Origin of the sequence: Microcoleus sp. S28C3, assembly GCF_036700785.1 — a bacterium.
GTDB lineage: Bacteria > Cyanobacteriota > Cyanobacteriia > Cyanobacteriales > Microcoleaceae > Microcoleus > Microcoleus asticus.
In genome coordinates this window covers 1-57,671 of record NZ_JAUBPO010000011.1, presented here as the reverse complement: position 1 = coordinate 57,671, position 57,671 = coordinate 1, and the positions used below count along the sequence as shown (strand labels likewise).

At 48.0% G+C, this 57,671-nt stretch carries 39 protein-coding genes and 2 pseudogenes (1 of these 41 running past the window's edge); 20 read left to right on the top strand and 21 right to left on the bottom strand.

What is annotated here, in order from left to right; all coding sequences use genetic code 11:
* The 3 genes from QUA13_RS05540 to QUA13_RS05530 all read left to right on the top strand — a co-directional run.
* Positions 1-405, top strand: partial view of an aspartate-semialdehyde dehydrogenase gene (locus QUA13_RS05540; RefSeq protein WP_333197253.1) — the 3' end only. It extends 639 nt beyond the left edge of the window; only the last 405 of its 1,044 coding nucleotides appear in the window; the start codon falls outside the window, past its left edge; it ends in the stop codon at positions 403-405.
* A gap of 107 nt (positions 406-512) precedes the next feature.
* Complete coding sequence (gene dapA / locus QUA13_RS05535; protein ID WP_333189380.1) at positions 513-1,406, top strand: 4-hydroxy-tetrahydrodipicolinate synthase; 894 nt, start codon at positions 513-515, stop codon at positions 1,404-1,406.
* Positions 1,407-1,702: 296 nt separating this feature from the next.
* Entirely contained in the window at positions 1,703-3,583 is a 1,881-nt protein-coding gene (locus QUA13_RS05530; protein ID WP_333197252.1) for a ribonuclease J, read from the top strand.
* Between the two features lie 522 nt (positions 3,584-4,105).
* Here the strand turns inward: QUA13_RS05530 and QUA13_RS05525 are convergent.
* The 3 genes from QUA13_RS05525 to QUA13_RS05515 all read right to left on the bottom strand — a co-directional run bounded on the left by QUA13_RS05525 (position 4,106) and on the right by QUA13_RS05515 (position 6,438).
* Positions 4,106-4,381 (bottom strand): MoaD/ThiS family protein, encoded by a 276-nt coding sequence (locus QUA13_RS05525; RefSeq protein ID WP_172188035.1) that lies wholly within the window; start codon positions 4,379-4,381, stop codon positions 4,106-4,108.
* Between the two features lie 138 nt (positions 4,382-4,519).
* The gene (thrC, locus tag QUA13_RS05520) at positions 4,520-5,818 is read right to left on the bottom strand and encodes a threonine synthase (protein WP_172188037.1); all 1,299 of its coding nucleotides are present in this window, start codon (positions 5,816-5,818) and stop codon (positions 4,520-4,522) included.
* Positions 5,819-6,177: 359 nt separating this feature from the next.
* Positions 6,178-6,438 carry a MoaD/ThiS family protein gene (locus QUA13_RS05515; protein ID WP_333197251.1) on the bottom strand — a complete coding sequence of 87 codons (261 nt, stop codon included), beginning with the start codon at positions 6,436-6,438 and terminating at the stop codon, positions 6,178-6,180.
* A 493-nt stretch (positions 6,439-6,931) separates the two neighbouring features.
* On the opposite strand from QUA13_RS05515, the gene QUA13_RS05510 reads away from it, so the two are divergent.
* Positions 6,932-7,219, top strand: a complete 288-nt coding sequence (locus tag QUA13_RS05510) for a hypothetical protein (protein ID WP_172188041.1) — start codon at positions 6,932-6,934, stop codon at positions 7,217-7,219.
* Positions 7,220-7,596: 377 nt separating this feature from the next.
* Positions 7,597-7,773: a hypothetical protein gene (locus tag QUA13_RS05505; RefSeq protein WP_333189378.1), complete on the top strand. Its 177-nt coding sequence runs from the start codon at positions 7,597-7,599 to the stop codon at positions 7,771-7,773.
* On the opposite strand, the gene QUA13_RS05500 is transcribed toward QUA13_RS05505, so the two are convergent.
* Both QUA13_RS05500 and QUA13_RS05495 read right to left on the bottom strand, forming a co-directional pair.
* Positions 7,760-9,136: a cytochrome P450 gene (locus QUA13_RS05500; RefSeq protein ID WP_333197249.1), complete on the bottom strand. Its 1,377-nt coding sequence runs from the start codon at positions 9,134-9,136 to the stop codon at positions 7,760-7,762. The two genes, QUA13_RS05505 and QUA13_RS05500, sit on opposite strands and share 14 nt — an antisense overlap.
* A 137-nt stretch (positions 9,137-9,273) precedes the next feature.
* The gene (locus QUA13_RS05495) at positions 9,274-9,879 is read right to left on the bottom strand and encodes a hypothetical protein (RefSeq protein ID WP_333197247.1); all 606 of its coding nucleotides are present in this window, start codon (positions 9,877-9,879) and stop codon (positions 9,274-9,276) included.
* Between the two features lie 654 nt (positions 9,880-10,533).
* Here QUA13_RS05495 and QUA13_RS05490 point away from each other — a divergent pair.
* The 5 genes from QUA13_RS05490 to QUA13_RS05470 all read left to right on the top strand — a co-directional run bounded on the left by QUA13_RS05490 (position 10,534) and on the right by QUA13_RS05470 (position 16,134).
* A complete protein-coding gene (locus QUA13_RS05490) occupies positions 10,534-11,100 on the top strand; it encodes a COP23 domain-containing protein (protein ID WP_333197245.1) in 567 nt (188 codons plus the stop codon).
* A 23-nt stretch (positions 11,101-11,123) separates the two neighbouring features.
* The gene (locus QUA13_RS05485) at positions 11,124-11,771 is read left to right on the top strand and encodes a serine protease (protein WP_333197242.1); all 648 of its coding nucleotides are present in this window, start codon (positions 11,124-11,126) and stop codon (positions 11,769-11,771) included.
* 2 nt (positions 11,772-11,773) lie between these two features.
* Positions 11,774-12,997 carry a COP23 domain-containing protein gene (locus QUA13_RS05480; protein ID WP_333197240.1) on the top strand — a complete coding sequence of 408 codons (1,224 nt, stop codon included), beginning with the start codon at positions 11,774-11,776 and terminating at the stop codon, positions 12,995-12,997.
* A 217-nt stretch (positions 12,998-13,214) separates the two neighbouring features.
* A complete protein-coding gene (locus QUA13_RS05475) occupies positions 13,215-15,455 on the top strand; it encodes a phosphoketolase (RefSeq protein WP_333197238.1) in 2,241 nt (746 codons plus the stop codon).
* A 79-nt stretch (positions 15,456-15,534) separates the two neighbouring features.
* The gene (locus QUA13_RS05470; protein WP_333197236.1) at positions 15,535-16,134 is read left to right on the top strand and encodes a Uma2 family endonuclease; all 600 of its coding nucleotides are present in this window, start codon (positions 15,535-15,537) and stop codon (positions 16,132-16,134) included.
* A gap of 432 nt (positions 16,135-16,566) precedes the next feature.
* Here QUA13_RS05470 and QUA13_RS05465 read toward each other — a convergent pair whose 3' ends face one another.
* Both QUA13_RS05465 and QUA13_RS05460 read right to left on the bottom strand, forming a co-directional pair.
* Positions 16,567-18,525: a cation:proton antiporter domain-containing protein gene (locus QUA13_RS05465; protein ID WP_333197233.1), complete on the bottom strand. Its 1,959-nt coding sequence runs from the start codon at positions 18,523-18,525 to the stop codon at positions 16,567-16,569.
* Between the two features lie 453 nt (positions 18,526-18,978).
* Complete coding sequence (locus QUA13_RS05460; protein WP_333197231.1) at positions 18,979-20,256, bottom strand: GH25 family lysozyme; 1,278 nt, start codon at positions 20,254-20,256, stop codon at positions 18,979-18,981.
* Between the two features lie 113 nt (positions 20,257-20,369).
* Here QUA13_RS05460 and QUA13_RS05455 point away from each other — a divergent pair, with 113 nt between their 5' ends.
* The gene (locus QUA13_RS05455; RefSeq protein ID WP_333197229.1) at positions 20,370-20,864 is read left to right on the top strand and encodes a DUF427 domain-containing protein; all 495 of its coding nucleotides are present in this window, start codon (positions 20,370-20,372) and stop codon (positions 20,862-20,864) included.
* A gap of 398 nt (positions 20,865-21,262) precedes the next feature.
* A complete protein-coding gene (locus tag QUA13_RS05450; RefSeq protein ID WP_333197227.1) occupies positions 21,263-22,372 on the top strand; it encodes a diguanylate cyclase in 1,110 nt (369 codons plus the stop codon).
* A 59-nt stretch (positions 22,373-22,431) separates the two neighbouring features.
* Here QUA13_RS05450 and QUA13_RS05445 read toward each other — a convergent pair whose 3' ends face one another.
* Positions 22,432-22,671 (bottom strand): helix-turn-helix transcriptional regulator, encoded by a 240-nt coding sequence (locus QUA13_RS05445; protein WP_333197225.1) that lies wholly within the window; start codon positions 22,669-22,671, stop codon positions 22,432-22,434.
* A 260-nt stretch (positions 22,672-22,931) separates the two neighbouring features.
* Positions 22,932-23,948: a methyltransferase domain-containing protein gene (locus QUA13_RS05440; RefSeq protein ID WP_333197222.1), complete on the bottom strand. Its 1,017-nt coding sequence runs from the start codon at positions 23,946-23,948 to the stop codon at positions 22,932-22,934.
* Between the two features lie 585 nt (positions 23,949-24,533).
* Here QUA13_RS05440 and trxB point away from each other — a divergent pair.
* The 3 genes from trxB (at position 24,534) to rpoD (ending at position 30,067) form a co-directional block, all read left to right on the top strand.
* The gene (trxB, locus tag QUA13_RS05435; protein ID WP_333197219.1) at positions 24,534-25,904 is read left to right on the top strand and encodes a thioredoxin-disulfide reductase; all 1,371 of its coding nucleotides are present in this window, start codon (positions 24,534-24,536) and stop codon (positions 25,902-25,904) included.
* Between the two features lie 266 nt (positions 25,905-26,170).
* Positions 26,171-27,055, top strand: a complete 885-nt coding sequence (locus QUA13_RS05430; protein WP_333096144.1) for an ABC transporter permease — start codon at positions 26,171-26,173, stop codon at positions 27,053-27,055.
* A 1,845-nt stretch (positions 27,056-28,900) separates the two neighbouring features.
* Positions 28,901-30,067: an RNA polymerase sigma factor RpoD gene (gene rpoD, locus QUA13_RS05425; protein ID WP_172186456.1), complete on the top strand. Its 1,167-nt coding sequence runs from the start codon at positions 28,901-28,903 to the stop codon at positions 30,065-30,067.
* A gap of 212 nt (positions 30,068-30,279) precedes the next feature.
* On the opposite strand, the gene QUA13_RS05420 is transcribed toward rpoD, so the two are convergent.
* From QUA13_RS05420 to QUA13_RS05410, 3 genes are all read right to left on the bottom strand, one after another.
* Positions 30,280-30,432 (bottom strand): chlorophyll A-B binding protein, encoded by a 153-nt coding sequence (locus tag QUA13_RS05420; protein ID WP_172186457.1) that lies wholly within the window; start codon positions 30,430-30,432, stop codon positions 30,280-30,282.
* Positions 30,433-30,554: 122 nt separating this feature from the next.
* Entirely contained in the window at positions 30,555-31,991 is a 1,437-nt protein-coding gene (locus tag QUA13_RS05415) for an ABC transporter ATP-binding protein (RefSeq protein WP_333197217.1), read from the bottom strand.
* A 199-nt stretch (positions 31,992-32,190) separates the two neighbouring features.
* Positions 32,191-34,743, bottom strand: coding sequence for a DNA topoisomerase (ATP-hydrolyzing) (locus tag QUA13_RS05410; protein ID WP_333197214.1), 2,553 nt, complete (start codon positions 34,741-34,743; stop codon positions 32,191-32,193).
* Positions 34,744-36,200: 1,457 nt separating this feature from the next.
* Between QUA13_RS05410 and QUA13_RS05405 the strand changes: the two genes are divergently transcribed.
* Positions 36,201-36,596 carry a response regulator gene (locus tag QUA13_RS05405; RefSeq protein WP_172186460.1) on the top strand — a complete coding sequence of 132 codons (396 nt, stop codon included), beginning with the start codon at positions 36,201-36,203 and terminating at the stop codon, positions 36,594-36,596.
* A gap of 307 nt (positions 36,597-36,903) precedes the next feature.
* Here QUA13_RS05405 and QUA13_RS05400 read toward each other — a convergent pair whose 3' ends face one another.
* The 6 genes from QUA13_RS05400 to rpsT form a co-directional block, all read right to left on the bottom strand.
* Positions 36,904-41,034, bottom strand: a complete 4,131-nt coding sequence (locus tag QUA13_RS05400; RefSeq protein ID WP_333197212.1) for a DNA-directed RNA polymerase subunit beta'' — start codon at positions 41,032-41,034, stop codon at positions 36,904-36,906.
* Positions 41,035-41,391: 357 nt separating this feature from the next.
* Entirely contained in the window at positions 41,392-43,266 is a 1,875-nt protein-coding gene (locus QUA13_RS05395) for a DNA-directed RNA polymerase subunit gamma (protein WP_172186462.1), read from the bottom strand.
* An 84-nt stretch (positions 43,267-43,350) separates the two neighbouring features.
* On the bottom strand, positions 43,351-44,442 hold the full coding sequence (locus tag QUA13_RS05390; protein WP_333197210.1) for an HNH endonuclease: 1,092 nt from the start codon (positions 44,440-44,442) through the stop codon (positions 43,351-43,353).
* A gap of 148 nt (positions 44,443-44,590) precedes the next feature.
* Positions 44,591-47,977, bottom strand: a complete 3,387-nt coding sequence (gene rpoB / locus QUA13_RS05385; RefSeq protein ID WP_333189347.1) for a DNA-directed RNA polymerase subunit beta — start codon at positions 47,975-47,977, stop codon at positions 44,591-44,593.
* A gap of 601 nt (positions 47,978-48,578) precedes the next feature.
* Positions 48,579-49,358, bottom strand: coding sequence for a TatD family hydrolase (locus QUA13_RS05380; protein WP_333154266.1), 780 nt, complete (start codon positions 49,356-49,358; stop codon positions 48,579-48,581).
* Between the two features lie 273 nt (positions 49,359-49,631).
* Positions 49,632-49,934, bottom strand: coding sequence for a 30S ribosomal protein S20 (gene rpsT, locus QUA13_RS05375; RefSeq protein ID WP_172186467.1), 303 nt, complete (start codon positions 49,932-49,934; stop codon positions 49,632-49,634).
* Positions 49,935-50,811: 877 nt separating this feature from the next.
* Between rpsT and hisD the strand changes: the two genes are divergently transcribed.
* Entirely contained in the window at positions 50,812-52,125 is a 1,314-nt protein-coding gene (hisD, locus tag QUA13_RS05370; protein ID WP_333197208.1) for a histidinol dehydrogenase, read from the top strand.
* 342 nt (positions 52,126-52,467) lie between these two features.
* Complete coding sequence (locus QUA13_RS05365; RefSeq protein WP_333197206.1) at positions 52,468-52,896, top strand: universal stress protein; 429 nt, start codon at positions 52,468-52,470, stop codon at positions 52,894-52,896.
* A 41-nt stretch (positions 52,897-52,937) separates the two neighbouring features.
* Here the strand turns inward: QUA13_RS05365 and QUA13_RS05360 are convergent, their stop codons facing one another.
* The 3 genes and pseudogenes from QUA13_RS05360 to QUA13_RS05350 form a co-directional block, all read right to left on the bottom strand.
* Positions 52,938-54,212 carry a carbamoylphosphate synthase large subunit gene (locus QUA13_RS05360; protein ID WP_333197203.1) on the bottom strand — a complete coding sequence of 425 codons (1,275 nt, stop codon included), beginning with the start codon at positions 54,210-54,212 and terminating at the stop codon, positions 52,938-52,940.
* A 202-nt stretch (positions 54,213-54,414) separates the two neighbouring features.
* Positions 54,415-55,308 carry an isoaspartyl peptidase/L-asparaginase family protein gene (locus QUA13_RS05355; protein WP_333197201.1) on the bottom strand — a complete coding sequence of 298 codons (894 nt, stop codon included), beginning with the start codon at positions 55,306-55,308 and terminating at the stop codon, positions 54,415-54,417.
* A gap of 315 nt (positions 55,309-55,623) precedes the next feature.
* Positions 55,624-55,890: pseudogene (locus QUA13_RS05350) on the bottom strand (hypothetical protein); the annotation flags it as partial.
* Between the two features lie 2 nt (positions 55,891-55,892).
* Between QUA13_RS05350 and QUA13_RS05345 the strand changes: the two are divergent.
* Positions 55,893-56,129, top strand: a pseudogene (locus tag QUA13_RS05345) (geranylgeranyl reductase); the annotation flags it as partial.
* 369 nt (positions 56,130-56,498) lie between these two features.
* Entirely contained in the window at positions 56,499-57,605 is a 1,107-nt protein-coding gene (locus QUA13_RS05340; RefSeq protein WP_445242681.1) for a filamentous hemagglutinin N-terminal domain-containing protein, read from the top strand.
* Positions 57,606-57,671: the final 66 nt, after the last annotated feature.

Below are 57,671 nucleotides of genomic sequence, written 5' to 3'. Positions count from 1 at the left end.
AAAATGGTAAACGAAACTCGGAAGATATTTGGTACGGACGAGATTAAAATTACGGCAACTTGCGTGCGGGTTCCCGTACTCCGCGCTCATTCGGAAGCGATTAATCTAGAGTTTGCAGAGCCTTTTAGCCCGATCGAGGCCAAGGAAATCTTACAGCAGGCAAGCGGGGTTAAGGTGGTAGAAGACTGGCAAGCTAATTATTTCCCGATGCCTGCAGACGCCAGCGGTAAGGATGAGGTGTTAGTCGGCAGGATTCGCCAAGATATTTCTCACCCCTGCGGGTTGGAAATGTGGCTGTGTGGCGATCAAATCCGCAAAGGGGCGGCTTTAAATGCGGTGCAGATAGCTGAGTTGCTGGCCCAAAAAGATTTGTTGCGAACCCCAGTGGCTGCGGCTTCTAATTAGGGGGAAGCCTCGCAACTTGAAAATTGAAATGGGGGATTTTAGATAAACCTTTCATCTGAAATCAAAAATTTAAAATCAAAAATCAACAGTCTAAAATCGGAGAAAGTGTGGTAAAGTTTGGACGGGTTCTGACTGCAATGATTACGCCGTTTAAGGAAGACGGCAGCGTTAACTATGCGGTAGCAGAACAATTGGCAGTTCATTTAGCCGATCGCGGTACGGATAGCTTGGTAGTGTGCGGAACTACGGGCGAGTCTCCCACTATGACCTGGGATGAAGAGTACGAATTATTTCAGGTGGTACAAAAGGCGGTGGCCGGTAAGGCTTTGGTAATCGCAGGAGCCGGATCGAATTCTACTTCAGAAGCAGTCGCAGCTACCCAAAAAGCAGCTAAACTCGGGTTAGACGGCTGTTTGCAGGTGGTTCCTTATTACAACAAGCCGCCCCAAGAAGGTTTGTACAATCATTTTCGGGCGATCGCGCAATCTGCTCCAGAATTCCCTATAATGTTATATAACATCCCCGGTCGCACCGGTCAGAATATGTTGCCGGAGACGGTTGCTAGATTGGCAGAAATCCCCAATATTGTGGCCGTAAAAGAAGCAAGTGGCAACTTGGATCAAGCAAGTCAAATTCGGTGCTTGACATCCCCTGAATTTGCCATCTATTCTGGAGATGATTCCCTAACTTTGCCGATGTTGGCGGTAGGAGGATCTGGTGTAGTTAGCGTAGCCAGCCATCTGGTAGGAGAGCAACTGCAACAGATGATCGAAGCTTTCGAGAGCGGTCAAGTTCAAGTCGCTACCCAGATTCACTTGCAACTTTTTGACCTGTTTAAAGCTCTTTTTCTCACCACAAATCCCATTCTCGTCAAGACAGCTCTTAAACTTCAAGGCTGGGATGTAGGTTCCACCCGTCTGCCCCTGTGCGATCCGCCCGTTGAGATGACTCAAAAGTTAAAGGACGTACTGAGCCAGCTAGCCGCAGTATCAGCTATCTAGACAGGCAAGAACGAGTTTTCAGACAACTGAATATTGGTTGCGATCGGTCATTAGTTGTTAGTCATCCGTCCTTAGTAATTAATTGTTAGTAATTAGCTAACAGTCAAAAATTAAAGACAGAGGATTAAAGACTGAAGGCAAAAGACAACTGAATGTAGGGGATAGTAAAACCCCCAGGGGAGTTTTCCATAAATATTTGGAAAAATATTGCCCTACCAACGAACAGCAGACGACAGACGACAGACGACAGACAACAGACAACAGACAAATAACAAAATAACTAACAAAGGATACGCATGATCAAAAATACAACTGCATCTGCTCTAAAAGTGATTCCCCTCGGCGGGCTGCACGAAATCGGTAAAAACACTTGTGTGTTCGAGTACGGCGACGAAATAATTCTTTTAGATGCAGGTTTAGCGTTCCCGACAGATGGAATGCACGGTGTAAATATTGTCCTCCCAGACATGACTTACCTGCGGGAAAACAGCCACAAAATTAAAGGTATGATCGTCACTCACGGTCACGAAGACCACATTGGCGGCATCCCCTATCACCTCAAACAATTTGAAATTCCGGTGATTTACGGGCCGCGTTTGGCGATGGCTTTGCTAGCCGGAAAATTGGAAGAAGCGGGAGTGTCTCACCGCACAGAATTGAGGACAGTTAGACCCCGCGACACGGTAAGAATTGGCAAGCATTTTTTAGTCGAATACATTCGCAACACTCACTCGATGGCCGACAGTTTCACGGTAGCAATTCACACTCCAGTGGGAATTTTGATTCACACCGGAGACTTTAAAATTGACCACACTCCTGTGGACGGCGAACATTTTGACTTGCAGAAACTGGCGGAGTACGGCGAAAAAGGCGTGCTGTGCTTGATCAGCGATTCTACTAACTCGGAAGTTCCAGGTTTTACTGCTTCAGAACGTTCTGTTGCTCCGAATTTAGACAGAATTATCGCTCAAGCAACGGGACGGGTAATGATCACGACTTTTGCTTCGTCGGTACACCGTTTGCAAATTGTTTTAGAATTGGCTAAGAAAAACAATCGGTATGTAGGAGTAGTTGGTCGATCGATGCTTAACGTCATCGCTCACTGCCGCAATCTCGGCTACATCAAATGCGAAGATAGTCTTTTCAAACCTCTGAAAGAAATCCGCAATTTACCCGATGACAAGGTTCTGATTTTAACCACAGGTTCCCAAGGCGAACCGATGGCGGCGATGACTCGCATTGCTAACGGCGAACATCACGAACTGAAAATCAGAAAGGGCGATACAGTCATTTTCTCGGCTAATCCAATTCCGGGAAATACGATCGCAGTGGTAAACACGATCGATAAACTGATGATGCTGGGAGCAAACGTGGTTTACGGCCGCGACAAAGGCATTCACGTTTCGGGTCACGGCTGTCAGGAAGACCAAAAGTTAATGATTAACATGACTCGTCCCAAGTTCTTCTTGCCAGTGCACGGGGAACACCGGATGCTGATCCAGCACTCCAAGACGGCTCAAAGCATGGGCATTCCCGCTAGCAATATGGTGATTATTGATAACGGCGATGTCGTAGAATTAACTGAAAATTCCATGCAAGTGGGCGGTAAAGTGCCTTCAGGAATTGAATTGGTAGATTCTTCTCGATCGGGCGTTGTCAAAGCGAACGTCCTCAAGGAACGCCAGCAATTGGCTGGAGATGGCGTTGTAACTGTAGCGGCGGCTTTGAATTGGGAAGGCAAATTAGTTGCTAAGCCGGAAGTACACTTGAAAGGTGTAGTGACCTCAGCCGATCGCGAAGTTGTGATCAAATTAATCACTCAAACCATTGAAACAGTTTTGAACGATCGCTGGTCAGAATTTGTAAAACCTGCTGCTTCAGACTCACAAGTTGATGTTGACTGGGTAGGAGTTCAAACGCAAATAGAAAAGGCTATTCAGCGAGTGATGCGCCGGGAACTTCAAAGCAATCCCTTGCTGGTATTCCTGATGCAAATTCCTGAAGAAGCGTCCTTTGTGCGATCGGAAAAGGCAGAAGTATCTCCGGGTTCCCTGGAAGCACCTAAGCTATTATCATCGCCCTCGCCATCATCCCCATCATCCCCATCCTTGCCATCTCCTGCCAATCAGGTGACGGGGCGGCGCCGTCCCCGGACTGCTGCAAGGGCAGCTTCCTAGTGCGATAATTCCCTAACGCACTGCGCAAAGAAATAAGTTTTAGATTTGTAGTTGCGCTTGGATACCCAAGCGCAACTACAAACCTAGATTTGGTTTTATAAGTAAGTAGCTGCACCTAAAAAACGTCAGCATCGATCGACGTAAGTCCTGAGATTTATCTCGGTAAGACCTTCAAACTTGTCAAGATTGAAGAACTCCGACTCGATGTATTCCAGGAAGCAGTTTTATAGAAAGCCCCCAATCGCTACAAGTTTTTGCAAAGCCCGCAGAAAAAAGCTGGTGACTTTTTGGGTTTTTGGGATTACTTTTACTGCTTTGTTTGGGCAGGGTTTACTCTGGGAGAATCTTTCATAAACCGTTTCAGCGGAATTAAAACGTGATGAGAGCTACTTACCAAATCCCGGATTTGGTATAATTCCCTCGGTTAGCGAGGGAGTTGTTTTTTAACCGTAAATAAACGCAAGTGAACGCAGATACTTATTTAAATCTATCTGCGTTCATTTGCGTTTATTTTAAAACTAATCAGCCACCAGCAACTGCTGGAACAATGCTAACTTCATCGCCATCTTGGAGGGCTGTTTTTGAGCCATCCAAAAAGCGGATGTCTTCGCTGTTGACGTAGAAGTTGAGAAATCTGCGGGGTTCTCCTTTTTCATCGCACAGGCTTTTTTTGATGCCGGGACAATTCGTTTCCAACGATTCAATCAGTTCGGAAATATTGTCGCCGCCGCATTCGATGGTGGCTTGATTGTTGGTGAATTTTTGCAGGGGAGTGGGAATTAAAACTTTGACAGTCATTTTTTTAGTCCTTAGCCAGTAGTCATGAGTTATTAGTTATTAGTCCTCAGTCATTAGTCCTCAGCGATCGGTCATTTGTCATCAGTCAAAAGCTTAACAACTAATGACTAATGACTGCCGACTACTGACTAATAGCTGTTAAACCGAAACTTGTTGCCATTCTAAGCGTTCGAGCGTGCGGGCGCGTTCTAGGGCACGCTCGAACGCTTCTATTTTTGGTTCGAGGGTGATGGGTTCGCCGATGTAACCTTGAACGGCTTCTTGGGTTTTTAAGCCGTTGCCGGTAATGTAGGCGACGGTAGTTTCGTCGGGGTCGATTTTACCTGCTTCTACGAGTTTCTTCAAGACTGCGATTGTCGTGCCGCCTGCAGTTTCGGTGAAGATGCCTTCGGTTTCTGCTAGGAGTTTCATGCCTTCGATGATTTCGGTGTCGCTGACGGATTCGATGTTGCCGCCTGTTTTGCGGGCGATGTCGAGGGCGTACATACCGTCGGCTGGATTGCCGATCGCGATCGACTTAGCAATTGTATTCGGTTTCACCGGTTTGACGAAATCGCGGCCTTCGCGGAAAGCTTGGGCGATGGGGGAACAGCCGTCAGCTTGGGCACCGCTGAATCTGACTTTCTTTTCATCCACTAAACCGACTTCGGTGAATTCTTGAAAGCCTTTGTAAATTTTTGTGAACAGGGAGCCGGAGGCGAGGGGAGCGACGATGTGATCGGGCAATTGCCAGCCTAGCTGTTCTGCCACTTCGTAGCCCAGGGTTTTCGAGCCTTCGGAATAGTAGGGACGCAAGTTGATATTGACAAATCCCCAGCCATGTGTATTGGCGACTTCGCAACAGAGGCGGTTAACTTGGTCGTAGTTGCCGTGAACTGCCATGACAGTTGGATTGTAAATCAGAGTGCCGAGGACTTTGCCTGCTTCTAAGTCGGAGGGGATGAAGACTACGCAGTCGAGTCCGGCGTGGGCGGCGATCGCAGCGGTGGAGTTAGCTAAATTGCCGGTGCTGGCACAGGATACCGTTGTGAAACCCAATTCTCTGGCTCTGCTGAGGGCGACTGACACCACTCTGTCTTTAAAGCTGAGAGTGGGCATATTGACGGCATCGTTTTTAATATAAAGATTTTTTAGACCGAGGCGGCGGGCTAAGCGGTGGGATTTTAATAGAGGAGTCATGCCGGTGCCGACATCGATGACGTTATCTGTAGCGACTGGTAAAAATGCGCGGTAGCGCCAGATCGAGTTGGGGCCGGCTTGGATGGTTTGGCGAGTGACGGTGCGGCGGATGGCGTCGTAGTCGTACTTGACTTCAAGCGGGCCAAAACAGCAATCGCAGACGTGCTTTGCTTGGAGTTCGTACTCTTCGCCGCATTCTTTACATTTGAGGGCTGTGAAGGTTGCTGCTGTGGATTGGGTTCTGGTCGCCTGGGTCATAGCTCAACTCTCTAGTTTTGCGATGTTTTCTTATTCTTGTGCAAGATTAGCACGGTCAATTTACCCCGTCAACTATACCCGATTTTTTTAGTCGGGATTGATTTTTCAGTTAAACAGCGGTGTATTTAACTTTGATATTTGGGCGGGCGGGACGCCCACCCCACAAGGATTTGACTTGTTTTCAGTATCGGGCTGGGAATCCAGATTGTCAGGCCAGCACGCGAGCCTGAGCGAACTCAAGGATCATTTGCCGGCGGAATTGTTACAAAACTTAATAAATTTTTTTTGGGCTAACAATTGGGCAGTGGTGCGATCGAACACAACTACAAAACCTCGAATTTTTGATTGACCAACTTAGCCTACCCGCCGCTGACGGGAGGGATGAGGACAACTTCGTCGCCGTCTTGGAGGATGGTGTCGGGGGAGACGAATTCCAGGTTGAGTCCGAAGCGGGTGCGATCGCGCCATTGTTCTAATTGAGGATATTGGGCGATCGAGTTTTCGAGCACTTGAGACACTGGGGTTTCGGGAGGAAGTTCTAATGTAAGTTCCGAAACGCCGTAAGCTTCACCGAAGGCGGCGAACAGTTTAACGGTGATGGTAATTGAAGAGTCAGACACGGTAGTTTAGTGCGATCGACGGTTTGGCAATTATCAACTACACCATACAATTAATTAGGAATTAGGCGCGCCGAGGCTTAGAATTGAAAGCGGCAACATCTAGTTAAGTTTTACCCCATCGGGTAAAGATGATAGTTGATTGCAGCAAAAAGTCTTAACAAGATTGTATGCCGATTGCTTTCACAACCAGGCGTTAGAAGCAGTTGGCATCCACTTAGATGCAGCTAGCTAAGGTCTAGTTGGCTGCTGTTGAGGCTAATGCGAGAATAATTTTTGAGGATGCGGTATAGATACTTTACGGTAATTGTGGGAGAGTACAAAAAGCTCGCACTACATTTAGCAGGCAACAACGCAGACCAGGCCCTGCCAACCCGCTTCTCCTGACTAAAAATCAGGTTGTCTAGTGCGGATTGGAATTGCCAAACCTTTGCCCTGCTTAGCAAGCTAGCCGTTATATCTAAAAAGAATACTGAAGTTAACGCGATAGAAATATATGGCAAGTAACGATTTTAAAGTGCTTCAAATTATTGAAGCTAAAGGCTGGTATGCCTTTGGGAGTACGAAGCAAAGCCAGCACGTTGAGAGATGGGTAAGACCTGTCGTGTGTTGGGTTTTAATAGAAGATAAAAAAAAGCGGCGGATTGTGACAGCTACCGCTAGCTATCAGATCCAGATTGACGACAAAGAAGTCGAGTTTTTTGCCCACGAAAGCGAAATTCAAGATCTGGAGAGTCTCCCGAAGTCTGTCTCGGTATCGGAATTTCTGAAAACAGAAGATTGAGAGAAGGACAGAAAGAGATCATTTAAGAAGTTATTAATTATTCCTTAGTGATTCCTTAAACTTGGTGTCGGATGCTATTTCAATTAGAGGCAGAAGCTCTAGATTGGGGAGAGGGGCAGATGCGGACATGGGGAGAATTTATAGTTTTGCCTTGCCTTCTGCATCTTGTACCCAATGCCTGAAGTAGCCCAAAAAATAAAGAGGCCGGAAGATTGCAGGCAATGCCAACACGCTTCCGACCTTGCTGAATAACAGGGTATGCATATGTTTTTAAAGTATGGCAGGGAGGCTTTTAAGATATCAAGAGGACTATTGCAATCACCCACTTTTGCTTTCAGGCTGTGTTTGCAAGGCTCCTACTATTTTAGAGTTAAAATTTGAAAATTGAGAGGGGGCGAGGGTTACAGGTTAAGGATTCTAGCTATTTATCTGTAGCCGGTGCTACAAAAAATCGTGGCATTGGCGGACGATCGCACATTCTCCCTAAATTGTTTGCACTCAAAGCTGAAAGTTCGATCGTCCGCTGTAACCGCTGCGACTTTAAACGCCACTAGCGACAGGTTCAGGCTTCTGCTTCGGCATCCGCCGCCCCAGCAGGGCCATCCGCACGCCGCCTGCAGGCCCTAAAGTCACCCCTCGGCGTTTGGCCTGTACGGGCTTGTTCTCGGCCAATACTAGGTCGAAATTCCGCAAAATAGTTCCCAGCACCAGTTTCATCTCCAACTGCGCCAGCGCCAAGCCGATACAGCGGCGGCTGCCGCCTCCAAAAGGCAAATACTCGTAAGGCGAGAATTGCCTCTCCAAAAACCGTTCCGGTTTAAATTGCAGCGGTTCTGGATACAAATCCTCCCGTCTGTGGGTCAAATAAATCGAGCCGATGACAACCGTCCCCGGTTCGAGTCGATGTCCCATCAGTTCCACGGGCCTGAGAACTTCTCGCGAAAACGTCAGCATTGCCACGGGGTAAATTCGCAGGGTCTCCTGACAAACTGCACTCAGGTAAGGTAAGCGGAAAATCTCCATCGGGTCGGGATTTTCCCCCAAACTGTCCAATTCTTGCAGTAACTTCTGGCGCACCGAGGGCAAACTGTGAATCCAGTAAAATGCCCAAGCTAGGGCCGTTGCTGTGGTTTCGTGGCCTGCCACCAGCAGCGTCATCAACTCGTCGCGCAATTCTTCATTGGTCATTGGTTGCCCGTTTTCGTCGCGCGCGGCCATCATTAAGCTGAGAATGTCGGTGCGGTTGGCGTCTGGTTGCTGTCTGCGTTCTTCAATTTCCGCGTCGATCAGTGCGTCAACTTTCCGCTGCCGCTGTTTCATGCGTCCCCAAGGACTCCAAGAGCCCCAATCTTGCTGCATCCAGCCGAAAAACAGCATACTCGATCGCAGGGGAGAGTTGGTCATATCGAGGACTGAGGCAAGTAGGGGCCTGAGCTCTTCCAATCGCGGCCCGTCATCGAGCCCGAAGACAGCTTGCAAGATTACCCGCATGGTAACTTCCTGCATCGCGTTGCGGGCCACAAAAGGTCGATCGACCGACCATTTGCTGGCAACATCTTGAGCAATATCGCAAATTAGTTGGCCGTAATTCCGCATCCGTTCCCCGTGAAAGGGTGGCATCAATAATTGGCGCTCGCGTTTGTGCCTTTCTCCTGAGAGGAGAAACATGGATTGTTCTCCCACGAGCGCTTTGAGAATTCTATTCAGGCGGCCTGGAGCGTGAAACGCGTTGCTGTTGAGCATCTCCTGGACAGCTTGCGGGTGGTGGATCATCACCAATGGTTGCCCGTTGTTCACTTGAGCTGTGAAAATGTCGCCGTATTGTTTGGCACATTTATCCAGGAATGTCAGGGGATCGCCGATCCATTGAATTAGCTGCACCAAGGGTGGAGCTTTGGGGCCGTTAGGTAGTGTCATAGGAATTACCTGGGTTTTGGTCACAGGACTTAGCAGCATCAAAAAATCTCAAAGGGTTTGAATGTTTATTCAGTCCCTCCCAACCCTTTTTTTAAGGGGAGAAGTGCGTCAGTCCCATCTCCAATAATTTTAATAGCTTATTCTCGAACGGTACTCAAAATATCCTCTCCAAGCTCTGTAAAACGAACTGTTTTGATTTGCCAAGGAGCATAACTGGTTAAAGTTTGGCGCACGCCCCCGAACAAACCTAACATTTGACAACTGGACAGATTTTGCAATTTCTGCCGCGAATTTCCGGAGGCTCGCAGATCCACGGTAGCTATTCCGAGGTCGCGATCGATCTTGAGGCGATAACCAGCCAAACCAAGACTATCGAAAATCTGCTGCTTTAACACTTCATTAACAGCCGATGACATTAACTGGTTGTCTGGGCCTGTAACTGTTTCCGGCTTCAGAGTTTGACACAGATTGTCTACCTTATAAACCTTAATGGTGACAGTATTCTCTGCTCCTACCGAACTGCCTAAAACTGGGGTAACAGATTTAGAGAGCGAAGGTGCTTGAGTTGAGCGAGCATTAATTTGATTTCCCGTTAGCTGTAGGTGTAGGAACTGACGGGCGCTTGCTGGGGGTTGGCTCTGGTTTTCGGGCGAGTTAGCTGCATCTGAGCTAGAACAACTGCTAGCGCCGAGCAGAATTAATCCAGTTGCTAAATACCCCAACTGTTTGTAGATACGGTTCATAGTTTTTAATACTTTACTAAACGTCAGTGTATGGAGGGTGAATTTTGGTGGTAGAAAGCACTTAATTCCTGATTACACTCACTTAGAAGTATTTCTGGCAGTACGGAGAAGAAAACAAGTTAAGAGTTCTTGTTAATACGTTTAATTACTGTGAGATCACGTAAGAGAGGTTAGACCCTTCATTTTTACGGTCCTACCGTCTCCGTATCTCAGCAGATCGAGCTAGCGACGCCGATCGCAAGTCATATCAAATACCTTGTCAGTGGTGTGATGTACCGTTGCAATTCGAGTCATCCCAATGTCTGAGGTGAAAAGCCTCTTTCCGGTTTGCTGCAGCCTGAGTTTGATTAGTAGGAAAGAGCACAGAATTTAGACTTGCGCGCGCATTTTAAGCTCGCCTTCGGGGCGGTTAGAGGTCAAGCGCAAGTCGCGAACAATATCAGGACTTACGCATCAAGACCAAAGAAACCGGGTTTTTTAACCAAACAGAAGGGCTGCAACGCAGCGTTTTCGTAAAAAAACTTGGTTTCTGGTCAAGTCGCGAATAACATAATTCCCAAGTCAGCGGATCTGTAATGAGCAGGCGCGTCAAGGGTGTTATCGCAGCATTTGGGAATTTTTGTGCCGCATCCCATCCAAAAGAGTGAAAACATTATGAAACAGCAATTATTGACAAAAGTTGTGGCGGCAACAGCGATCGCCCTCAGCGGCCTGACGGTTGCTTCTCAACCGAGTTACAGTCTGCTTGCACCGGGGGAAAGTGGATTTTGGTGCAGCACCTCGACCGGTGTGCCGGTGACGGTGTACCAAAACCCTCAAGGTGCCGTAGAGCCTTGGATTGAGTGGACTTCCGATTATTTCTCCGGTTCTGGCTACAATCCGATAACTCGGTGTCAATTAGTGAGTCAACGCCTCGAAACCTATCGCCGCAACCGGGTGCTGAAGTACATTACTGCGGGTCAGATGAACGGTCAAAATGTCATTTGCACGGCCAATCAAATCAATGGTCTGTGTCAAAATTTGATTTATACACTCAGGCCCGGTCAAGACGCGATCGGCTCTTTGTATAACTTGTTGGCTTGGCGCCAAGGACTGGTCGGGATGCCCTCTGTGGCTGAAAGTAGTAAAATTCCTTACATTGATGTCAGGGAAAAGCTAGGGGAAAACACTGCCGATGGGGCGGAACTGCCCCCTTTTTTCCCGCCGTCCGGACTGCCTTAAAGATTGGCAATTTTTCAATCCCATTGCCAATTCCGGCGGTGGATGTGGAAAACTTGGCGCGTCAAACAGCGGTACGCATCCAGACGGGGAAATCTTTTGGTTCGGGGACGATCGTCCGGCGGCAGGGGCAAACCTATACGGTGCTTACTAATTGGCACGTTGTGGCGATAGTCCGGGGCGATCGGACAATTGTCACCGGCGACGGCCTCCTCCACCAACCGCTGGGAGTTCCGAGGCGGCTGGGCGATACCGATCTGGCGATCGTTGAGTTTCGCAGCGCGATCGAGTATAAAGTAGCACCGATTAGCGCCGAGCCTGCTGCCGTGGGAGAGCCGCTGCTCGCGGCCGGATTCCCTGCCGGTGCTGAGGTGTTGGCTGTAGCGGGGGGGGTCGTAGAACTGCTGCTGCCCAAATCTTTGCCTCAAGGTTATAGCTTGGGTTATACAAATGAGGTTAAAATCGGTATGAGTGGTGGCCCAATTTTTAATGCCAAAGGTTTCTTGGTTGGGATTAACGGTCGAGGTAAGTATCGAGATCCAGATTTTGGAGTCTATGCTTTTGAAGATGGAAGTGAACCGACAACGGAATTATTGGAAAAAATGGTTAAATCCAGTTGGGGAATTCCTATCAGTATATATTTGCAGTTCGTCTCGTCTCATCTAGGGAGTTAGCGATGAATTCGTGGGGTTTGCGGTTTGACGCACTGACAATCATTTTGACCGGTGCAGTAACGGTGGCTGCGGTTGTCAGCCAACAATATGCTGCTTGTGCCAAAACACCCGAAGAAATTGCCCAGCTAGCGATGTTGACAACTGTGGAAGTCAACAACACGCTGGGTTTTTTTGCTAGTGGATCGGGAGTAATTATTGCCAAACAGGGTAATATTTACACTGTTCTGACAGCTAATCACGTAGTGGCAAGCCTCGCTCAAAAATACAGCATTCGCACTCATTTGGAAAAGGATTATGCTGCGATTAGAATACAGCGACTCCCGAAAAATGACCGCGATATAGACTTGGCTTTGATACAGTTTCAGAGCCGAGAACAGTATCCAGTAGCACCAATGGGCGAGTCAGAACGTGCTGTTGTCGGTTCTGCTATTTACGTTTCTGGCTATCCGCTGCCAATTTCGGGATTTGAACGAAAACTTGAGTTTACTGCTGGTATCATTTCTTCTCGCTTGGGCAGCGCCTCATCGGGTTACCGTCTGCGCTACCAAGCTGTAACCAGGCGCGGGATGAGCGGCGGGCCTGTGTTTGATGCTGATGGCAGGGTGGTAGGAATTCACGGTCAGGGAGATACTGTTGGCACAATTAGGAGTCAGTGGAACGGTCAGATTGAGGAGATAAAAACGGGGTTGAACGCGGCAATCCCAATCGATGCTTTTATGGCGTTGCTATCACAAAATAAGCGTAATGGCTTTGATATTCTCAGCAATCTTTCTCTCAGCAGCGCGTCGGGTCAAAACCAACCGAATCAGGTTTATGGAGGATTTGTGTGCGATACCTCAACGGGCGAGCCGGTGACTGTGTATCAAAATCCGCAAGGGTTCAGGGAGCCTTGGATTCGATGGAATTCTAATTTCTTTTCTAGTTCTGGCTACGATCCTCTAACTCGCTGCCAACAAGTGACTCAGCGCCTTGAGAATTATAACCGAAATAAACAGCTAAATTATGTGACTGTGGGTATTGTAAATAACCAGAAAGCGATTTGCACGACTAGCCGCGTTAATGGGCCTTGCGAAGGTTTGATCTACACGCTGCGCCGCGATCAAGATCCGACTCCTGCACTTAGCAGTTTTTTTGTTTGGTTGGGGAATCAAAAGGCTGTGCCTTCTCTTTCTGAAAGCGGTACTGTGCTGTATATAGATGTCCGGGAACGGCTGGAACAATTTTAGATGGGCGATTTGAGGTTTTAGAGGGATTAGTAATGGCTAAACACAGAACCCCGACTTTTTTAATAATTCGGGGTTCTCAAATAACTACTTATTAGCTGAAAAATAGAGATATTTTACTTATTTATCACTGACATAATAGAACTCATGCTTTTTTGGAACACGGAAGCTATAAAATTACTCTTACATTAATCCAATTCAAATTTTTCCGGTATCAAGCATGACAGCAACTACTCCGCAGGCAACGTCAACAACGCCCGCTTTTTGCGAAGGCATTCAATATTTTTCTGAAACAGTCCCTGGTTTTGAGACTTATGGAAAAGCACCTGCGATCGCCGAGGGGAGCAAGTCGATCGCCGATTCTGCCGATCCCGTCGCCGTCTTTCAAACGATGCTGGGAGCAGACGCCCTGCGCTACCTCACACTGCAAGTTACCGCCAGCAAGGCATCGGGACATCCGGGGGGTTTTGCTAGCCAAGCTGAGGCTTATGCCGCTTTGGTGATGCTCGGACACAAGAACATTGTCACCGAAGTCGGCCATCACGCTCCCGGCTTTTACAGTGCCATGTTTCTCGATCGATCTTTGGAGGATATGGGAATTGTTAACGTGCAGCAAGTGCGCGATAAATTCCGAGAAAAAGACGGTTTGTTAGGACACCTTTCCGGTTTCATTCCCGGCCTTTTAGCACCAGCCGGCCCCCTCGGACAAGGGCAGCATTTCGCAATGGCTGGAGCGCTTTTGCACCGCGAAAAACTGTTTGCTTTCACAATGGGCGACGGCGGCATGGGCGAACCCTATCCGATGAGCAGCATGGCGCATTTCCACACTGCTTATCCCAGCGTTACTAACTTTTTGCCTGTGTTGGTTTGGAACGGATATTCTCAGGAACATCACAGCATGGTTTCGACTAAAACTAATGCTGAAATGATTGCTTATTGGCAAGGCAACGGTTTTGAAGAAGTTATCTTAGTTGATGCTAAGGAATTTGACGATAAAAATCAACCGGAAGATTACGTTGACAGCACTGCTTTTTCGCTCGAACAGCGCATGGCATTTACCAAAGCTGTTTTACAAGGAGTTGACAAAGCGGCAAAATCTGCTCTCGGTGGCAAATTAACTGTGTTTATTATCAAACAGTTGAAAGGTGCCGGCGTCCACGCGCGCGGAGCCAAATCTCACAACCTTTATCCGAAAGATACGCTGGATGCTCCGCACATTATCAGTGCTTTAAAAGAGCGCGCTTTGACTGCTGCTGCTTGGGAGTTGGTAAGGACAAATTGCGAGCGTGCGGGCGGCGGGCCGGCGGCGAAAACAGTTGTTACTGAGTTTACATTGCCGCTGGCAGATTTAGGCGAATTGCCTTTAGAAGAATTTGCAGTTGGGGGAGAAGCGAAGATTTCGACAACAGCAATGGGGGTTTTGGTAGGGAAAGTTGGCGAGCGCGATCGTACTTTTGTTGTCACTAATGCTGACGGCAATGAAGCATCGGCAATTGCCAATATCAACCAAGCTCTTAAGATTATTCACCCGACGACAGATGACCTGTACAATCAATCCCCAAACGGTCAAGTTTACGAACCGTTGAGCGAAGATGCTTGCGCCGGTTTAGCCGTAGGTTTATCGCTATTTGGAGCGCGGAGTTTGTGGTGTTCCTACGAATCTTTTGCCATCAACGGTTTACCTATTTGGCAAACTGTAACCCAAGCAATGGCAGAATTGCGCCGTCCAACTCCGGCAACTGTCACCTTATTTACAGCGGGTGCATTGGAACAAGGCCGCAACGGTTGGACGCACCAGCGGCCGGAAATTGAGGCTTATTTTGCGGCGATGATGCGGAACGGAAATGTATTTCCTTTGTTTCCACCGGATGCTAACAGCATTCAAGCTTGTTACGAGTGGGCTTTGACCGCTAAAAATAAGGGAGTTGTGATTACTGCGAGCAAGTCGCCGCTGCCAATTCGCACTACTTTTGAACAGACTCGCCAAGGTTTGCAAGACGGTGCAATAGTCCTGCACGAAGTCGATTCTCCCCAAGCTCCCCACAATCAAGGAGGGAGCAAGAAAGTTGTGTTTGCTGTGGTCGGCGACATGACTTTAATGCCAGTGTTTGAAGCGGCGGCATTTTTGGAAACAGAAGGCATTGGAGTGCGGATTGTTTCTATTATCAATCCCCGGCGTTTGTACCGCCCAACAGACGTTGCTTGGGATACTTGTTCGGAAGCTGACGGTGGCTTTTTGAGCGATGAGAAATTTGCCCAAATGTTTGGCGGAGATGCCTTGATTGGCGTGACAGGCGGTGCTTCTGGGATGTTGGAACCTGTGATGCTCCGCAGCAATTGCCAGCGGGATACTTTCGCTTGGAAGCGGGGGGAAACTACTGCTAGTGCTGGTCAATTAATGGCGTTTAACGGGTTGACTGCTGAGGCGTTGACTAAAAGGGCGATCGAGCTAGTTCATTAAGTTAAAATGTGAGTGAATGCCCCTGCCTGGTTTGTGCTGGGTAGGGGCTAGTAATATTTAAAATAGGATGGTGATACCTATGACAGCAAAAATTTTAGAAGAAATAGGTACGCTTGCAGAACAGCGATTGATTCTCCCCGGTTATTATACTTGGGAGCAATTTGAGGCGATCGCATCTTTGATGGCCGACTCTCCGGGTTTACGGATAACTTATCTTGATGGGTGGATCGAGTTTATGACAGTGGGCGAAGAACATGAAAGCTTTAAAAAAGCGCTCGCTATATTACTGGAAGCATACTTTTTTGAACTTGGAATTGAATTCTTTCCTGTAGGGAGTGCAACTCGCAGAGACCGAGCGAGAGATGTATCATTTGAACCAGACGAGTCTTATTATATAGGTTCAAGAAAAGAGCATCCCGATTTAGCGGTGGAAGTAACGATTACTAGCGGTAGCACAAATAAACTAGCTAAATATCTGCGACTTCGCATTGCTGAAGTTTGGTTTTGGGAAAATAATCGGCTTGCTGTCTATCGGCTGCGCGAGGATGATTACGAGCAAGTTTCAAGAAGTGAGTTTTTGCCGGAGTTGGATTTAGCATTGTTGGTACGTTGCGTTTTAATGCCTTCAATAATTGAGGCAAGGACAAAGTTTCTTAATGGGGTTAGGCAAGTGGGTTGAATGCTAATGAGTTGGTGCCTTCAATAATTGAGGCAAGGACAAAGTTTCTTAATGGGGTTAGGCAAGTGGGTTGAATGCTAATGAGTTGGTAAAAAGTGCGATCGTCTAGGAGGGCTTCGCTAACGACTTGATTGGTTAAGCTAAAATGTTACAGACAACCATTGGCTCTGACAAACAGCCTTTGTGCCATCGGCTCCAACGATTGGTTAGACTTGTAGGTGTAAAGTTACTAAGCTCAGAAAGATGAACACTTATAGCTTTGATAGGATTCTAGAGCTAGTCGAAGAAATGTCTGATGAGGAGCAAATAGCTTTAATCGATTTGATTAAGCGACGACGCATAGAAAAAGGGAGAGATAAGATTGCTCTCAATATCGCTCGTACCAATAAGTAATACCTATACGAACCTTCTGCTGTCATAAAATCATTCCTCCTACCGCGAAACTGGCGGCTGCAAAATTTCAGCATCCTTTGCTATTTCCATTTCCTCCAAAGCCGGCTCTAAAACCGGAGGAGGAATCGGCACTTCTTCAACTACTTGATGCTTTTCCAAAGTCAAACGAGACTGCGACGAACCAGACAATCTTTTCAACAATTTCGGTGTCGGATCGTACAGCAAATAAATAATTCGATCGCCCGCTTGCCAAATCTGGGTCGCCGACACTACTTGCAAGTACCCTTGCCTTTCCAGCAGCAGCGGCACCAACTCCCCGGCTTGAACCAAAGCTTGCAAGTGAGCAATCTGAAACTGCAATCCCTCACTTTTTAACTCAGTTTCCCCCAATTTTACTTCGCCGTCGCTCAAATATTCGTTCCAATCCTTCAGCGACAAATCGGAGACAAAAGCTTGATTGATTTTAGCCTGATTTGCAGGCGTATTTGCTTGCGGATCTTTGGGGAATATTGCCAAAACCCTCGGCGGTGCAAACTCCTCGGCCGCTCGCTGAGCTAACACTAAGTTTACCTCGCCGTTGTTAGTCATTGCCAAAAAAGTTCCCATCGAATCGAGTCCGGCTTCTTCTAACACGCTGTGGTCGAGAGCACTGCTCAAAAACACTCGCAAACCTTCTCGTTCTGCTTGTGCGCAAGCTTCCGGGTCGGTGTCGATAATTGCCACAGATTCTCCGCGTTCTTGAAACAAGCGAGCAATTAATCTGCTCAAAGGATTTGACCCCACAATTGCTGCACCAGTTACAGATTTTGAGGTGATGCCCAAAAGTTGAGCCATCCGTCCGGCGGTTAGTCCCTGGACAAAAACTGTCATAATAATTGTTAGGAAAACTAAGGCTTTAATCGAGTCGCCGCCGTTGATTCCTCGCTGGGTGAGCAAAATTGCAAATAAAGATGCGATCGACGCTGAGACAATTCCCCTCGGCGCTACCCAACAAATAAATAATTTCTGCCGCCAATTCAGTCCGCTGTTCCAAGTACACAACCAAACATTGATCGGCCGGACTACCCACATTAAAGCTAAAACTGTAAACAAACTTCCCCAACCGAGGGCGACCACACTAGCGAGGGATAAATCGGCCGCCAGCAGCACGAATAGCACGGAAATAGCAAGGACTGTAAGTTGACCTTTAAACCTCCTCAGCAGCCTTTCTTCTGGGACAGCAGCGGTTCTGAGGACGATGCCGGATACCACAGTTGCCATCAGTCCCGATTCGCTGCGGATTTCTTCTGCTAAGCCGAAAAATCCCCATAAACTGGCTAAAACTACTAAGTTTTTGAGGTCTTCTGAGAGAAATCGCGATCGCTTGAGAAGGAATCCCAGCAGCCAACCGCCTGCAACTCCGACGATTGCGCCAACGAAAAGCCGCACGATTAAATCTCGGAACAAAACCAGCAAATCAGGATTGCCGTTTAAAATAATATTCAGCACCAATACTGCCAGAATTGCTCCGACAGGATCGATTAAAACGCCTTCAGCTTCTAGCAAGGCGGCGACTTGTTTGTCAACCGATACTTGTTTGAGCAAAGGGCCGATTACTGTCGGACCGGTGACGACTACTAGAGAAGCATACAGAAATGCGATCGGCCAGGGAAATTCCCCCAACCAGTGTGCGGCCATTCCGCCGCCAATTAGCGTAATTAAAGTGCCTACCGTAACTAAATTGCGGATGCTGCCGGAAACTTTGCCCAAATCTCGCAATTCCAAATTCAAGCCGCCTTCAAACAGAATTAACGCTACGCAAAGCGATACCATAACTTCCAAACCGCTGCCCAGCAGATTGGGGTGCAGCAATCCCAAGCAGTCTGGGCCGGCTAAAATGCCAAACAACAGCAAAAAGACGATCGCCGGAACTTTCAGATAAGCCGCGAGAACTTGAGCGCTGATGCCACAGATGACGGTCATGACCATCAACTGGGTGATGTTAAAGGGGATTTCCATAGATATAATTGTTACAGGCTGCCCGCTCAGTTTTAAATGTTCGATCGCGGGTAATTGGAGTGCAGGCGCTATATTCGGCGCAGCTTACAAACTCGGCACGGCCCTGGATTTTTCCCAATAAGATTAAAAAACCTTGATAGTCGCTATAACTTTATCAGATAATTCTCTTGGCGTCAAAGATGGCAGCAAGCTGTAGCTAAGCGAGAGATTGTCTGTTATGTTTGAGAGTTCGACGGGGATGCGGACACAGAGGGAGAGGATTTGACTTGTTTTGATGTGGAGTCAATCTCAAATCTCAAATCTCAAATAGCAAGATTTGGCGGCTTTTCAATTACAGAGCCGTCAAACCTCCAGATTCATTTGTTGAGTCAATCTACAATCTAAAAGAATCTAAAATCGCAAGATTCATCTGTAGAGTCAATCTAAAATCTACAACTTTAAATCTCTAATCTATCATCGATTGGCATTCTGCCACCTGCGCAAAAACTCCGATAGAATGGCCGGCGAAATTCGCCCTTCCAGCCAATCTAAGGACTGGTTTTGGTTAGGTGCTGCCCGATAAAATTTGCACGCATCTATCAGCCGAATCGGAGAATTATTGACAGTAGATTGAGAGCGCCACTTTTGCGCAAACTCGGTAAGAATAGCCGGAGAAATTTGTGTTTGCAGCCAATCTAAAGCTTGGTCTTGTTGTGCTAAACCGCGATAAAATTTGCCGACATCTATCAATCGCAAATTAGTGTCTGGAGGTAAGGCAGTTGCCCGCCATTTTTGAGCAAAGTCCGCTAAAACAGAGGTAGGAACCTGACTTTGCAGCCAAATTAAGGCAGTATCTTGGCTAGCGCTAGCTTGATAAGACGAGAATACCTGAGTCAGCCGCACGCCTGATATGGGAGGGGGAGTTGGAGTGGGAGTCGGCTGCGGGGCGGGTGTCGGCGCTGGAGGGGGGAAAACTACTTTGGGAGATTTTCGCATCAAAGCGGCCCAGGTTTTGAGGCTTGCAATGCCGTCTGGATTGAGACCTTGAGATTTCTGAAACGAGATGAGCGCCGCTGTGGTGGTGGCTCCAAATTTAGCGTCCATCGCGCCTTGATAAAAACCTTTAATTCTTAATTCCTTCTGGATGTCTGCAACTTTATAACTTAGGGCACCTTCTCGGACGCTTTCATAAATATTGGTATCTACATTGCCCGATACGCCGGACACGCTGCCGGTGTCACTGTACTGCCAAAAAGTCCAAGTTTTCCAGCCGCCGGGAACCCAAGGTTCCTCAGCACTGGTATAGTGAGCAATCCACAGCGGGTAATCGGCAAACCGTTTTGTCCCCAGGCTGTCCCAGAAACCGGGGTAAGTGTAGATAATCGGGCGCATCAACGTGGCTTTTTCGACTGCTTCTAACCAAATTGCGGCTCGATCGCACAATTGAGTCACAGTCAAACCGCCTGTAGTTTCCAAATCCAAGACTGCCGGCAAATCCCCCGCTTCGAGTTTTACAGTTTTCAAGAACAAATCTATTTGTCCTTGAACGCTGCTTGCAGGTCGAAAAAAGTGGTAAGCACCGCGTTGAATCCCTGCCGCTTTCATCGCCGCCCAATTGCGGGCGAAAGTTTGGGAAACTAACGTTGCACCCTCCGTCGATTTGACAAAACTGAAGGTAATACCTTCCCGGGCAACTGCTTGCCAATTGACATTGGGCTGGTAGTCGGAAACGTCTATACCGCGAATACTCATATTACGAAGAGTTGAGAAAAGCTGGTTTTGTCTGAAGCAGCGACTCGATTAAGGGTACATTAAATTGTAATGCTAAGTCGCTAAGTGTTTTTTTTGCAGGGGAGATTGTGCAAATGAACTTCGATCGAATAGAGCCCGGCCCCGGTCAAGAGTCTGTTTGGGATTACCCGCGTCCCCCTCGCCTTGAGGAATTGACCAAACACGTACAGATAGTTTTTAATGGAGTGACGATCGCCGACACGCGCCGTCCTCAGCGGGTATTGGAGACAAGCCACCCTCCTGCTTACTATATCTGCCCCGAGGACATCAAAATGGAATATTTGCACAAAACTTTACGGGGTTCTTGGTGCGAGTGGAAGGGACAAGCCGGTTATTACACTGTGACGGTGGGAGAAAAGGAAGTAGTAAATGCTGCTTGGTTTTATCCCAATCCCACCCAAGTCTTTGAGGCTATTAAAGATTATGTAGCTTTTTATCCGAGCAAGATGGATGCCTGTTATGTGGACGGCGAATTAGTGCAATCTCAACCAGGGGATTTTTACGGCGGCTGGATTACCAAAGATATTGTCGGCCCGTTTAAGGGAGGGCCAGGAACTTGGGGGTGGTAAGGGAATGTGGAGTTTTGAGTTTTGAGTTGAGAACAGTGGCAGAAACCACGTTTTTTTTACGCAAAGCCTCGTTACAGCTTCAGCCCGGTTTAACAACCTGGTTTCTTGAGTTTGTGGGCGCCGTGAATGAGTTGAGGACTTGCCCAGAAACCTGTTTTTTTTACTACGCAAAAAGCCAACTATCAAAAAATGAGTAATAATTCAATAAATCTATAATTCAGTGAAGATGAATCAATGCAGTGCAGGAGGCACGGCAGAAGCTAACGCAGCAGGTTATCCCTTGAAATAAACAGTGTGGTCAAAAATACAGCCACTGCTAATATATAAATGTTAGTATAAGTTAATACCTGACACTAGCTTTATTGCTTCTTTATTATTTATTTATTCGGATCTGCGCTGTGTCTTTTGAATTTATCTCGCCATCTAACTCGCCAGAAAAACTACCAAAAAATTTATCTTTAGAGTCTACTCTTAAGGATCTGGCTGTATTGAATTTTCAAGTTGAAGCTTCATCCCTAGCCAAAGAAGTAGCCCGGTTTTTTCAAGCTCACCCGCTGCTTCCGGGAGTTATCTTGACCGTAAAGGGCGAATTTTTAGGGATGATATCGCGTCGGCGATTTATGGAACGCATGAGCCGCCCTTATGGAGTAGATATATTTGCTTGCAGACCGATTATAGCCTTGTATCAAATAGCTCAAACCGATATTTTGATTTTACCAGGAGTAGCCTTAATTGTCCTGGCAGCTCAGCGAGCCGTGCAGCGACCGCCTGAACTGCTTTACGAGCCAATTGTTGTGCAGTTAGAACCTCAAGTTTACCGATTGTTAGACGTGCATCAACTGTGGGTAGCTTTATCCCAAATTCACCAACAAGCTACTTGGTTTATGAGCGAACTTTATTACAACTTAGCGCTCACGAAATGCGAGCTAGAAGCAGCTAATTCTCAATTAAAAGCAGCTAATTCGGAATTGTATCGCCTTGCCAACTTAGATGGCTTAACTCAGGTTGCCAACCGCCACTGTTTTAACGAATACTTAGAAAAAAAATGGCAAGAATTGGGAGAAGCAGCAGCAGAAATATCTTTAATTTTATGCGATGTTGACTTTTTTAAGAAATACAACGATACTTACGGACATCAGGCGGGAGATGCTTGCTTGCAGCAGGTAGCCCAAGCTATTTTGGAAGCCGTAAATTACTCAACAGGCGAAGTTTCGGGCGAGACTCTGGTAGCCCGTTACGGAGGCGAAGAATTTGCAGTGATTTTGCCTCGGACTTCGCCTGAAATAGCTGTCTGGATTGCAGAGAAAATTCGAGTGTGGATCAAAGAACTAGAAATCGAACACGTTAATTCGGAGGCGTGTTCTCTCGTGACGCTGAGCTTGGGGGTAGCGAGTACGTTTCCTCGATCGTCCGCAGCACAAAAAAACTTGATTGCAGCGGCAGACCGCGCGCTTTATCAAGCTAAAGACCGAGGGCGCGATCGAGTGATTTTAGATTTTAGATTTTAGATTTTAGATTGGAAAAAGTTATCCACGGATTTATCCGTGAGCTTGTTTAATGGTTTCGATCACAGATTGTCTGGCAAATCGCCGATCGACCTGCCGATCCTAGCCAGCAATTTTTCCAAAGCTTTCATCTGCTTGACGGTGAACGTCGGCACGTTCTTTCCCAATTCCCAACGGCTGATTGTTTGCGACGAAACGCCAAGCTCTCGCGCCAAATCTTCCTGACTCATCTCCAGTTCTTCCCTGAGCTTCTTCAAATGCGACTCTTCATCTTCAGGTCGCGGAACGGGCTTTTTCGGCATATCCTCGATCGCACATTTTTTATATAAGATGCTTAAGCATCTTGACTAAACAATAAATTGATTAGACAATTTTGGAAAGGAGCATGAATCGATTATGCCTGACAAACAGCGTCTGAATTCCTAGGTTATTTTTCGCCTGCTTCCCAATTGACAATAAAAGCGTCGTGGGTCGGTTCCGCAGTTGGTCGGATTTGGACAAGTATTTAGCTTGAAGGTGTGCAATACTGCGTGTAAAATTTTATCGGGCGATCGTCCCGTGCCTACAAAGACTCGCACCAAGCACGCTCCGCGGTCCAGTGTCTGTCCGAAGATTCATAAATCCTCAACCCATCCAACCCGGCATTTTGCATCATCTCCTCAACTTGATCCAGCGTAAATGCTGCTTGCAACGAATCGCTGAATAACTGTTTCTGATGCGCGTTGCAATCTCCCGCATACAGCTTGACTAAATTATCCCTGATTTCCGCTTTTTCCGGTCGCAGCAAATCCCGAAAAAAAATTGCTCCCTGCGGCTTCAACACCCGCTTGACTTCGTGCAAAAACGGCAGCGGATCGGGCAAATGGTGGATAATGCTGTTGGAAATCACCATGTCAAAATAGTTGTCAGGATAAGGCATTACCTTAGCATCAATTAATTCGAGACTAATTTGCGATCGCACGCCCGCCTTTTCCACATTTTGGGCCCCGACTTTCAGCATATTTGCCGACAAATCGATGCAAGTCAATTTCCATGCTGGCCGGAGTTGAGAAATTGCGATCGGAATTCTCGCCGTACCCGTCCCCGCATCCAAAACGTTTCCAAAAACCGGCCCCAACGCCACAGCACTCTGAGCAAAAGCAGCATTAACCTCAGCAAAATCCATCGAATCGTATTCGATCGCCTCTTCCAAGGAATCCATCACTTCCGGTTCCAAAACTCGCTGCATAAAATTTATCTCGTTATCTGGCATTTCCATATAGGGGTTCAGTTTCGCTTGCAAAAGCTCGACTAACTCCGGTTCCATATATTGGTAATTGTCCGGAATTTGCAGGCAAATAACTTTCTTGCCTTCGAGGCTTTCGGGAAATTTGCTGCGAAGTCGATCGCCATGCTTCTTCTCCATCACAAATATCAAATCCGCCCAACCGACAAGACCCTCAGTTACTCTAATTCTTGCACCTTTTTCCGTTCCCGCCGATCGCACGCTGTAGCCGCTAACTTTCTGGCATATTTTCTCGGCAGTCAAACTTCTCCACTTATTCTGACTGCACACAAACAATATCTTGATTTTATCCATCTAGACACAATTACAAAATTCTATGTTTATCGTGGCACGGGCGTCCCGCCTGTGCTTCCGAAGCGGTTAAAAAGCTCGATCGAAATTTCCCCCGAGCGCACCTTGCATACCACAAATCATGTATTTTGTCAAATCCATCCAAATCTCCGTTACAATTCTTAAACCAGAAAATGCGGATTTTGCATAAACAATTGTACTTATTACATTTGCAGAGTTCGTTAATTTTACGATTTTAAAAGCTTTCAGCGTCAAAAACTTAAATTAGTCATAATGCCGCTGGATTGTGAAAATCGTACCACAAGCCTCAAAGCAAGTAAATAGGTAAAATAATTGAGAATAAAGTCAATAATTTTGGTCATCTTTAGATTTTCTTAAGATTTCAGCGGTCAAAATAGATCGAACATTTAAAACTAAATCGACTTTTAGATTGTTTTTGCTTATAAAACAAGCTGGAGTTGCCCCGAAGACCGATCGACCCTCAACAATAGATACAGATGCTCGATCGCACAATGGCATCAAACCAAACTCGATCAAACTCTGCTAGAATTAGTAAAACGAAGTCGTTATGAGTTTGACTAAATAGCTATGACCGAACAAACCGTAGAAAACTTAGTGATTATCGGCTCAGGGCCCGCAGGCTACACCGCAGCCATCTACGCCGGGAGGGCAAACCTGAAACCTGTAGTGTTTGAAGGCTACCAAGCGGGAGGCGTCCCCGGCGGTCAACTGATGACCACCACAGAAGTCGAAAACTTTCCCGGCTTTCCCGAAGGCATCACCGGGCCACAGCTCATGGATCGGATGAAAGCTCAATCAGCGCGCTGGGGTGCCGAATTATACACAGAAGATGTAATTTCGGTGGATTTGAGCCAGCGGCCGTTTACAGTGCGATCGGAAGATAGAGAAATCAAAACCCACACGATAGTAATCGCTACAGGCGCGACGGCGAAAAGGCTGGGGCTGCCTAGCGAACACGTATTTTGGAGTCACGGCATTTCTGCCTGTGCGATTTGCGACGGCGCTACCCCAATTTTTAAAGGAGTAGATTTAGCTGTCATCGGCGCGGGCGACACCGCAGCGGAAGAATCTATTTATTTGACAAAATACGGCTCTCACGTACATATGCTGGTGCGGCGCGATCGGATGCGCGCCAGCAAGGCCATGCAAGACCGAGTGCTGAGCAATCCCAAAATTACCGTGCACTGGAACACCGAAGCAGTGGATATCTTGGGCGAACCGGGCGGCAAAATGGACGGGGTGAGAATTAGAAATATCGAGACCGGCGCCGAGAGCGATTTGCTGGTGAAAGGATTGTTTTACGCGATCGGTCACACTCCCAACACTCAACTTTTCCAAGGTCAGTTAGAACTCGACGAAGTAGGCTATATCGTTACCAAACACGGTTCGGTAGAAACCAGCGTTGAGGGAGTTTACGCCGTCGGCGACGTGCAAGACCACGAGTTTCGCCAAGCCATCACCGCGGCCGGTAGCGGTTGTATGGGGGCGATGCTGGCAGAACGTTGGCTCTCAGTCAACAATTTAACGCAAGAATTCCATCAAACCGAGGAATCCGAGCAACCCACAGCAGCGCCGGAAGCTCAAAAAGTTCGCAAAACCAGTGAGAACTTTGATATCACAGACACGCGCCACGAAGGAGGTTATGCTTTGCGGAAGTTGTTCCACGATAGCGATCGGTTGATTGTGGTCAAATATTCCGCTCCGACTTGCGGCCCTTGTCACAGCCTCAAGCCGATTTTGAGCAAAGTAGTAGATGAGTTCGAGGGCAAAATCCACTACGTGGAAATCGACATTGAAGAAGATCCAGACATTGCTGAAAATGCTGGCGTGATTGGTACGCCGACGATTCAGTATTTCAAAGACAAAGATTTGGTAGCTGAACTCAAAGGAGTTAAGCCGAAAAGCCAGTACCGCGAGTTAATTGCCAGTAATTTGTAGGACATTCGATCGATTTTAGATTTGAGATTCGCCAAGGGAAATTTAACCTAAACTCGACTTGCGTCCCGCCTGCCAAAAACCCGGTTTCTCCCCTGCGCGCCAGTCCCGTGCAGGGGAGAAACCGATTTTTTTTTAGCTGCATCCCGCGAAAAAACCCGGTTTCTCGCGAGTGTTTGGCGAATAAGAAAGAGGATTTTTGAGTGTTCCGGGTTTTTTCGCCTGAGTCCTACTAAAATCTAAAAGTCTTATATTGGTTGATCGTCATTATGGCTCAAAGCCGCCTCCGACTGCCGCGATTTCTCAACAGTGCCTCACCGTCAAGCCTGTCAATGAAAATGATGTGGGCAGGTTTGACAATAACTGCCGTGTTTGTATTAGTAGCCACCTTGTCTCCAGCTATGCAAGCTTGGGGATGGCTGCAAAATCCTACTGAGGCTTTGATTAACCCCATCCACGAACCGCCGTCGGCGAATTATTGGTTCGGTACTAGCCGCAGCGGCTACGATGTGTTTTCCCGCACGCTGTTTGCTTCTCGGGCGGCTTGGCAAGTGGTAATTTTAGCCACTGCTTTGAGTTTGTTTATCGGTGTGCCGCTGGGTTTGGTTAGCGGTTATTTGGGCGGTAAGCTCGATCGAGTATTGTTATTTTTAATGGATACAATTTATACTTTGCCGGGGCTGCTGCTTTCTCTGACGCTAGCGTTTGTAGTGGGAAAAGGAGTTTTGAATGCTGCGATCGCCCTGAGCATTTCCTACATCCCTCAATACTACCGCGTTGTCAGGAATCACACCGTTAGCGTCAAAACCGAATTGTTTGTCGAAGCCGCGCGAGCAATGGGTGCTGATACTTGGACAGTGCTTTCGCGCTACCTGTTTCTGAATGTGATTCAGAGCGTACCGGTGCTGTTTGCGCTCAACGCTGCCGATGCAATTTTAACATTAGGAGGTTTGGGATTTCTCGGATTAGGACTTCCCGAAGCAACTCCCGAATGGGGACACGACTTGCGTTTAGCTTTAGATGCGCTACCTACCGGCATTTGGTGGACAGCTTTGTTTCCCGGTTTGGCAATGACTTTAATGGTAGTGGGACTGTCTTTGGTGGGGGAAGGATTAAACGAATTTGTTAACCCTCGGCTGCGGAATCAGCAGTAATTTGTGTCGCGGTTAAATTAATTTCGCAGTCAGGACTTTAGTCCTTATTCACAAAAAAAAATGAAGTCCTGACTACAAACACGCGCTATAAAGAGATGATAATATCGCCCCGATTAATTACTAATTTTTTCTCTTGCAAAGGTGAATTCTTTCTAGTAAACCTTCCTTGGGTTGTCAATATAGACACGGAGCGGAAATTTTTCTTGATAGCTTCATCCCCTAACAGTCAAGCCACATAATTTAAAGGCGGGTATAGGATAAAGCCCGGATACGTTTTTTCTGAGGAAGCTCTGTAAATAATAACAAAACTTTGAGCATCGCACCAGCGTCCTACCGCTCCACATCTTTAAGTGCATCCAGCAGCTTATGCCTTGTCCAACAAGAGCAAGCACATCGCTAACTGGGTAAATTTTCCTTCCCTTGGGGAGTTATCATCTGCAGGCAGTTGCAGCCACACCCTCTGCAGATTTTGTTCCGTCTGCTTGAAATTATCAAGACAATTCGAGAATGCTACCTAAAATTGATTAAAGGGCTTTATTAAATCTTCACACTGTTACGATATATTTAAAGGAATCGTGAAGTTATACTTCCGGAAGATGGCGAATTGTGGTTTTTGTGAGAAAGTGCGATCGCGCAAGTGCCAGCCGGAAGTCAACAAATTTTAGAGCAGTTTGCAGCCGAGCATTGCGCATTGCGTTAAGTCTCAGTAGAATTTATCCGGGTGGTTTTTGCCGCTGACGCGACAAACTCGTGTCGAACTGCTTAAATGAGAAAGTGACGTTAAGAACTTAATGTGATTTAACGTCAAAATTAAACCCAATTTCTGAGATTTGAGCTAACTTAACAATGAAAGCCCCTGTTGCATTACTCAACCCGCAACGCTTCATTTGGGGTCAGAGTCGGTCTCTAATCCAGAGTTGTCGGCTTAAAACTAAAGCTACGAGCTTTATTCAATCGCACATTGCGTATGATTCAATTCAGGGAAACAGGGTAAAGATGGGTGTATCTACACGGATTGTATTGGTCCCAATTCCGGCAAGTCAAAAACTGTCTGCTAACTGTCTGGCCAACTACGCCGCAGCCGTTCACCCAGATATGCGCAGAAAACAGCGCCGTTCGATTGTGCCAAAGTTTTTACTGGCCATTCTCAGGATTTAGCAGATTTAGACACGAGTCCCTATTGTCAAGCTAAGCTGATAGAGTTTTCCTAGTTCTTGACAAACAATGGAAAACAACTTCCATTTTTTGTGAGAAAGGCTACAATCGGAAAGGTCTTTGCAAGATCCGATTCTCCCCGTTTGGTGTTTTGACTCTCTGCTGTTGCATTTGAGCCAGCAGACCCGCATCCAAGGTGGCGAAAATTTGCCATGAAACTGTCATGTCTGACAACATCATGAAAGCACCAGGCGCATAAAAAGTTCGACACATCGAACACAAAAGTTAGAGGGTTCCGTGCCGGAAAACTTGTACTGGTAAAAGATCGAAGTACAGAGTAAAAAAGTTAGTATTTTTTGAGGTGCGATCGATCGCATTTCATGGTTTGCTTCTCTCGGCAAGGTATCGCAGATAATGTGGTAACTCGCTCCGAAAGAAAAAGCCGCACGCTCAATCCCATGTCGCGATGTTAAACTTTGCGATCGATTGAATGCGCTCCCTGCTTCAAACCATAACTGGAACTTTGACTCATAAAACTAGTGCAGTTTCGGTAACAGATTCAGCTAGCCGACCGAAAATCCCACTATTTCTTCCTGCGGAAATGTCAATACTGGCTAACTTGTCTAAACTACAAACAGACACTATTCCACTGTTATTTATTCTTTAATTCAGGAGCATGAGGAAGACGGCATGATCCAGGCTAACACCGTACTCGAAACCACAATCACACCCCAAATGGAAACTATCGAGTTGCTTCGGAGCGCCGAAAGCGTTCTACCTGAGAGCGAGTTGGAACTCTTTATCGACGAAGAAGACGATAGAGAAGAATTCTTAGATTCTCAATCTGAGGAGGACACTAAATCTGGCAAAGGTGCCAAAGCCCGTCGTCGGGCACAGGCAAAGAAAAAGCATTATACTGAAGACTCTATTCGTCTTTACCTGCAAGAAATCGGTCGGATTCGACTGCTGCGAGCTGACGAAGAGATTGAACTAGCGCGCAAGATTGCAGATTTGCTGGAATTAGAGCGAGTTCGAGAACAACTGCTTGAAGAGTTAGACCGCGAACCCAAAGACAGCGAATGGGCTAATGCTGTAGATATGGCACTCCCTGCATTCCGTCACCGACTCCACGTCGGCCGTCGGGCTAAGGAAAAAATGGTGCAATCAAACCTGCGTTTGGTGGTGTCGATCGCCAAAAAATACATGAATCGCGGTTTGTCTTTCCAAGATTTGATTCAGGAAGGATCTTTGGGTCTGATCCGGGCCGCTGAAAAATTCGATCACGAAAAAGGCTACAAGTTTTCTACCTACGCAACTTGGTGGATACGTCAAGCCATCACCCGGGCAATCGCCGACCAATCGCGCACTATCCGCCTGCCGGTTCACCTTTACGAAACCATTTCGCGGATCAAGAAAACTACCAAACTCCTGTCTCAGGAAATGGGTCGCAAGCCTACGGAAGAAGAAATTGCTACCCGCATGGAGATGACGATCGAGAAGTTGCGGTTCATTGCTAAGTCCGCACAGTTGCCCATCTCTCTAGAAACTCCGATCGGCAAAGAGGAAGACTCACGTCTGGGAGATTTTATTGAATCAGACGGGGAAACACCAGAAGATCAAGTCTCAAAAAACTTGCTCAGGGAAGACTTGGAAAGCGTTTTGGATACTCTCAGCCCCCGAGAACGGGATGTACTGCGGCTGCGTTACGGCTTAGATGACGGACGGATGAAGACCTTGGAGGAAATTGGTCAAATCTTTAACGTCACCCGCGAGCGGATTCGCCAAATCGAGGCTAAAGCCCTGCGGAAGTTGCGCCATCCCAACCGCAACAGCATCTTAAAAGAATATATCCGCTAGAGTAATTTTCTAGCATCACCCAAAAGAGTGATTCGCACTCTTTTTTGGGGGGGACACCCCCCGCCCCGGTTTGGGCTATAGCTGTTAAATTTTGTGCTGCTAACTGCACGGAGCAAGTGGCTATTTGTTGCCCAAATCGCGCTGCCAAAATTTAGGGAGTCCGTTACGGAACTCCCAAGCTTTGCAGTGTCACAAAAGTCTTAACTAGAAAATTACATCAGGCCCCAAAAGTGAAGCAGGCCTTGACCGGAAACCAATTCGATTATGACAGCGGCAGAGAAACCAATCATCGCCAAACGACCATTCCAATTTTCGGCTCCTTCGCTGAAGCCCCAGTTCCAAGCGTTGCGTTTTTGTTCTTGCATAGTGCGAACTCCTTTCGTTAACTTTTGTAAGGCTTATGTAAATTAATATAACAGTGACTTGAAAAAACTTCAACTTTGTGAATCCTAATATCAGTCAAAACGGTCGATCGACCTTGAGGATTTTACCTAACAGGAAAAATAGCCAACTCAGTATCGGGGTCGAACAAGTGAATTTTGTCATGGGCGATGGCCAGCCAAAGCTCCTCGCCAACTCGGATCGATCGCTCAGGAGGAACCCGCACTTGCATCCGCACGGCCGGAGCATCCGTCAAACAGACCCGCAAATAAGTTTCGTGTCCCAAAGCCTCTACAATTTCCACTTGTACCGAAAGATTTTTGGTAGCAGGAGGGTGAATGCTCAGATGTTCCGGCCGAATGCCCAAAATTAGCCCTCGCCCGTCATATTGTTGTAGACTTTTTGCCCAAATATCGGGTAAAGTAAAGCGAAATTGCGGGTGAGAAATCAACAGCGGAGCACTAAATTCCACCGACAAAAAATTCATCGGCGGAGAACCGATAAACTCAGCAACAAACAAATTAGCCGGCTTGTTGTAAAGCTCTAGAGGTTGAGCTACTTGCTGAAGCTGACCTCTATTCATAATAGCAATCCGATCGCCCATAGTCATCGCCTCAGTTTGGTCGTGAGTCACATAAATAGTTGTAGTTCCCAACTGTCGCTGCAACTGCACAATTTGCGATCGAGTTTCCGCCCTCAATTTCGCATCAAGATTCGATAGCGGTTCGTCCATCAAAAACACCTCAGGATTTCGAGCCATCGCCCTACCCAAAGCTACCCGCTGCTTTTGCCCTCCCGAAAGTTGTTTCGGCAAGCGATTTAAAAGAGATTCTATTTGCAATAATTCAGCTACCTTCAGGACTCGTTCTCCTACTGCCTTTTCCCGTTCCGACAAATAGCGCAAACCCGGAGGCAGCTTGCGAGTCGCTCCTCCTAAAAAGTCCTCAAACAAAGGATAAATTAGATGAGTTTTAAAAGAATTAGAAGCTAAATAATTAATAACCTCTTCTACCTTATTCCTAATTTTTTCTCTCTTCTGGATGCTTCCTTCTTCTCCTTGTATCTTCCCCCTTATCCCTTCTACTTTCTTCCCTCTTCCTTCTTCCTTCTTCCTTCTTCCTTCTTCCTTCTTCCTTCTTCCTTCCTCTTTCTCCCTTTCGGAGCGACGCAATCCAAAGGCGAGATTATCGTAAACTGTTAAGTGAGGATAGAGAGCATAATTTTGAAATACCATAGCGATATTTCGGTCTTTAGGAGGCAAATCGTTAACCACCCGATCGCCAACCCAAATATTGCCGGCCGTCAAAACTTCCAAACCGGCGATCGATCGCAGCAAAGTGCTTTTTCCGCAGCCAGAAGGCCCCACCAGCACCATGAATTCCCCGTCTTCGACCGTAAGGTTAATGCGCCGCAAAACGCTGTTAGACGAAGGGCGATCGGCCGCAGGCGAGACACTTTCTGCGACGCTGTTTGCTTCTTTTTCCTGTTCTCCTTGGCGGAGCGGAAAACTTTTGTAGATATTTTCTAATACAACTTGCGCCATCAAACAATTTTAGATTTTAGATTTTAGATTTTAGATTGGGGAATTGGAGGCAGAGCCTCCGGGTATGTATTCCCAGGCAAAGCCTGGGAACAAGGCTTAATGGGGAATGGAATTGGACGTATACGCTCGAAGACAACAAAGGCAATCTTTAATTGACTCACAGCGAATAATGACACAATGAATGACCCATGACTAATGACTATTGACTGCTGATAACTTTGATAATTTTTTCACCCGGATTGAGGTCAAAAACTCGATCGCCCCCAGAATCTTTCCCCCAAAAAGCTATAGCATCAATAGCCGATCGCAGTAGACGGCCAGAATTAGTTAAAAGTTTGACATCCGTATCGGGAACAGCCCGCAGCAAGCCAACTAAAGCATCTTTAGGCTCTGAGAAACGAAAAGCTTGAGTGCCAATTTCACCTCGGTTAGTAAGCCTGACAGAACCTGCAGGCATTCGTTTTGCCCAACCCAACTCCGAAAATAGCACCAAACTGTCGTCCGGGTCGAGAGTGATGCAGCCCACCAACTGTTCCTGCTTCCGCAACCTGGTTACTTGAGAACCCTGGGCGGCGCGGCCCATTGGCGGCAGTTGTTCGTCATCGATATCAAACCGGAGGACTCGGCCTCCTGAAGTTGCGATCGCCACTTGCTCGCCGACTTTGCCCAGACTCGCGCAGCGCAGCCGATCGTCCTCCTTGAGTTTAACAACAGTAACGCCGCGATTAGTCAAATCAGCAAATTCCTGCATCGGCAAGCGCTTAATTTTCCCTTGCTGAGTCAGAGTTACTAAATCCGCCGCTTCGGAATTTTCCGGCAAAATAAAGTGTGCAACTGTGATTTCCGACAAAGCGCGACCGGCACTTTCTTTAGTAGCACTCGGCGACAACAAACTAACGATCGGCGTTCCCCGGTCTTTTGGGCTACTACTAGGAATATCGGCCACTTTCAGCGGGTAAGCTTTGCCGTTAGGAGTTAAGATGACCAAAGTGCGATCGGTTTTCGTCAGCTTTGCGGTAACAATAAAATCTTCATTTTTTTCTAAAGCTGAAACCGATTTTTCGCGACTTTTCGAGCGAGGCCGTTCCCCAGCAGGCAAGCGCCGCACGTACTGCTTGTGCGAAAATTCAACAATAGTTTCCTCTGCCTCTAGAACGGGCAATAAGTTAGGCTGAATAGTTGCCGGCGACAACTGCTTCACCGCAGAATTTTTCTTACCAGAAAATTGTGGTTCGGCGTTTGCTGCGCGTCCGGTTCCATTGGCGAATTTAGTGCGGCGGGGGTCAGCGTACTTGCGTTTGAGCGATCGAAATTCCTTCTTTAAAGCCTTCAAAAGTTCGCGCCTGTCGCTCAACAACCGCTGCAATTCTTGAATATTAGCCATCAACTCATCAAACTCAGACTGCAAATTTTGCCTTTCCAAACCAGTCAGCCTGCGCATCGGCATCGCCAAAATCGCATCAGCTTGACTTTCGCTCAAATTGAGGCGAACTTGCAAAGTTTGCTTAGCAGTAGAGCCGTCAGGAGAATTTCTGAGAATGTCGATCGCTGTATCTAGATTTGTCAAAGCCAACATTAAGCCTTGGACAATATGACAGCGGCGTTCCGCAGCCTGCAACTCGTAATTGTAGCGGCGGGTAAGAGTCACTTCCCGGAAATCCAGAAATTCCTGCAACAATTGTCTCAGCGTCAACTGTCGCGGTTGACCGTTAACAATTGCCAGCAAAATCGCGCCAAAATTTGTTTGCAGGTCAGTTTGTTGGTAAAGACGAGCCAGAACCGCTTCAGGGGTAAATTCCCGCTTGAGTTCAATCACGACTCGAATGCCTTCGCGATCGCTCTCGTCACGCAAATCAGAAATACCGTCGAGGCGGCCGGAATTGACCAACTCCGCCACCTTTTCAATCCAAGCCGCCTTATTTACCTGAAACGGAAACTCCGTCACCACGATCGCCGTTTTAGTGCGCACCTTGCGATTACCGGGCACCTCTTCCACCCCTGCCACACCCCTGACCGCAATGCTGCCTCGACCCTTAGTGTAGGCGTCAAAAATGCCCTCTGTAGCGACGATTTCCCCTCCGGTCGGGAAATCCGGCCCCGGAATCAGTTCTATCAACTTCTCGTCGGATAGTTCCGGGTTTTCAATCAAAGCAATTAAACCGTCTACCACCTCCCCCAAATTGTGCGGCGGGATATTAGTTGCCATCCCCACAGCAATGCCCGTACAGCCGTTGAGTAATAGAAACGGCAACTGAGCAGGCAGCGCCGTCGGTTCCTGCTGCGAACTGTCAAAGTTTCCAGTAAAATCAACAGTTGCATCGCCGACTTGGGTGAGCATCGCTTCGTGGGCGATCGGTGCCAGCCTAGTTTCCGTATAGCGCATAGCAGCCGCCGGGTCATTGTCCACCGAACCGAAATTGCCGTGACCCGCAAGCAAAGGATAGCGGCTCGAAAACTCCTGAACCATTCGCACCAGAGCGTCGTAAACCGATTGGTCGCCGTGAGGGTGATATTTTCCCAAAACATCTCCAACGACCCGCGCGCACTTGCGGTAAGGTCGGTCTGGCGTCAGACCGAGTTCGTGCATCGCGTACAAAATTCGACGGTGAACCGGTTTTAAACCGTCGCGGACATCAGGCAAAGCTCGCCCGACGATCACACTCATGGCATATTCGAGGTACGATTGCTGCATCTCGGCGTGCAGAGGCGTAGAAATTACTTGCCCGGAAAGTAGGTTGAGTTGTTTAGCCATGAGTCCTTGTGTCCGTTAATTCCTGAGTGAAGACAGCCTCTGTCAATAATGCCGAGGTTGCCTGTCTCGAGTGAAAAGCGTTTGCCGCAGGCGAACCGAAAGTTCGGTCCAGCCGCCTAGTTGGAGAATAAAAATAAACTTAACTTGTGAAAGCAGAATCCGAGTGCCGAAGACGGGCAACGCTTGCCTCTTACTCTCCACTCTTACCCTAACCTCTATGTTGCCTTCATTTGCGCCTACCTGTCTATTTACTGCCCGCCGTCAGAAGGTTGATTCACAAGAGAACACCGAATGCCAGAAGCTCAGAACGTAATGAGGCTTTAGCCCTTCCTAGCAAAGCGTCACGAGGGACTAAAGTCCCCGTCAATCTATGATAGAATTTAATTGCAATTAGAAATAACCATCTACGCGAAGAAATATTCTCTTCAGGAAAAAAGCCCGATCGATCTCGTCTCGGTAAAGCCGTAGCGTTTATCAATCAGCACTGGTAGAAGATAGAGCCTAGCGCATTTTGGCAAGCGCGATCGACTCGGAAAGCATTAAAAAAAAAGTAAGCCCAATTGCAATACCTCTGGTAGGGGTACTTGTTTTGAACGTGTAGAGGTGTCTGGACTACGAGTGAAGTCCAAATTTTGGCTTATTCCAGAATGGAGCGTCGCGGTGACTCGCTTGAGAGTGTCAAAAATGGCGATATTGAAGAATTCAGCAGTCAAAAGCTCTCATCGCGACATCTCCTAGTCTGACCTCCGCTTGATGAACGGAAGCGTCGATATTTTAAGCCGTCTCGATCGGTCAAACTGAGAATTAGGAATTTCCAACAATCCCCGCTAGATTCGCCACTCCGAATGCTGGGGCGGGAGTATGTGAATAAACACCGCTTGATTCTAAGAGCAGGAAAGAAAATAATTGTCACACCTCCGGCACTCTCATATCAGTTTCAAAAAAGAATGCAACTCAATGCCCGTGCTCCAAACCCATATCCAGTAACTCATTCCCCATCTAAAATCTAAAATGGTAGAAGCCGGAGGCTTGACCGAAAGAGAGGATACTATAGTGCTGGACGCACGGGTAGCCAGAAACCGGGTTTTTCATAGCAATACTTCGTTATAGCCCGCCTAAACGATCGAGAACCCGGTTTCTAGGCATCGTCCATGCGCCCAAGATTGTACTAGAAACCTGCTACCTGAGAATCTTGAGACTCTCACCAGTGCCAGGTCTAGTTATAAAAAACAACTAAACTGTCTGTGTGTAGTAGTCTAAATGATGATGGTACTGGATGCTTCTAGGCATCTTTACACCTTCTGACACCTAGTAGATCAAAGATATACATACGGGTTTTGCAGGGTTCCCGGCTGATGGCGCTAAAAACTCTGCATTTTTGACGGGGAATGTACTCCCCGTGCCGTGTTCCTCTTTGGACTAAAGTCACAAAGTTTCTATACTTCCCATATTTATTTATGAAAACCGTTCTGATTGTAGAGGACGATTTGGTTAATGCTCGGGTTTTTTCCAAAATTCTGACTAAGCGGGGGGGCTTAGCCGTGAAGCACACGGAAAATGTTGAAGAGGTGATGCAGATTGCTGCAAACGGCGAAGCTGATTTGATTTTAATGGATGTGTCGCTTTCCCGCAGCGTGTACCAGGGGAAATCTGTTGACGGCATTAAGATTACTCAACTGCTCAAAGCTGACCCGCAAACTGCCTCGCTGCCGATTATTTTGGTGACTGCTCACGCGATGGCCGGTGATAAAGAAACATTTCTGGATCAAAGCGGTGCTGATGGTTACATCTCTAAACCTGTGGTAGACCATCAAGAGTTTGTCGATCAGATCAAGGCTTTGCTGCCTGATTGAGTGAACCATACATTAAGTGGGAATAAGAAGGAAGAAGGAAAAAGGAAGAAGGAAGAAAGAATTTTTTGTTTGAAACAACAAACCATTAAAACTCTTGAATTACAAATTTTTCTTGAATTCTGACTCTTCCTTCTTCCTTTTTCCTTTGGAGATCCCGATCGCACAATGCGACGAGTTCTGACTTTTAATGAGTGAGGAAAAATTTGAGATTTTTCAACTCATGAGAGCGAAGAGTGCGTTGCGGCGAGGAACCTCTCCTCAGCGATCGCAACGCTATTCACTCATTCATGCAATCTCAAAACTATTATTAGTCTTCGTCCTCATCGAAGTCAAAACCGATATCATCATCATCGTCAGCATCAGGCCCCAAGGCATCATCCTCAGTCTCAGCGACAAAATCGTCATCATCAACCTCAACTTCTTCAAAATCCTCATCAGCCTCAAGCTCTGACCCGCGCCCGATCTCAAAACCGCTCTCGATCGTATAAGCGCGGCGTGCAGTGCGATCGTCCAAAACCACATCCTCCTGCAAATCGTGGATGTCGTCATCAAACACAGCACCATCAAAACCCGCATCCTGAACCCCAGCATCCTCATAGGCATTGAACCCAGTACCCGCAGGAATCAGGCGGCCGATGATCACATTTTCCTTCAGACCGCGCAGCCAGTCAGACTTACCTTCGATCGCAGCTTCAGTCAATACCCGCGTAGTCTCCTGGAACGAAGCCGCAGAAATAAAGCTATCAGTATTCAGCGAAGCCTTAGTAATCCCCAGCAACACCGGAGTATAATCCGCAGGCGCTCCACCAGTAATTGACATAGCCTCATTCACCTGCTCAACCTGCCGCAATTCCACCAACTCGCCGGGGAGCATAGTAGTATCGCCGCCATCTTCCATCCTCACCTTGTTAGTCATCTGGCGGACGATTACTTCGATGTGTTTATCAGAAATATCCACGCCTTGAGACTGATAAACCGACTGCACCTCATTCACCAAAAATGTCTGCACCTGTTGGAAACTCTCCAAAGCCGCCTCAAAAGTAGGCTGCCGCTCCTTGAGAACGTGGAAGAACACCTCTAGAATTTCGTGAGGGTTAGCAGGCCCGTCGGTCAAAGCTTCGGCAACGCCCACGCGCTGTCCGTCGGAAACGATCGGGTTTTGACCGGGCAACAAAGGATACTCCTCAATCCGGCCATCATCCTCAATCACCGCCAGTTCCACAACATCATCATCCGTAACTACCCGAGCCGTTCCCGGCCGCTTGGCTAAAATACAGGCTTCCTTCGGCTTGCGCCCTTCGAGAAGTTCCTCAATCCGTGGCAAACCCTGAATGATATCCCCAGTCTTTGCCCGCTCAAACACCAGAATCACCAAATTGTCACCCCGCTGCACCAAATCGCCGTCGTCTACGTGCAGCACCGCACCGGCCGAAACCCGGTAAGGGCGAGCCACCCTGAGCAAGAGTTTCGCCGGTTCTGTCTCCGACGCAGGTACAACCTTCACAACTTGGCCGGACTCTTCGAGAACAACCCCCGGAGCTATTTCAGTACCAGCCACCAGCAGTTGACCCGGACTCACATCCGGCGTACCCGCCACAGAGATCGAAATAGAATCCGCATCCCGCATTACCAACAGTCGGCGCACGGGTTCGTTAAGTCCCTCGCGGATGCCCCGAACGATACCCGCTTCTTTGCAGAGAATCTCGGTGCGGGCGACTACTGCCCCAGGCGCGATCGACTGCCCATCCTCCACCAAAAGCCGCGTGTGAGTGCTGCCCTGAGTCGGATCGGCAGACACGTCCCGCCGAATTACCAGCGATTCCAAAATCACCAACTGCAAGCGGAAAGTTTTTGAAGCTCGATCGCCCCCATCGGCCACAGTCATCGCCAACTCTTGCGACGCACTAACATCTTCAGGCGAACCCCAAGCCGGTCCCGAACCGTCAGCCCCAAAAGCCATAGCATCTTCCTCATCCGGCAGCAGCTCGATATCCGCCGCCAATTGCGGAGCTCCGGAACCAATTTCCAAAATAAGCTGAGTCCGCAGCAGTTCCAATCCCTCGACCGATTTGACGCGCTCCCCATCCTTATAGGGCAGTCGCTGCACCGCTTTCAAAGAGATTGACTCATTCAGCGCCGTCTGAGAAGGCACCGGCGGCTTGTCAGGTACTGGAAATTCCACCACAGGCCGCAGCAGCAAAGCCGGGCCCTCGGGAGTTTCGATATACTCGGCATAGCCCAACTCTTCGGCAATCAAGCCCGGGAAAATCTCTTGACCCGCGTTGACAATTTGACCTTCCCCGAGAGTTAGCGGCGGGCGGTCAACTACATGGAGTGTCCCCGGTTTAATCACAATTTCCCGGAGGATGTCATTTTTCTGAGTGATTTCCACTGCCCCGCTGGTTTGGCAGAAAATATCCTTAACCACCTCAGTACCCGCCTCCACGTACTGGCCATCTTCCACCAGCAGCAGAGAAATATCCTTATTCACCTCGTGGCACTCTTCCGGTATCCACAGCAGAGTCCCCCCCTTCACGACTTCGTAGCCAAGTTTAGCTTTGCCGCGCTTGTGGACTTCTACCCCGCCGTACTTGACAATGCCCCCTGTCGCTGTGCGGTAGCTGTCGTCGAGCAGTTCCGCCACCACTTCCCCGTTAATCACCTTGCTCCCGGGAGCCGTCTTCAGGGAAAACCGCTGCTTAGAAGCTGTTTCGATCGTGTAGTGGTCGCGGCCGCCTGCGCTTTCGGCCCGCACGATGGCTTGGTCGAGCAGGACTTGCGCGGTGATAATTTCGATTTCTCTCGGGTCAGCGATACGGACTACGCCACCGTGTTCGGAGACAAGTTTCGTTTCGGCAATCACGCTTTCGGCCGGAATGCGATCGCCATTTTTCACCGCTGGTTCGGCGCCGGGGGGCAAGTTGTAGACCTCTCCTGAGAGAATCCAAATCAGCCCGCCTTTGCTGGCTGTGCGGGTTGTGTTCCCTTGGCGGTCGGTTTTTTCTTCTGGCACCAAATCAGCAAATTTGGCTTCTCCGGCTAAGTCGGAGGCTACGTCCGTAGTCACTTTTTCCGTAGTTTTGCGGGCTGCGCGACCGACGATCGGCACTTCTGCCAAAACTTGACCGGGAATGGCGCGCTGTCCGTCTTTGACCATCAGAGTAGAACCCTGGACGATCGCCAATTCGATTTTCAGTTTTTGATTTTTGGCGCCGGATTTCCCTTCTTCAAAGCCGTCGCCCTCAAATACAAGTTTGCCGTTGTTTTCTGCCACCAGTGCTTCTTCGCCGTGTCTGGTGCGGAACGAGCGGGTGCGCAAGTTCTTGAATTTCACTACGCCCGGGAAGGGGGCGCGTTCTTGTTTCGCGACTTCTCCGGTGAATACGCCGCCTGTGTGGAAGGTACGCATGGTGAGTTGGGTTCCCGGTTCCCCGATCGACTGAGCCGCAATAATCCCGATCGCCTCTCCCATGTCCACCATTTGCAAGTGGGCAAGACTCCAGCCGTAGCAGTGCTGACAGACCGAGCGCGTAGATTCGCAAGTCAGGGGCGATCGTAAATATACCTCTGCCACCCCAGATTTACCAATTTCCCCCGCCAACTCCTCGGTAATTGGCTGATTTCGGACAGCTTTTTCGCTGCCGTAAGCCACGATTTCCCCGGTTTTAGGGTGCACCACATCTCGGGCGAAAACGCGCCCCAGCAGCCTGTCCTTCAGGGGAATCAGCACTGTTGCTCCGTCCGTCATCGGCCGCACTCGAATTCCCCGCTGGGTGCCGCAGTCCACTTCCCGGACAATTACGTCTTGGGATACATCCACCAAACGGCGGGTCAGATAGCCCGAGTCTGCCGTCCGCAAAGCCGTATCTACCAAACCCTTGCGCGCTCCGTAGGAAGAGATGATGTATTCGGTAACGGTGAGTCCTTCGCGGAAGTTGGTTTTAATTGGCAAGTCAATGATTTCTCCTTGCGGGTCAGCCATCAATCCGCGCATTCCGACTAGCTGCCGCACTTGAGAAATGTTCCCCCGCGCACCGGAGAAGGCCATCATGTAGACCGAGTTTAGGGGGTCTGTGGCTCGGAAGTTTTTGACTACTTCGTCTTTGAGGTCTTCTGAGGTGCTGTTCCAGGTATCGATTACTTTTTGGAAGCGTTCGACTTCAGTGATTTCGCCTCTGGTGTATTTTTGTTCTGTGATACGGATTTCTTCTTCGGCTGCATCGAGGAGCGATCGTTTCGACGGGGGCACTTGCAAATCGTCTACGCTAATCGAAACTCCCGCTCGTGTCGCAAAGCGGAAACCCAAGTCTTTGAGTTTATCGGCCATTTGCGCTGTACGGGCCGTTCCGTAGTGCATGAAAGACCAAGAGATTAATTTTTTGAGCTGACCTTTGTCAACAACTCGATTGCGAAAAACAATTTCCTTCTTTTCTGTCATTTTTCTGAGTAGTGGTAATTGGTAATTGGTAATTGGTAATTGGTAATTGGTAATTGGTAATTGGTAATTGGTAATTGATAAGTAGAGCGAGCGGCACGAAAAAACCAGAAGCATCTTGTAGGGGCTGGTTTAGCGTAGAAGGAGGAGATGTAAGCGAGGAGATGAATGCACTCACCCACCCTACCCAGTAATGTTTATTTGCACCTACCTACTTAATTGGTAATTGGTAATTGGTAATTGGTAAATTTTCCTGCTTCGACCGCTATTATTTGTTAGCGATTATTTGTCAGTTATTACCGATTACCCATTACCTCTTACCGATTACCCATTACCTCTTACCAATTTTTCTCCCAATTTCTAATTGTTAATTACCGATTCGATGGTTTGGTGATAGATAATCCTGCCCGGAGTAGTGCGAATGAACTGATTGATCACCTTGCCCTCTCCGTCTTCGCGAACCCGGCGGAACTTGTATTCTTTCGTCACTATACCGTCGGTCGAGCGTTCCACCTTTAGCGGTTCTCCCTCGGGTTCTGTGTTTTCTATGGCGCCTTGAAACCTCACCCAGACGTATGAGTGCAAGTCAACGACTCCTTGTTCGTAAGCTACAACCGCGTCCGTGAGGTTGGAGAAATAGTGACCGGCTCCTTTTTGAGCGTCAGGATTTTCGGCTGTCAAGTAATAGCAACCGAGCACCATATCTTGAGAAGGAGTAACGATCGGTCTTCCGGTTGCCGGCGACATAATGTTGTTAGAAGCCAGCATCAGCAAGCGCGCTTCCGCCTGAGATTCCAGAGACAAAGGCACGTGCACGGCCATTTGGTCGCCGTCAAAGTCAGCGTTAAAAGCCGGACAGACTAGCGGGTGAAGCTGAATTGCCCTCCCGTCCACCAAAATCGGCTCAAAGGCTTGAATCCCCAAACGGTGCAGCGTCGGCGCCCGGTTCAGCATCACCGGGTGTCCTTCAATTACCTCCTGAAGCACGTCCCAAACACTCGGATCGTTGCGCTGGATCAGTTTTTTGGCAGCTTTGATGTTGTTGACCAATCCTTGGCGGATCAAGCGGTGGATGACGAAAGGCTGGAAAAGTTCGATCGCCATTTCCCTCGGCAAACCGCACTGATGAATTTTCAGTTTCGGCCCCACCACAATCACCGAACGCCCGGAGTAATCAACCCGTTTCCCCAGCAAATTTTGCCGGAAGCGGCCTTGTTTCCCTTCAATGATGTCCGACAGCGACTTCAGCGGGCGGTTGTTTGCCCCCACCACCGTCCGGCCCCGGCGACCGTTGTCAATCAGCGCATCCACAGCTTCTTGAAGCATCCGCTTTTCGTTGCGGATGATAATCTCCGGCGCCAGAATTTCTTGCAGTCTCGCCAAGCGGTTATTGCGGTTGATGACTCTCCGATAGAGGTCGTTGAGGTCACTGGTTGCAAAACGCCCGCCGTCTAGCTGCACCATCGGCCGCAAGTCCGGGGGAATCACCGGAATCACATTGAGTACCATCCAATCGGGATGAGAACCCGTAGCGATGAAGTTGTCAATCACTCGCAAGCGTTTAATCAACTTCGCCCGTTTTTGACCTTTAGCATTAGCAATATCTTCCCGCAGCTTTTCCGCTTCAGTTTCTAGCGGAATGTTTTGCAGCAAAACTTGCAAAGCTTCAGCACCAATCCCCACTTCTACACCTGTGAGTGTGGAATCTTCGCTGTAAAGTTCGTCTTCTATTTCCAGCCAAGCATCTTCCGTGAGCAATTGCTTGTATTGCAGCTTCTCTGCATTACCTGCATTGAGGACAACGTAGGCATTGAAATAGACGATTTGTTCGACATCTCGCAGCGGCATATCTAACAGAATTGCCATGTAACTCGGGATGCCTTTGAGATACCAAACGTGAGCTACTGGAGCTGCTAATTTGATAAAGCCCATGCGATGGCGGCGCACGCGAGATTCAGTTACTTCAACACCGCATCTTTCGCAAACAATGCCTCTATGGCGAACTCGTTTGTACTTCCCACAATGACATTCCCAATCTTTTGCAGGTCCAAAAATGCGCTCGCAAAACAAGCCATCCATTTCAGGTTTTAACGTGCGATAATTTATGGTTTCCGGTTTTGTCACTTCTCCAGTAATCTGACCGTTGGGTAAAGTTCTCTCTCCCCACTGTCGAATTCTTTCTGGTGAAGCTAACCCAATCTTGACGTAATCAAAGCGTTGTTCTATTTTAGCCATTCTTGACTCCAATTGATAATTTACAGTCGATTATTTGTGGTAGTTTATCTTTTTTGTTGGCTTGTTTCACGGCTTAAATCAATGTTATACTCCTCTATATGTGACGTGGTTTTTAATATCAGAGATGACACTTGACGATACTCCAAAGTCATCAGCGATTTTAGAGATTGATTCTCTACCTCTAATTCTTTTTCGTACCTCAAGAGCTTGCTCGAAAGTCAATTTGCGATCGAGATATCCACCCATGCGAGGAACTGGAACCTCTTCGCCTGCTTCCTTCCAAGTGACGTGATACTTAATATCGTGTATGGTTTTGCGACCAACACTGTATTCGTGAGCTACATCCTTCACTCTCTGTCCTGCTGCTAGTTTTTGTCGAATTTCTCGCACCTTTTCCCAGTCTAATTTGGCATTGGAAAGGGGATGACTTTTGCCTTGAGTGCGTCCTTTCTTAGAAGCATCTAATAAATTTTGAGTGCGAGTTCCACCCCAAAGGTGTTCTGGATTAATACAACTGGGATTATCGCAAGTATGACAAGCATCTATCGAAGTCGGAACTGCACATCCTAATTTCTCTGCTAAAACAGCACGAGTAACTGATTGGGATTTCCTATTTTTAAAGTACCTGCCATAACCACCTTGACCATCCTTTGCACCTTGAAAAATTATGCAGCCGCTGTCTTGAATTTCTCCTACAAAACCGGGGGGAACTGTAGTGAAGTTATCGGGAATTTTTGCCTGAAGTATCTTAGTAATAGTTTCATAGTGTACGCCATACTCTTTTATTAGGTGGCTTTTGATGGTTCCAGCTAAATATTGACGCTGAATTTCCCGCAGTTGTTCAATCGACAGTTGGCCAATACCAGGAATACTTTTGCGTCTGGGAGTTTTGCGATCGCGCCCAATCATCTGCCCGGTATTCTCAGCAGCAGTACCTACTACCAGATGTGCTGGGTTGATGCAGCTTCGATTGTCGCAGGTGTGGCAAGCAAAATAACCGGAACCTAGGAATCCTGCTATTTTTGATTCGAGGACTAATCGATGGACTAATACCGTTTTGCCATCGAGCCACTTGCGCGCGTAACCGTTGCCAAACTTACTCCCTTGCCAGTTAATACAGCCAGTCTTCAGGTCAACTTCTCCTTCTATTCCTGGGACAACTGTTACAATAGTCATGTCAGCGTCTCTCCTGTTTAGAGCGTTGATTCGCCTCACCAGTGTTCGTACCACTGCTGAGGCATTTTTATTTGAGATTGCCGATTAAAGATTAAAGAATTGAATGCTGTCAAAAAATCTTTAATCTTTAATCTTTAATCTTTAATGCCTAATCCTCGTCAAGTTCGTCACGAGAAAGCGATTCGTAAGTAGGCCGGGAGGGCGATCGCTTGCCCCCAGCATCCGCCATCAAATCCACCTCAACGTGTTCGCTGCCCTCGTCAGATGTATTCACCTTGTGCACGGCAATATCTAAGCACAAAGACTGCAACTCCCGCATCAGCACCTTGAAAGATTCCGGCGTACCAGGCCGCGGAATAGCTTTGCCTTTAACAATGGCGTTCAAAGCCTCGTTTCTGCCCTGCATATCGTCCGACTTGACAGTCAGCAACTCTTGCAAAGTATAAGCTGCGCCGAACGCTTCCAGAGCCCAGACTTCCATTTCTCCGAACCGCTGACCCCCCTGCTGCGCTTTGCCGCCCAAAGGCTGCTGCGTTACCAGCGAGTAAGGACCAGTGCTGCGGGCGTGGATCTTATCGTCTACCAAGTGCACCAGCTTCAGCATATAGGCTATGCCGACGGTGATGGGGCGATCGAACGGTTCCCCTGTTCTGCCATCGTAGACAATTGTCTTGCCGGGGTGCTTTTCGTTAAACACCCAAGGCTTGCCGGTTTTTTCCCTGGCTTCCTGCAGCTTGCCGTGTACGGTTTCCCGCGACTTTTCAGCGCCGTGCATTTCATCAAAAGGCACCATCTTGAACCGCATCGACAGATTTTCGCCGGCCCATCCCAGCAAGCACTCAAAAATCTGACCTACGTTCATCCGCGACGGTACGCCCAAGGGATTGAGCACTATGTCAACAGGAGTCCCGTCGGGTAAGTAGGGCATATCCTCCATCGGCAGAATCCGGGACACAATACCCTTATTTCCGTGGCGGCCGGCCATTTTGTCGCCGACTTGAATCTTCCGCTTTTGAGCTACGTAGACGCGGACGACCATGTTGGCGCCGGGAGGGAGTTCGTCGCCCTGTTCGCGGGTAAACACCCGCACGTCCACCACGCGGCCTTTTTCGCCGTTAGGGACGCGGAGGGAATTGTCGCGCACGTCGCGGGCTTTTTCGCCGAAGATTGCCCTCAGCAGTTTTTCTTCCGGCGGTTGGTCGGATTCGCCCTTGGGGGTGACTTTGCCGACTAGGATATCGCTGGCTTCTACCCAGGCACCTTTGCGGATAATGCCCTGTTCGTCTAGCTGGCGCAGCGCGTCTTCGCCGACGTTAGGAATTTCGCGAGTGATTTCTTCGGGGCCGAGTTTGGTTTGGCGGGCTTCGATTTCGTATTTTTCAATGTGGATCGAAGTGTAGACATCTTCGTAAACCAAACGCTCGCTAATTAGCATCGCGTCTTCGTAGTTGTAGCCTTCCCAAGGCATATAAGCTACGAGGATGTTGTGGCCCAGAGCGAGTTCTGCCCCTTCTGTGGAGGAACCGTCGGCGAGAACTTGACCGGCAACTACTCGATCGCCCTCATAAATCAGCGGACGCTGGTTTAAACAAGTATCCTGGTTAGAGCGCTGATATTTTTGCAGTTCGTGTTCGATGCAGCCAGCGTATTTTTGCTTCCAAACCGAGGGCTGTTTGACTTTGAGATCGTCGTATTCCCGAATCAGGAAATGTTCTTCGCTGGAATTCGATTCAGCATCTACAGCCAGGGGTTTGACAATAATCCGGGTAGCGTCAATGTAAATTACCTCGCCGTTAATGCGGGAAACCACAACCATCCCGGAATCTCGCGCTGCCTGAGCTTCCAAGCCCGTACCGACTAAGGGCCGTTCTGGTTTCAGCAGCGGCACAGCTTGCCGCTGCATATTCGATCCCATCAGAGCTCGGTTGGCGTCGTCGTGTTCCAGGAAGGGAATCAGCGATGTCGCCACGGAGACGATTTGCACGGGCGAGATCGCCATGTAGTCCACCTGCATCGGAGTGGTGGTAGTAAATTCTTGGCGGTAGCGGACGGCTACGGTTTCGCCCAAGAGGTTGTTGTTTTCGTCGAGGCTGATGTCTCCGGGGGCGACGCGCAAATCGTCTTCTTCATCGGCTGTCATGTAAACGGGGGCTTTGTCGCGCAGCACCTGTCCTTTTTCTACTGGATAGAAAGGAGTTTCTATGAACCCGTAGGAGTTGACGCGGGCGTGGGTTGCCAAGGAACCGATCAGACCGGCGTTGGGGCCTTCTGGTGTTTCGATCGGGCAAATCCGGCCGTAGTGGGACGGGTGAATGTCTCGCACCGCAAACCCGGCGCGTTCCCGTGTCAAACCTCCAGGCCCAAGGGCGGAAAGCCGGCGTTTGTGCGTCAGTTCTGCCAGAGGGTTGGTTTGATCCATGAACTGCGAAAGCTGGGAGGAACCGAAGAATTCCTTGATTGCTGCTACCAGTGGTTTCGGGTTGACCAGAGAAGCGGGGCTGAGGGAGTCCGCATCCGAGACGGTCATTCTTTCGCGGATGATCCGTTCTAAGCGGTTGAGGCCGACGCGGACTTGGTTTTGCAGCAGTTCTCCGACACTGCGGACGCGGCGGTTGCCTAAGTGGTCGATGTCGTCGGTGGAGCCGATGTCGAATTCGAGGTTTATTAAGTAGTCGATCGCCGTCAAGATATCTTGCGATGTCAGCACCCGCATCGTATCCGGGACTGTCAAGCGCAGTTTTTTGTTGAGTTTGTAGCGGCCGACTCTCCCCAAATCGTAGCGTTTGGGGTCGAAGAAGCGGGAGTTGAGGAGCTGTTCGCCCCCCGCTACGGTGGGGGGTTCGCCGGGACGGAGTTTGCGGTAGAGCTCCATCAAAGCTTCTTCTTCGCCAAATTGTCCTTCTTTCTCGATCGTTTTTTGGAAGTATTCCGGGTGCCGCAGGGAGTCGTAGATTTCGCCGTCTGTGAGTCCCAATGCTTTGAGCAGCACCTGGGCTGAGAGTTTGCGGGTTTTGTCGATTCTGACCCAGACTAAATCGTTTTTGTCTGTTTCAAATTTCAGCCACGCACCTCGGTTGGGGATCAGCGAGGCGTTATACGAACGGCGACCGTTTTTGTCGGTTTCTGATTTGTAGTAGACGCCGGGCGATCGCACGATTTGGTTGACAATCACCCGTTCGGCGCCGTTGATAATGAAGGTTCCGCGCTCGGTCATCAAGGGCAAATCGCCGATGAAGACTTCTTGTTCTTTGATTTCCCCTGTTTCTTTGTTAATGAGGCGGGTGGGGACGTACATTTGCACCGAGTAGGTGCTGTCCCTGCGCTTGGCTTCGTCCACGTCGTATTTCGGGCGCTTGAGTTTGAAGTCTTTGCCCATGAAGTGGAGTTCCAGCTTGCCCGTGTAGTCTGTAATCGGGGAGAAGCTGTCGAGTTCTTCGATCAGCCCGGCTTCTAGAAACCAGCGAAAACTTGCCCGCTGGATTTCGATCAGGTCGGGCAAGGTGAAGGCGAATTCTGTGTAATCTTTAGTGGTCATGGGTATCCTTTTTTCGCAGTGGCTCTAGCTTTTTACATGGCGCCAAGGCTTGTTTTTTTTACCTTGTTGCGTTTTTTTGATGGATTGTGTGAGAGAATTTATATGATATTTTTGCGATCCTGCCAACTGCTGCAACGGTTATTTGTGCTGGTTGCTCGCATAAGTTTTATGCTGATTTTGGCTTCGACTGAGATGCTTTTAGCTCCGATATCGTGGTGTTCCAGGATAAAATTCCTACACTTTTGACTCCTAAAATTGACTTGACAGCTATTGCCAAATTGCTGAGTTTCCAAGTTTTTTCTGATGTGTAAGTTTGAGCGTGAAATTTTGAGGTATTGCGTGAAGTTTTTGCCGATCCCGAAGGTTAGCGTACTCGCGTTGTGTTGGCATTTCCCGGGCGACATCGCAGTCGCGGATAGTAAGCCAACGCCCGATCGGTCGGTTCTTTTTATTATAGGACGCAAATCCGATCGCAGCAGGCAACGCCAAAAGAATCTCAAATAAAGGATGAATCCGGTTTTTCTGCAGGATATAAATGGGATTCTCTCTATCGCTGGCCCCTAAATCGACCTTTTTTCATCGTTTCTTTGTTCTTCTATAGCTAAACTGAAAAACCGAATAGCTGACACGCATTTTCGGTTGTCTGCTGGGACAAAGTTAAGAGAGAAACTCCTCTCAATTTAGCAACTTGCTCGGCTACATAGTAGACGTAGGCTGGTTCGTTGCGTTTTCCCCGCTGGGGTACGGGGGCGAGAAAAGGGCAATCTGTCTCGACTAGGATGCGATCGCTATTTACCATACAAGCTGATTCTTGTATTTGCAAGGCTTTTTTAAAGGTGACTGTGCCGCTAAAACTGATGTAGAAACCTAGGTCTAAAAACCACTGGGTTTCTTCGGGTGTACCTCCCCAGCAGTGCATGACCCCGCGCACTGGCCCGCGAGTCTGCCAAAAGTTCCTCAGCATTTCGGCCATTGGGGCGGCGGCGTCGCGACAGTGGATAATGACTGGTTTGTCAAGTTCCTGGGCGATTTCAAGCTGTGCCTCAAACACTTTAAACTGGTGTTCTCGATCGTCTGCTTTATAAAAGTCCAGTCCGGTTTCGCCGATCGCCACTACCCTAGAGTCCGAACTTGCTAATTCCCTAATCTGGCTCGCAGTCTCGTCTTTCCACTTGTCGGCATCTAGGGGGTGGAGTCCCACCGCAAAGGAGACTTCGGCAAACTGATTGGCGATTGCTTGAATTCCGGCAAACTCTTCTGGCTCTACACAAGAATGAACCAGCCGAACTACACCAGCTTCGCGCCAGCGTTCTCGAATGGCTTCTAACTCAGATTTGTAGGTTTCAAAGTTGATATGAACGTGAGTGTCGATGAGCTGCATGGGGGAAGCAGATTAGAGGTGATACGGGAGAGTCCCAGTGGGTGAGGTATGAGGGCGAGAGGGCGAGAGTGGGGGAGTGGGAGACTGGAAACAAGTGGAAGACTGGGAGAGGGGGAGAGTGGGAAAAATCTTTCCTCTTCCTTTTTCCCTCAGTATCCATCCGTTAAATCGCATACACCATCCGTTGCCGAACTTCACGCTTGACTTCTTCCCTCAAAATCGATTAAATCCATTAAATCCCGTACACAATCCGTTGCCGAACTTCCTTCTGTCTTAAGATGCTACCGAGGATGCTTCGTGCGGCTTGAGGGTTCTTGCCAAGCGGGACTTTTTGCGAGCGCCGTTGTTGCGGTGGAGTACACCTTTTTTGACAGCTTTGTCAATTTTGCTGTAGGCCTCAGACATTCGCTGCTGGACTTCTTGCATTAATTCAGGGCTCGGAGCTGCGGCGTATTTGTCAACTGTCGCAAAATACTTCTTCATCAAAGTTTTGACCGCTGACTTGTAAGATTTGTTGTACAAGCGGTTGCGTTCGGCGATTTTGACTCGTTTGACGGCGGACTTAATATTAGCCATAGTTCAGTTGCTGGAAGTAGGTATTCATTGATACACCTTAGTCTCAAGACAGTCTCAAGACACGGGGATTTGGAAGGACAACACTTTTCGGGATCGATCCGCAAAAAGCTTGATTTTAAACGGCTGAGTCAGACAGCCACTCTCCATTCGCTCAGATAAATCTGAGTCTGTGGGTATTTTTTGGCGATCGCCCGCGCAATAATTTTTTATTGACTCATTTAACTGCCTGCTTTGTATCCCTGACGATACCCAAAGGTATGACACTGGTGTTACGAAGGCGTTTTGAGGTGTTTCCACCGTCACGAGTTAAAGTCACGGTTTCTTGCGCGCAATTTTCAAGTATACAATAATTTGGCGTTTTTTATAAAAAAAATTATCAGGTGTTAGAAAAACTAATATAGCATCTATTCTGCAAAGAATGTGATTCCCTGAAAAATCCAAGTTAAGCTATAACAAAGAGTACGGGTTATTTGGGGTTCGGCAAGAAGCACTTACCGAAGGTAGAAGGTAGAAGGTAGCCGGAGCAGAAGGTAGAAGGTAGAAGGTAGAAGGCAGAATCAAAATTCTCCCGCTTGCACACTCTCCCCCTCACTCACTCTCGGGCTCGGACACTCTCCCGCTCTGGGATCGAACCCTCTCCCTCCGCACCCGGTTTTATGGCGCACAATTCCTCAGAAAGGTTGTGACTTGTCCTCAGTGTTGCAAAATCCTCGACAGAGATTTAAACGCTGCACTGAAGGCTTTGCAAAGGCCGCGAGTCTCGCGGTTTAAGCTTGTGGACTGGTGGTGACCTACTTCTGCAGGAAATCGATAGCCACAAAAATCCCCAATTGTCAAGCAAATGTTAGTGAATTTATAGACGGCATTCCTAATCTCCATGCTGCGAATCATTACTCAGTGGGTTGAGGCACAAGCTGAACTGCGACGAATCTGCGATCGCACCCATGACGAACTTGTTGTTCACAAAGAAGCCACCGTGCGGGAGGTGCTGCAAGCTGTAAGGCGCAGAGGCGATCAGGCTGTGCTGCACTACACTGCTGAATTTGACCGCATGACCCTAAATGTGGAAGATTTACGGGTGAGCGGCGCCGAATTGGATGCTGCTTACCAGCAGGTGTCGAAAGAATTATTAAATGCAATCCGGCTGGCTTGCAAACAGGTAGAGGCGTTTCACCGGCAGCGCGTCCCGAAGTCTTGGGTGCAGTTTGGTGATGACGAGATTGTTTTGGGCAAACGCTACACCCCGGTCGATCGAGCAGGAATCTACATTCCTGGCGGTCAGGCGTCCTATCCAAGCTCGGTGATCATGAATGCGGTTCCTGCGAAGGTCGCCAAGGTGCCGAGACTGGTGATGTGTACTCCCCCCGGACAGGAAAAGAAAATGAATCCTGCGGTGCTGGTAGCGGCTCAGGAAGCGGGAGTTGATGAGATTTATCGGGTAGGGGGGGCGCAGGCGATCGCAGCTTTAGCCTACGGTACGGAAACTATTCCGAAGGTCGATTTAATTACTGGGCCGGGGAATATTTACGTCACCCTGGCTAAAAAACTGGTTTACGGGACGGTGGGGATCGATTCTCTGGCTGGCCCGTCGGAGGTGCTGATCGTAGCAGACGGCTCGGCTAATCCTGTACACGTAGCTGCGGATATGTTGGCTCAAGCTGAGCACGATTCGATGGCGTCGGCAATTTTGCTGACGGCGGATTCGGTGCTGGCGAGGAAAGTGGTTGCTGAGGTAGACAGACAGTTGACCAATCACCCGCGCCGAACTTTAACAGAAAAGGCGATCGCCAACTATGGTTTAGTCGTGGTAGTTGACTCGCTCAAAGCCGCGGCGGAACTCTCTAACGAGTTTGCCCCGGAACACTTGGAATTGCAAGTTGCAGATCCCTGGGCTTTGCTCGACCAAATTCGCCACGCTGGGGCGATTTTCTTGGGCTGCTCGACGCCGGAAGCTGTAGGTGATTATTTGGCTGGCCCGAATCACACTTTGCCGACTTCTGGGGCTCCGCGCTATGCGTCGCCGCTGGGTGTGGAAACTTTTATGAAGCATTCGAGTTTGATTCAATATTCGCCTGCTGCACTTAAGAAGGTGAGTAGGGCGATTAATGTTTTAGCCGAAGCAGAGGGGCTTCCTTCTCATGCTGATTCGGTGCGGCTGCGGACAGAAAATGAGGGAAAGAGTGATTTTTAGATGGTAGATTTGAGATTGGCGATCGAGATTTAAGCAGATGAGCGGGAAAATACATAAGTAGTCAAAAACGAGTGAAACGCAGTCAAACGAAGCAATTCGCTGGCGATTACGGTAGCTTTACATTCTGTGACAGGCGGCAAAGTTTATTTGCACCTACCTACTTAGGGACTGCGGGTTTAAGAAACCCGGTTTCTTCTAGTATCTGGCTTAAATGACGCAATTATGTTAAGAAACCGGGTTTGTGCGTAGGTAATGATGATGTTGGTGGGCAGCGCGAAATTGTGGAAAGTAGGCGACAATCAAGGATAAATTTAAAGTCTACTATCTGAGATTTAAAGGTGCATGGTATTGAATACTATTCTGGTAGCGATCGACAATTCAGAGTTAGCGACTCAGGTATTGCAAGTTGTAGGGCAATTTCAGCTAGAACCGACGGCAAAGGTGATTCTAGTTCATGTTGTCAGTTCTGGTACGTCGGATTTTGACACGGTTGTCGATCGACCTCACGCTCAGGGAGATGAAATTGCTTACCGAGAAGTGGAGAAGTTACTGCAATCTTATCAGGAAAAGTTGCCTTGCCAGAGCGATTTAGAAATTGTGTCCGGGGAGCCAGCAGAGGAAATTTTGCGTTTGGTTAATATTTATAAGGCGGATTTAATTGCGATCGGCTGTCGCGGTTTGACTGGTTTAAAGCGAATTTTGGAGGGTTCGGTGAGTGCGGAGGTTGTGGCTGAGGCTCCTTGTTCGGTGTTGGTGGTGCGGGCGAGATGAGCGGGAAAACCGCATAAATACTGCAATCGGTAGAGTAGATATCAACCCAATTGCTGCAATCCCTTACTGTGCAAATTCTGCTCGATGTGCTGCATTTCCTTCATATCCTCACCCGCAACTATCCCGTAAATTTCCGTGTAGATTTTCCCGTATTTAACCTTCTCTAAAGCCGACAAGATTATCAAGTCTTTGCGATCGAGTTCTGGTTTCAGCGTGACAAGAATGGATTCCAAAGTTCCATCCATTCGCCAGTCACTGGAATATTTAGCCACCTCCTTTCCCAGCCCCAGTAAGCTATGGCGCTGCACGCAAAGCGGAGTCGAGCCATTAACTCGGAAATTGGCATCAATGGCATACAACTGCCCCTCAGAGTCTTCCAGCACGTCGAAGCCAATAACGCCGAAATAACCCTGTTGGTGAGCATATTTACCAATAGCGGCAATCATCTCAAAAAACCTACTCATGTCGGTTTCGCGGTAGTGAATCAGTCCCCCTAAATAGCTGCCCTCTGGGGTAACAAGTTGGCTCGTAGTGCCGATGAGCCTGATATTTCCCGTTTTGCTTACATAGAACTGCACGCAGTAGTTCTGCACTTCATTCTTGACAAATTCCGAGACAATAATCGTATCCAGCAACTTAATATCGAGATATTTCCTCACTTCCTGCAAGCAGTAGTTCAGATCGCTGGCGCTTTTGATAATATAAGTGCCTTCTCCAGAAAGTCCGTGGGACGTTTTAATCAAGTAGGGGAATTGCTCTGGTAACTGAATGCTTTCGAGATTGACTTCGTGCAGATTGTAGGTTTGGTATTTAGGACATTGCACGCCTAATTCTGCTAGGGTTGCTTTGCTGAGCAAGTGATAGTGGATGTCGGGATGGACGGCGTGTTTTTCGGGTTTGAGATTGTCGAAGGGAAATAGAGTCAGGAGTTTGTCAAAGCGATCGCTTACACTGAGATCATCGAGATAAGTTGAGCAGTCTATCATCTCCATACTGCTGTAGCTGAAGCCAAAATGCTCCCGCCAATAGTCAATCAGCGAGTTCGGGGGCGAATTAATTACAATCCCTGGGATGGCATCGCCTAACACAGCTAGATTTTTCCAAGGTTCCTTCTGGCCAATCTTGTCGAAAGAAGTTTTGGTGGCTTCACTGCTGCCGTCTTGAATAAAGTATTTTTTCCTGTTGGGGTAAGCAGCCCAACTCGCAGTTGCAGGGTAATTTAGGATGAACGCATAACGTGCATCTGTGATGTCTGGAGCAAACAAATCGGAAAGAGAATTGCCTTGAAAGTAAGGAAAATCGTATGTTGAGTTCATAGGAATATCCAAGTCGAGTTTGAATTGAACAGTTTTCCCGGCCACTAAGTAGCTCGACATAATTAAAAGTAGGGTGGGCAATGCCCGCCCTACAAATTGAAAAAGTGTTTATTGATGTCCAGCTACTTAATACCTAGGAAACAAGATATTAGTTGCGGAATTTTAACTCTCTCCAACTAGAGAGAATGCAACCTCAATAATTTCAACGATGGGCGAGTTGTTTTTTCTTAGTGAACACAGCCACCTTGTCCATTTCTGAGGTTCTATAAGCACAAGCCATGTCGGTTGAATTATGCGCCCAGCCAACCCGCCCTTGAGGGTCTATGATGACGCACCCAGCTTCTCCTGCTATCTTAGATGCCAGAGTCTCAATTGCCATCTGCGCTGCTTCGTCTGGGTGCTTGCCGGACGCTAGAAAATCGATCGCCGTCTTAGCCAGAACTACGGGTATAATCGACTCGCCATCGCCTGTGGTCGAGCAGGCGCCCTGTTGACTGTCAGCAAACAAGCCTGAGCCAATAATGGCGCTGTCGCCGACGCGACCGGCGGGCTTATTCATAGTGCCGCCTGTTGAGGTACCGGCAACTAAGGTGCCACTACTATCTAAAGCTACACAACCAACGGTATTGGGGCGGTCAATAACTTCTTTTTCCTCCTCCCACTCTTCCTGTTGCTCATCCGCGATTAAGTCTTCTTTTGTACACATCTCGGCTCCACTTTCTGCAGCAAAATGTTCTGCGTGATCCGCTACTAAGAACATGGGTTTTTTATCCATAATCTTTCGCGCCACAGAGATGGGATGGCACACGCCTTGAACATTTGCGAGGGCTCCCCAAGCTAATGAACCGCCTTCCATCATCGCTGCGTCTAGCTCTACTTCTCCCTTACTGTTGAGAACCGATCCAAAGCCTGCGTTAAATGTCTGGTCAGCTTCCAGAACCCGGATAGCTGCCTCAACAGCTTCTGCTGCGGTACCCCCGCTTGCGAGCACTGCCCAACCCGCTTCTGCTGCTGCAGTACAGCCTGCATTGTTGGCTGCAACCTTGTCCTCTGTGATGGTTTTTGCTCCACCGTGAACAATAATACTCAGTACCATAAATTTCCTTTTTTTTATCTTAAGCTCTACTTAAAAACTCCTTATATCAATTAATTTATTATAAGCAATTTTTAAGTATTTTATTTTATGCTAGTTAGAGCATAGCTGTGTTTAATTTAGCATTCGTCTATCTTCAGATATAATTATTATTGTTGAATTTTGTATTCCTCCTGACCTAGCTATTTACGAATTATTAATATATATGTTGCCAAAGTTAGGTCAATAGTTTGGGAAAATTTAGCTTCGAGTTAGTTAAGGAAATTGAAAAAGTTAGGAAGTAAAGATGAGGTAAAACTTAAGGCGATGCACTACACCTTAACAGGCAAAATGGGTAAACGTGAAGAATGAAACTTTGAGAGAAAATAAGTGCGATCGGCTTTCACATAACTCTGAGCCTTTCTGCTTACCCGCCAAAAACTCCCGCAGCCCCAACCAACTCGCCGTTTGCTGCTGCAAATTCAGCGCTAGCAGCGACACTCCCTCCAACCGAGACTGCACCCAACCGTCGCCCCAATACCACTCGTGAAATCCGTCAATTCCCAGGCTCAACAACAGCCACAGACAATTCTGCTCAGCAATATCGCGGTGGGGCGATTCCCCTGTGTACGGTCAACGAATTTGACTTGTCGCAAACTATTGTTGACCGCCAAGTCAGAAAAATGAAAACGAGCTCCCCCTCCAACGTCGAGGTGGATATCAACATCGACAACGCACACGAATATACCGGTATGTGTCGCCGGGAAGTGCTCGACGGCTTCCTGCGCGATCGTGCCGCTTCCTTGGGTGCAAAGCTGATTCACGGCATCGTTTACAAATTAGAGTTTGTAGGGTGCCTCAGCAGTCGATCGCACTTTTGCTTTGATTTCCAGCGCACATTACGCAGGCTGGGGTTTTACACACCATAATTACACATAAGACTCTATTTTTAAAGTAATAAATTATGGTTTTAAAACGTTTTTTATCTGTAAATGTACGGTATAAAACTATAAATTATAGCTTTATTGCTGGCTAAAAATAATTAAAAACAGATCGTGACTGTTGAGGGTGAAGAATGTGGGTTTCAGGTATAGCAACCGCCATGATGGTGACGACGTTTTTAATCTCTAAGTCTACGCCGCAGTTGACCGCACTGACCAGCCAATACCTTAAACTTATAATTGTCAGATACGTGCTCTGCCAGCTAAAAGTTAATGAAACTAGCCTTCTTTCCTATACATGGTGCTGCAATGCTAGCGATCGCAGCCACTATTTTGAGTACAGCGGTGGTACAAGGACAACCCATTGTTCCCGCACCCGATGGAACTGGCACTACTATCACGCCAAGCGGCGATCGCTTCAATATTACAGGCGGTCAAACTTCTAGAGATGGAGCGAATCTTTTCCACAGTTTTCAACAGTTTGGACTTAGCGAAGGACAGATTGCTAATTTTATTTCTAATCCGGCTATTCGCAACATTCTGGGTCGGGTAATAGGTGGCAAGCCTTCTATTATTAACGGTTTAATTCAAGTAAGTGGTGGCAATTCCAACCTGTTTTTAATAAATCCTTCGGGCATTATCTTTGGCCCTAATGCTAGCTTGAATCTTCCGGCTGCTTTTACGGGTACTACTGCTACTAATATCGGTTTTGATTCCGGTTTGTTCAATGTTGCAGGAGCGAACGATTACAGTACGCTGATAGGAACTCCGAACACTTTTTACTTTAATCTCACCCAACCGGGAAGTATCCTCAATGCAGGTAATTTAGCCGTCATGCCTGGGCAAAGTATAACTTTAATTAGCGGTACTGTCGTCAGCACGGGTTCCTTCAATGCTCCCCAAGGTAATATTATTGTCGCTGCTGTTCCCGGTGAGAATGCTATACGGCTTAGTCAAGAAGGACATTTATTAAGTTTAGAAATAGGGGTTGTTGACGGGGGATTGTTGGCACAGAATGGGCAATTGTCTCTGCCTTTGTCTCTTCCGCAATTGCTTGCCGGTGCAGGTGGGAACTCTGCTACTGGTATCTCCGTTAACGGTGCAGGAGAAGTGGTTTTGACGGCGGGTTTGAGGGTGGAAAGCGGAGATGTGGCGATCGCTAGTTCTACTGTTAATAGTCAGAATTCTACACTCTCGGCAGCACGTAATCTCACTTTGGTAGAAAGCCAGCTACTTACGGAGAACAATTTATATCTGTTGGCAGGAGATACGGTGCGGGTGAGGGATGGAAATAACGCTTTCAGGGCGATCGCGGGCGGCAATCTTACAATACAAGGTAATCAAAATATTGATATCTTCGCCCTAAATTACCCAGGGTAAGCTCATCTAATTTGGTATAAATTGTACTTGACAAAAAAACAACTATAGAAAACGTGGTATTCACGT

Excerpts from the sequence above, each read along its gene's own strand:
- QUA13_RS05530 (WP_333197252.1), top strand. The coding sequence starts at position 1,703 with ATGATCAAAAATACAACTGCATCTGCTCTAAAAGTGATTCCCCTCGGC.
- QUA13_RS05525 (WP_172188035.1), bottom strand. The coding sequence starts at position 4,381 with ATGACTGTCAAAGTTTTAATTCCCACTCCCCTGCAAAAATTCACCAAC.
- thrC (WP_172188037.1), bottom strand. The coding sequence starts at position 5,818 with ATGACCCAGGCGACCAGAACCCAATCCACAGCAGCAACCTTCACAGCC.
- QUA13_RS05510 (WP_172188041.1), top strand. The coding sequence starts at position 6,932 with ATGGCAAGTAACGATTTTAAAGTGCTTCAAATTATTGAAGCTAAAGGC.
- QUA13_RS05500 (WP_333197249.1), bottom strand. The coding sequence starts at position 9,136 with ATGACACTACCTAACGGCCCCAAAGCTCCACCCTTGGTGCAGCTAATT.
- QUA13_RS05495 (WP_333197247.1), bottom strand. The coding sequence starts at position 9,879 with ATGAACCGTATCTACAAACAGTTGGGGTATTTAGCAACTGGATTAATT.
- QUA13_RS05490 (WP_333197245.1), top strand. The coding sequence starts at position 10,534 with ATGAAACAGCAATTATTGACAAAAGTTGTGGCGGCAACAGCGATCGCC.
- QUA13_RS05480 (WP_333197240.1), top strand. The coding sequence starts at position 11,774 with ATGAATTCGTGGGGTTTGCGGTTTGACGCACTGACAATCATTTTGACC.
- QUA13_RS05475 (WP_333197238.1), top strand. The coding sequence starts at position 13,215 with ATGACAGCAACTACTCCGCAGGCAACGTCAACAACGCCCGCTTTTTGC.
- QUA13_RS05470 (WP_333197236.1), top strand. The coding sequence starts at position 15,535 with ATGACAGCAAAAATTTTAGAAGAAATAGGTACGCTTGCAGAACAGCGA.
- QUA13_RS05465 (WP_333197233.1), bottom strand. The coding sequence starts at position 18,525 with ATGGAAATCCCCTTTAACATCACCCAGTTGATGGTCATGACCGTCATC.
- QUA13_RS05460 (WP_333197231.1), bottom strand. The coding sequence starts at position 20,256 with ATGAGTATTCGCGGTATAGACGTTTCCGACTACCAGCCCAATGTCAAT.
- QUA13_RS05455 (WP_333197229.1), top strand. The coding sequence starts at position 20,370 with ATGAACTTCGATCGAATAGAGCCCGGCCCCGGTCAAGAGTCTGTTTGG.
- QUA13_RS05445 (WP_333197225.1), bottom strand. The coding sequence starts at position 22,671 with ATGCCGAAAAAGCCCGTTCCGCGACCTGAAGATGAAGAGTCGCATTTG.
- QUA13_RS05440 (WP_333197222.1), bottom strand. The coding sequence starts at position 23,948 with ATGGATAAAATCAAGATATTGTTTGTGTGCAGTCAGAATAAGTGGAGA.
- trxB (WP_333197219.1), top strand. The coding sequence starts at position 24,534 with ATGACCGAACAAACCGTAGAAAACTTAGTGATTATCGGCTCAGGGCCC.
- QUA13_RS05430 (WP_333096144.1), top strand. The coding sequence starts at position 26,171 with ATGGCTCAAAGCCGCCTCCGACTGCCGCGATTTCTCAACAGTGCCTCA.
- rpoD (WP_172186456.1), top strand. The coding sequence starts at position 28,901 with ATGATCCAGGCTAACACCGTACTCGAAACCACAATCACACCCCAAATG.
- QUA13_RS05420 (WP_172186457.1), bottom strand. The coding sequence starts at position 30,432 with ATGCAAGAACAAAAACGCAACGCTTGGAACTGGGGCTTCAGCGAAGGA.
- QUA13_RS05415 (WP_333197217.1), bottom strand. The coding sequence starts at position 31,991 with ATGGCGCAAGTTGTATTAGAAAATATCTACAAAAGTTTTCCGCTCCGC.
- QUA13_RS05410 (WP_333197214.1), bottom strand. The coding sequence starts at position 34,743 with ATGGCTAAACAACTCAACCTACTTTCCGGGCAAGTAATTTCTACGCCT.
- QUA13_RS05405 (WP_172186460.1), top strand. The coding sequence starts at position 36,201 with ATGAAAACCGTTCTGATTGTAGAGGACGATTTGGTTAATGCTCGGGTT.
- QUA13_RS05400 (WP_333197212.1), bottom strand. The coding sequence starts at position 41,034 with ATGACAGAAAAGAAGGAAATTGTTTTTCGCAATCGAGTTGTTGACAAA.
- QUA13_RS05395 (WP_172186462.1), bottom strand. The coding sequence starts at position 43,266 with ATGGCTAAAATAGAACAACGCTTTGATTACGTCAAGATTGGGTTAGCT.
- QUA13_RS05390 (WP_333197210.1), bottom strand. The coding sequence starts at position 44,442 with ATGACTATTGTAACAGTTGTCCCAGGAATAGAAGGAGAAGTTGACCTG.
- rpoB (WP_333189347.1), bottom strand. The coding sequence starts at position 47,977 with ATGACCACTAAAGATTACACAGAATTCGCCTTCACCTTGCCCGACCTG.
- QUA13_RS05380 (WP_333154266.1), bottom strand. The coding sequence starts at position 49,358 with ATGCAGCTCATCGACACTCACGTTCATATCAACTTTGAAACCTACAAA.
- rpsT (WP_172186467.1), bottom strand. The coding sequence starts at position 49,934 with ATGGCTAATATTAAGTCCGCCGTCAAACGAGTCAAAATCGCCGAACGC.
- hisD (WP_333197208.1), top strand. The coding sequence starts at position 50,812 with ATGCTGCGAATCATTACTCAGTGGGTTGAGGCACAAGCTGAACTGCGA.
- QUA13_RS05365 (WP_333197206.1), top strand. The coding sequence starts at position 52,468 with ATGGTATTGAATACTATTCTGGTAGCGATCGACAATTCAGAGTTAGCG.
- QUA13_RS05360 (WP_333197203.1), bottom strand. The coding sequence starts at position 54,212 with ATGAACTCAACATACGATTTTCCTTACTTTCAAGGCAATTCTCTTTCC.
- QUA13_RS05355 (WP_333197201.1), bottom strand. The coding sequence starts at position 55,308 with ATGGTACTGAGTATTATTGTTCACGGTGGAGCAAAAACCATCACAGAG.
- QUA13_RS05340 (WP_445242681.1), top strand. The coding sequence starts at position 56,499 with ATGAAACTAGCCTTCTTTCCTATACATGGTGCTGCAATGCTAGCGATC.